General features: G+C 65.6%; 45 protein-coding genes, 1 tRNA gene and 3 pseudogenes. 39 read left to right on the top strand and 10 right to left on the bottom strand.

The features are described 5' to 3' along the window. The 6 genes and pseudogenes from ACYDAT_RS08100 to ACYDAT_RS08075 form a co-directional block, all read right to left on the bottom strand. Nucleotides 1-1,156 (bottom strand): hypothetical protein (locus tag ACYDAT_RS08100; RefSeq protein ID WP_461449471.1); only part of this gene is annotated, 1,156 nt, incomplete at its 3' end. An 81-nt stretch (nucleotides 1,157-1,237) separates the two neighbouring features. Next, nucleotides 1,238-1,519, bottom strand: a complete 282-nt coding sequence (locus ACYDAT_RS08095) for a type II toxin-antitoxin system RelE/ParE family toxin (protein WP_461449477.1) — start codon at nucleotides 1,517-1,519, stop codon at nucleotides 1,238-1,240. Between the two features lie 8 nt (nucleotides 1,520-1,527). Beyond that, nucleotides 1,528-1,692 (bottom strand): annotated as a pseudogene (locus ACYDAT_RS08090) (addiction module protein); the annotation flags it as partial. 185 nt (nucleotides 1,693-1,877) lie between these two features. Further along, nucleotides 1,878-3,641: a hypothetical protein gene (locus ACYDAT_RS08085; protein ID WP_461449469.1), complete on the bottom strand. Its 1,764-nt coding sequence runs from the start codon at nucleotides 3,639-3,641 to the stop codon at nucleotides 1,878-1,880. 280 nt (nucleotides 3,642-3,921) lie between these two features. Then, nucleotides 3,922-5,811 carry a DNA topoisomerase IV subunit B gene (parE, locus tag ACYDAT_RS08080; protein ID WP_461449467.1) on the bottom strand — a complete coding sequence of 630 codons (1,890 nt, stop codon included), beginning with the start codon at nucleotides 5,809-5,811 and terminating at the stop codon, nucleotides 3,922-3,924. Nucleotides 5,812-5,865: 54 nt separating this feature from the next. Beyond that, a complete protein-coding gene (locus ACYDAT_RS08075; RefSeq protein ID WP_461449465.1) occupies nucleotides 5,866-7,662 on the bottom strand; it encodes a M24 family metallopeptidase in 1,797 nt (598 codons plus the stop codon). Nucleotides 7,663-7,729: 67 nt separating this feature from the next. On the opposite strand from ACYDAT_RS08075, the gene ACYDAT_RS08070 reads away from it, so the two are divergent. The 7 genes from ACYDAT_RS08070 (at nucleotide 7,730) to truD (ending at nucleotide 14,222) form a co-directional block, all read left to right on the top strand. After that, nucleotides 7,730-9,400 carry a CTP synthase gene (locus ACYDAT_RS08070; protein WP_461449463.1) on the top strand — a complete coding sequence of 557 codons (1,671 nt, stop codon included), beginning with the start codon at nucleotides 7,730-7,732 and terminating at the stop codon, nucleotides 9,398-9,400. Further along, the gene (gene kdsA, locus ACYDAT_RS08065; protein ID WP_461438582.1) at nucleotides 9,397-10,230 is read left to right on the top strand and encodes a 3-deoxy-8-phosphooctulonate synthase; all 834 of its coding nucleotides are present in this window, start codon (nucleotides 9,397-9,399) and stop codon (nucleotides 10,228-10,230) included. The genes ACYDAT_RS08070 and kdsA overlap by 4 nt, the downstream gene beginning before the upstream one ends. Before the next feature lie 30 nt (nucleotides 10,231-10,260). Then, nucleotides 10,261-11,547, top strand: coding sequence for a phosphopyruvate hydratase (eno, locus tag ACYDAT_RS08060; protein WP_461438581.1), 1,287 nt, complete (start codon nucleotides 10,261-10,263; stop codon nucleotides 11,545-11,547). Between the two features lie 8 nt (nucleotides 11,548-11,555). Then, nucleotides 11,556-11,864: a cell division protein FtsB gene (gene ftsB / locus ACYDAT_RS08055; protein WP_461438580.1), complete on the top strand. Its 309-nt coding sequence runs from the start codon at nucleotides 11,556-11,558 to the stop codon at nucleotides 11,862-11,864. After that, nucleotides 11,851-12,558 (top strand): 2-C-methyl-D-erythritol 4-phosphate cytidylyltransferase, encoded by a 708-nt coding sequence (ispD, locus tag ACYDAT_RS08050; protein WP_461438579.1) that lies wholly within the window; start codon nucleotides 11,851-11,853, stop codon nucleotides 12,556-12,558. Before ftsB ends, ispD begins: the two co-directional genes overlap by 14 nt. A 126-nt stretch (nucleotides 12,559-12,684) precedes the next feature. Then, nucleotides 12,685-13,161, top strand: a complete 477-nt coding sequence (ispF, locus tag ACYDAT_RS08045; RefSeq protein WP_461438603.1) for a 2-C-methyl-D-erythritol 2,4-cyclodiphosphate synthase — start codon at nucleotides 12,685-12,687, stop codon at nucleotides 13,159-13,161. Continuing rightward, nucleotides 13,158-14,222, top strand: coding sequence for a tRNA pseudouridine(13) synthase TruD (gene truD, locus ACYDAT_RS08040; RefSeq protein ID WP_461449461.1), 1,065 nt, complete (start codon nucleotides 13,158-13,160; stop codon nucleotides 14,220-14,222). The genes ispF and truD overlap by 4 nt, the downstream gene beginning before the upstream one ends. Before the next feature lie 4 nt (nucleotides 14,223-14,226). Here truD and ACYDAT_RS08035 read toward each other — a convergent pair whose 3' ends face one another. Continuing rightward, nucleotides 14,227-14,778 carry a Smr/MutS family protein gene (locus tag ACYDAT_RS08035; RefSeq protein WP_461449459.1) on the bottom strand — a complete coding sequence of 184 codons (552 nt, stop codon included), beginning with the start codon at nucleotides 14,776-14,778 and terminating at the stop codon, nucleotides 14,227-14,229. A 107-nt stretch (nucleotides 14,779-14,885) separates the two neighbouring features. Between ACYDAT_RS08035 and surE the strand changes: the two genes are divergently transcribed. Genes surE through ACYDAT_RS08015 form a run of 4 tightly spaced genes read left to right on the top strand, consistent with a single transcriptional unit; the run spans nucleotide 14,886 to nucleotide 17,854 of the window. Next, on the top strand, nucleotides 14,886-15,668 hold the full coding sequence (gene surE / locus ACYDAT_RS08030) for a 5'/3'-nucleotidase SurE (RefSeq protein ID WP_461438576.1): 783 nt from the start codon (nucleotides 14,886-14,888) through the stop codon (nucleotides 15,666-15,668). A 41-nt stretch (nucleotides 15,669-15,709) separates the two neighbouring features. Beyond that, nucleotides 15,710-16,345, top strand: coding sequence for a protein-L-isoaspartate(D-aspartate) O-methyltransferase (locus ACYDAT_RS08025; RefSeq protein ID WP_461449475.1), 636 nt, complete (start codon nucleotides 15,710-15,712; stop codon nucleotides 16,343-16,345). Continuing rightward, nucleotides 16,345-16,950, top strand: a complete 606-nt coding sequence (locus ACYDAT_RS08020) for a YqaA family protein (protein WP_461438575.1) — start codon at nucleotides 16,345-16,347, stop codon at nucleotides 16,948-16,950. The genes ACYDAT_RS08025 and ACYDAT_RS08020 overlap by 1 nt, the downstream gene beginning before the upstream one ends. Before the next feature lie 7 nt (nucleotides 16,951-16,957). Next, the gene (locus ACYDAT_RS08015) at nucleotides 16,958-17,854 is read left to right on the top strand and encodes a peptidoglycan DD-metalloendopeptidase family protein (RefSeq protein ID WP_461449457.1); all 897 of its coding nucleotides are present in this window, start codon (nucleotides 16,958-16,960) and stop codon (nucleotides 17,852-17,854) included. Nucleotides 17,855-17,870: 16 nt separating this feature from the next. Here the strand turns inward: ACYDAT_RS08015 and ACYDAT_RS08010 are convergent, their stop codons facing one another. Both ACYDAT_RS08010 and ACYDAT_RS08005 read right to left on the bottom strand, forming a co-directional pair. Next, the gene (locus ACYDAT_RS08010) at nucleotides 17,871-18,245 is read right to left on the bottom strand and encodes an Mth938-like domain-containing protein (RefSeq protein ID WP_461438573.1); all 375 of its coding nucleotides are present in this window, start codon (nucleotides 18,243-18,245) and stop codon (nucleotides 17,871-17,873) included. Continuing rightward, nucleotides 18,245-18,541 (bottom strand): YhbY family RNA-binding protein, encoded by a 297-nt coding sequence (locus tag ACYDAT_RS08005; protein WP_461438572.1) that lies wholly within the window; start codon nucleotides 18,539-18,541, stop codon nucleotides 18,245-18,247. Before ACYDAT_RS08005 ends, ACYDAT_RS08010 begins: the two co-directional genes overlap by 1 nt. Before the next feature lie 23 nt (nucleotides 18,542-18,564). Between ACYDAT_RS08005 and ACYDAT_RS08000 the strand changes: the two genes are divergently transcribed. The 6 genes and pseudogenes from ACYDAT_RS08000 to ACYDAT_RS07975 all read left to right on the top strand — a co-directional run bounded on the left by ACYDAT_RS08000 (nucleotide 18,565) and on the right by ACYDAT_RS07975 (nucleotide 24,841). Then, entirely contained in the window at nucleotides 18,565-19,272 is a 708-nt protein-coding gene (locus tag ACYDAT_RS08000) for an RlmE family RNA methyltransferase (protein ID WP_461449455.1), read from the top strand. Beyond that, the gene (gene ftsH / locus ACYDAT_RS07995; protein ID WP_461438571.1) at nucleotides 19,269-21,215 is read left to right on the top strand and encodes an ATP-dependent zinc metalloprotease FtsH; all 1,947 of its coding nucleotides are present in this window, start codon (nucleotides 19,269-19,271) and stop codon (nucleotides 21,213-21,215) included. Before ACYDAT_RS08000 ends, ftsH begins: the two co-directional genes overlap by 4 nt. 178 nt (nucleotides 21,216-21,393) lie before the next feature. Beyond that, nucleotides 21,394-22,299: a dihydropteroate synthase gene (folP, locus tag ACYDAT_RS07990; protein WP_461449473.1), complete on the top strand. Its 906-nt coding sequence runs from the start codon at nucleotides 21,394-21,396 to the stop codon at nucleotides 22,297-22,299. A 40-nt stretch (nucleotides 22,300-22,339) separates the two neighbouring features. Then, nucleotides 22,340-23,752: a phosphoglucosamine mutase gene (glmM, locus tag ACYDAT_RS07985; protein WP_461438570.1), complete on the top strand. Its 1,413-nt coding sequence runs from the start codon at nucleotides 22,340-22,342 to the stop codon at nucleotides 23,750-23,752. Nucleotides 23,753-23,874: 122 nt separating this feature from the next. Next, a pseudogene (locus ACYDAT_RS07980) lies at nucleotides 23,875-24,114 on the top strand (isopenicillin N synthase family oxygenase); the annotation flags it as partial. A gap of 28 nt (nucleotides 24,115-24,142) precedes the next feature. Beyond that, the gene (locus tag ACYDAT_RS07975) at nucleotides 24,143-24,841 is read left to right on the top strand and encodes a VIT1/CCC1 transporter family protein (RefSeq protein WP_461449453.1); all 699 of its coding nucleotides are present in this window, start codon (nucleotides 24,143-24,145) and stop codon (nucleotides 24,839-24,841) included. 17 nt (nucleotides 24,842-24,858) lie between these two features. Here ACYDAT_RS07975 and ACYDAT_RS07970 read toward each other — a convergent pair whose 3' ends face one another. Next, nucleotides 24,859-25,701 carry an SDR family NAD(P)-dependent oxidoreductase gene (locus ACYDAT_RS07970; RefSeq protein WP_461449451.1) on the bottom strand — a complete coding sequence of 281 codons (843 nt, stop codon included), beginning with the start codon at nucleotides 25,699-25,701 and terminating at the stop codon, nucleotides 24,859-24,861. A gap of 104 nt (nucleotides 25,702-25,805) precedes the next feature. On the opposite strand from ACYDAT_RS07970, the gene tpiA reads away from it, so the two are divergent. From tpiA to ACYDAT_RS07860, 22 genes and pseudogenes are all read left to right on the top strand, one after another. After that, nucleotides 25,806-26,543 carry a triose-phosphate isomerase gene (gene tpiA / locus ACYDAT_RS07965; RefSeq protein ID WP_461449449.1) on the top strand — a complete coding sequence of 246 codons (738 nt, stop codon included), beginning with the start codon at nucleotides 25,806-25,808 and terminating at the stop codon, nucleotides 26,541-26,543. Nucleotides 26,544-26,567: 24 nt separating this feature from the next. Next, the gene (gene secG / locus ACYDAT_RS07960) at nucleotides 26,568-26,978 is read left to right on the top strand and encodes a preprotein translocase subunit SecG (RefSeq protein ID WP_461438566.1); all 411 of its coding nucleotides are present in this window, start codon (nucleotides 26,568-26,570) and stop codon (nucleotides 26,976-26,978) included. A 26-nt stretch (nucleotides 26,979-27,004) separates the two neighbouring features. Further along, nucleotides 27,005-27,089, top strand: a tRNA-Leu gene (locus ACYDAT_RS07955). A gap of 102 nt (nucleotides 27,090-27,191) precedes the next feature. Then, nucleotides 27,192-27,515 carry an NADH-quinone oxidoreductase subunit A gene (gene ndhC / locus ACYDAT_RS07950; protein WP_461438565.1) on the top strand — a complete coding sequence of 108 codons (324 nt, stop codon included), beginning with the start codon at nucleotides 27,192-27,194 and terminating at the stop codon, nucleotides 27,513-27,515. Further along, nucleotides 27,506-28,060 carry a NuoB/complex I 20 kDa subunit family protein gene (locus ACYDAT_RS07945; RefSeq protein ID WP_461438564.1) on the top strand — a complete coding sequence of 185 codons (555 nt, stop codon included), beginning with the start codon at nucleotides 27,506-27,508 and terminating at the stop codon, nucleotides 28,058-28,060. The genes ndhC and ACYDAT_RS07945 overlap by 10 nt, the downstream gene beginning before the upstream one ends. Before the next feature lie 10 nt (nucleotides 28,061-28,070). Beyond that, the gene (locus ACYDAT_RS07940) at nucleotides 28,071-28,802 is read left to right on the top strand and encodes an NADH-quinone oxidoreductase subunit C (RefSeq protein ID WP_461449447.1); all 732 of its coding nucleotides are present in this window, start codon (nucleotides 28,071-28,073) and stop codon (nucleotides 28,800-28,802) included. A 7-nt stretch (nucleotides 28,803-28,809) separates the two neighbouring features. Then, the gene (locus ACYDAT_RS07935) at nucleotides 28,810-30,063 is read left to right on the top strand and encodes an NADH-quinone oxidoreductase subunit D (RefSeq protein WP_461449445.1); all 1,254 of its coding nucleotides are present in this window, start codon (nucleotides 28,810-28,812) and stop codon (nucleotides 30,061-30,063) included. A 14-nt stretch (nucleotides 30,064-30,077) separates the two neighbouring features. Continuing rightward, nucleotides 30,078-30,605, top strand: a complete 528-nt coding sequence (gene nuoE / locus ACYDAT_RS07930; RefSeq protein WP_461449443.1) for an NADH-quinone oxidoreductase subunit NuoE — start codon at nucleotides 30,078-30,080, stop codon at nucleotides 30,603-30,605. Between the two features lie 154 nt (nucleotides 30,606-30,759). Further along, nucleotides 30,760-32,070, top strand: a complete 1,311-nt coding sequence (gene nuoF, locus ACYDAT_RS07925) for an NADH-quinone oxidoreductase subunit NuoF (RefSeq protein WP_461439853.1) — start codon at nucleotides 30,760-30,762, stop codon at nucleotides 32,068-32,070. Nucleotides 32,071-32,188: 118 nt separating this feature from the next. Next, nucleotides 32,189-34,543 (top strand): NADH-quinone oxidoreductase subunit NuoG, encoded by a 2,355-nt coding sequence (gene nuoG / locus ACYDAT_RS07920; RefSeq protein WP_461449441.1) that lies wholly within the window; start codon nucleotides 32,189-32,191, stop codon nucleotides 34,541-34,543. A 2-nt stretch (nucleotides 34,544-34,545) separates the two neighbouring features. Next, nucleotides 34,546-35,559 carry an NADH-quinone oxidoreductase subunit NuoH gene (nuoH, locus tag ACYDAT_RS07915; protein ID WP_461439851.1) on the top strand — a complete coding sequence of 338 codons (1,014 nt, stop codon included), beginning with the start codon at nucleotides 34,546-34,548 and terminating at the stop codon, nucleotides 35,557-35,559. A 3-nt stretch (nucleotides 35,560-35,562) separates the two neighbouring features. Next, a complete protein-coding gene (gene nuoI, locus ACYDAT_RS07910; protein WP_461439850.1) occupies nucleotides 35,563-36,051 on the top strand; it encodes an NADH-quinone oxidoreductase subunit NuoI in 489 nt (162 codons plus the stop codon). Between the two features lie 17 nt (nucleotides 36,052-36,068). Beyond that, nucleotides 36,069-36,686, top strand: a complete 618-nt coding sequence (locus ACYDAT_RS07905; RefSeq protein WP_461439849.1) for an NADH-quinone oxidoreductase subunit J — start codon at nucleotides 36,069-36,071, stop codon at nucleotides 36,684-36,686. After that, on the top strand, nucleotides 36,683-36,988 hold the full coding sequence (nuoK, locus tag ACYDAT_RS07900; RefSeq protein ID WP_081128257.1) for an NADH-quinone oxidoreductase subunit NuoK: 306 nt from the start codon (nucleotides 36,683-36,685) through the stop codon (nucleotides 36,986-36,988). The genes ACYDAT_RS07905 and nuoK overlap by 4 nt, the downstream gene beginning before the upstream one ends. Nucleotides 36,989-36,997: 9 nt before the next feature. Next, nucleotides 36,998-39,010, top strand: a complete 2,013-nt coding sequence (gene nuoL / locus ACYDAT_RS07895) for an NADH-quinone oxidoreductase subunit L (RefSeq protein WP_461439848.1) — start codon at nucleotides 36,998-37,000, stop codon at nucleotides 39,008-39,010. A 26-nt stretch (nucleotides 39,011-39,036) separates the two neighbouring features. Then, a complete protein-coding gene (locus tag ACYDAT_RS07890; RefSeq protein WP_461439847.1) occupies nucleotides 39,037-40,545 on the top strand; it encodes an NADH-quinone oxidoreductase subunit M in 1,509 nt (502 codons plus the stop codon). 12 nt (nucleotides 40,546-40,557) lie between these two features. Continuing rightward, on the top strand, nucleotides 40,558-41,994 hold the full coding sequence (nuoN, locus tag ACYDAT_RS07885; RefSeq protein ID WP_461439846.1) for an NADH-quinone oxidoreductase subunit NuoN: 1,437 nt from the start codon (nucleotides 40,558-40,560) through the stop codon (nucleotides 41,992-41,994). A 261-nt stretch (nucleotides 41,995-42,255) separates the two neighbouring features. Then, a complete protein-coding gene (locus ACYDAT_RS07880) occupies nucleotides 42,256-42,810 on the top strand; it encodes a hypothetical protein (protein WP_461449439.1) in 555 nt (184 codons plus the stop codon). Between the two features lie 1,004 nt (nucleotides 42,811-43,814). Then, the gene (locus tag ACYDAT_RS07875; protein ID WP_461449437.1) at nucleotides 43,815-45,353 is read left to right on the top strand and encodes a S10 family peptidase; all 1,539 of its coding nucleotides are present in this window, start codon (nucleotides 43,815-43,817) and stop codon (nucleotides 45,351-45,353) included. A gap of 201 nt (nucleotides 45,354-45,554) precedes the next feature. Beyond that, a complete protein-coding gene (locus ACYDAT_RS07870; RefSeq protein WP_461449435.1) occupies nucleotides 45,555-48,959 on the top strand; it encodes a WD40/YVTN/BNR-like repeat-containing protein in 3,405 nt (1,134 codons plus the stop codon). 387 nt (nucleotides 48,960-49,346) lie between these two features. Next, nucleotides 49,347-49,415 (top strand): annotated as a pseudogene (locus ACYDAT_RS07865) (helix-turn-helix domain-containing protein); the annotation flags it as partial. Between the two features lie 570 nt (nucleotides 49,416-49,985). Further along, nucleotides 49,986-50,609 (top strand): hypothetical protein, encoded by a 624-nt coding sequence (locus ACYDAT_RS07860; RefSeq protein WP_461449433.1) that lies wholly within the window; start codon nucleotides 49,986-49,988, stop codon nucleotides 50,607-50,609. Nucleotides 50,610-50,876: the final 267 nt, after the last annotated feature.

Here is a 50,876-nt window from a genome sequence, read left to right as displayed (position 1 = left end):
TCAGTGCGGCACCCAGGGCGAGCGGCACGGTCAATTCCAGCAGCAGGCCGGCATCGTGGCCGAGCGTGGTGCGCTCGATCAGGCTCTCGAGCAAGGCGAACAGGCCCAGCACCAGGCTGGTGGTCGCCGCGTACACCAGGGCGCGGTTGAGGGCCACCGACAGGTCCACCACGCGGTGGCGCAGCACGGCGTACAGGAGCCCAGTTAAAGAAAGCACCAACGCGGAGTTGGTCACAACGGAAGAAACCTGGGGTCCCAGTACGGCCGTATTGTTCAAAAAAATGTTGACCACAAATATCACGCCGCTCCACAGCATCCAGCGCAGGCGCAGCCGCCTTGCGCCATCCGCGTAGCCATAGCTCATGATCAGCAGGGCCAGCGGGACGAGGTAACTCGCACTGAAGACCAGGCCATATTGAGGCCGCAACAGTTCCGCCCAGCCGGTGGCGACGAAGAGGCCGGGGCCGCCCAGGCGCGTGACCGCCCCCGCAGCGAGCAGCAGCAGAAAGCCGCCGCGCCACAGCCAGCGTGCCCGCGGTGTGAGCGCCGGACCCAACATGGATTCGATCAAGATGTAAAAACCGCAACGCGCGAGCAGATAAAGGACATTGGACCCCAGCCAAGCGCTGAGCCCCAATAGCCCACTCAGTTGGGCATGCTGGAACGCGAGACCAACCAGAAAGGCAATGGTCCACAGGGCCATGCCCGCGGCGGCCCGGTCACGGCCGCGCCACAGCGCGAGCAGGGCGATCACGCCAAGCAATACGGAAAAACTGAGCGTTGTCCACTCAAACCACCACGCGTCGCGTACGGCACCAAGATCCACTGTCGTAACGGAGACCGTGCCGAGGACAGCGTTCCGGTGGATCACGAATTCATAGGCCTGTCCCAGGGGGAAACTGTAATTGCTGAGGTGCATGATGCTGACCGCGATACGCGCCGAGCGCGACAACGCTGCCAGATCAAGCCGGTCACCAGCCCGCAGTACCGGCGGCAGCGGAATGTTTGCAACCGGTTCGACCATGGCGGTACGCGCATTCTTGACACTGACGTCAAACGGCAAACCCGCAGGCCTGAATGCCATGAAGCTGGTATACCCAACGGCCATCACGACGACGACCGTCAGCAACACCAGAAGCCCGTAGCGACGATGCATGGCCATCCCCTGTCAGTGCGATATCGAAGCGTGCGAAAAAATACACTCATGCGGCACCGGTCGCAGCCACAGAGGCGGCTGTCAGCGTCGAGTGCCGCCGTGCCCCGGCTTCCTGCGCTGATGGCGGACAACAATGATTCGAACGCCTGTTTCGAGGCTTCGGTACACAACCGAGTACGGAAAGACTCGCAGCGGAAAGACTCGTCGGCCCTTCGTGGCGGGTGTGCCGAAGCCCGGATGACTGACCAGGAGATTGGCGACTCGCTCGAACTTGTCGAGGAAGCGCTCGGCAACGAGCATGCCGACCTGCTCTGCATAGAAGTCCATGACATCGGCGATATCCTGCTCGGCGCCAGGGTGCAGCGATTACTTCACGGAGCAAGCCTTGACCGCAGCCGCTGCATGGCCTCTTGCGCGGAGACTTCGGTTGCGCAACCCGATTCCAGAGCAGCTTCCCTGCGATCCGCTTCCAACTCCCAGGCTGCTTCGACTTTGGGGTCGGCATCGAGGCTCGCGATGAGGTGCCCAAGCAGGTGCGAGCGATCTGCCTAGGGAAGTCTCAGTGCTTCAGCTTCCAGGACTTCGAGCTTTGTGCACATGGGGTTCTCCGACGCCACTGCGTTGAACTTTCCGCAGCTTGCCACAACCCGCGGCGGATCCTGGCGCGAGCCGAAAAATCCTGGGCTGCGTTCCGTTTGAGTGGGCTCGAGTTGTTGGCTTGCTAAGTCCTGGCGGTTGACCCTACAGCGCGCAGGGCCTCCATCAGCAGCGTTTCACTGGTCCTTGCGCGCGCCTCGCTGGCCTGGGCCAGAGCCTCGCTAACCTGGGCACGTTCCTCGCTTTCCTGCGCGCGCAGTGCGAACAGTGCCATCCCCATCTCGTGGGCGACGTGGAACAGCAGCGCGCGTTCATCCGCCGCGTAGTGCTCGCCGGCGCGCTCGGCCACCACCAGGGCGCCGAGCAGATTGCCGCGCAGCATCAGCGGAAAGGCATGGCCGCTCGCGCCGAGCGCGCTCTGGCTGTCGTGCAGATCGAGCGCGGCGTTGCGCGCGCGCAGAGCGACGAAGGCGAGATCATCGGCGGCGACCGTCTCCGGCAACGCCCGCTCGCCGCGCTGACGCATGCACACATAGCCCTCAGCCCCGCGCTCGTAGAGCGCCACGAGCGGCGCGCCGGTGTGGCGGGCGATCTGCTCGACGCCGAGCTCGAACAGCTTCTGCGGCTGGGTGATGAAGGCGCAGTCCTCGGCAAAGCGGCGCAGCGCGGCCTCCATGCGGTACTGGTGGCGGAAGATGAACCGCTCGACCATGGCTTCGATACGCCGGTGCACGGTGCTTAAAGCCACACCCAGGCCGAGCGGCACGGCGAGCTCGAGCACGAGGTCGGCGCGATGACCGAGCGCACTGCGCTCGATCAGGCTCTCGAGCAGCGCGAACAGCCCCAGTACCAGGCTGGTGGTGGCCGCGTACACCAGCGCGCGGTTCAGCACCACCGTGACGTCCACCACCCGGTGGCGCAGCACCGCATAGAGCATCGCGGCAGCGCCGAGGGTGACAAGCCCGTTGTTCAGCGCCGTAGTAGCTAGAAGACTCAGCGGCAGCGGCAAGTCGCCGAAAGCCAGTCCCGCCACGAACACCACGCTGCCCCACAGCAGCCAGCGCAGGCGCTGGCGTCCCCGGGCATCGGCGTGGCGGTAACTCACGATGAGCAGCGCGATCGGCACCAGATAGGCGGCCAGCATCAACGGGCCCAGCCACGGCTGCATCAGTCCGGCCCAGCCGGCGGTCACGACGGCGATCCGACCACCTAGTAGCGTGATCGCCGCAGCGCCCAGGACCAGCGCGAACAGGCCGCGCCACAGGGCACGCCGGCGGGGACTCAACGCGCTGCCGGCGATCGACTCCGCCATCACATAGAAGCCGATCCGCGCCAGCAGGCCGAAGCCGTATAAGCCCATCAGCCCGAGCAGCGCCAGGCGGTTGCCGCCGGGCGCGAAAATCCCAGCACTTGCTAACGTGAGCGGGATTGCGGCCAGCGCCCACAGGGCCATGCCTGCGGCGGCGCGATCATGGCCGCGCCACAGCGCGAGCAGGGCGATGCCCGCGAACAGGATCAAACTGTAGACCGTTATCCAATCGGCCCATTCCCTGTTGCCATTGACCGCGTGCACGCTGACATTGACCTGTGCCGCGCCCCGCTGAATCACCAGGGGATAGCTCGCCGAGGAGGGCAGGTTGGCATGTTCGCTCGTGACCAGCGCGATGCGGGTCGCGCGCGGCTGCGCGCCGAGCGCAAGCCCATCGCCCGCGCGCAAGCTCGCGGGCGTGAGGCCCGGGATCGGCTCGATGCGCGCGCGGTTCGCATCCGCCCAGTGCACCGTGAACGGCAGTTGCGGCGCGGGTTGAAAAAGCATCCAGCCCGCATAGACGCTCGCCGCGGCCACGACGACCGAGAGCAACACCAACCACCCGTAGCGACGATGCATGGCCATCCCCTGTCAGCGCGATATCGAAGCGTGCGCAAAATACACCCGGCGCAGCGCAGGTCAACGCCACTGGATCCCCGGCTCGCGCTGCGCGCGTCCGGGGATGACGAGGAATACGTGACGCGCGCCCGGGGATGACGAGGGGTACGTGAGGTCCGCGCGGGGATGACGAGGGGTACGTGAGGTCCGCGCGGGGATGACCAGGACGGCGCGACGCGCATCCGGAAAAGTCGGGGACTGCGCGGCGTGCGCAATGCCTTGTCAACAGTCCCGGCTTCGCTCACACCTCCAGCGAGGCGAGGTCGCCCTTGCGCTCCAGCCAGGTCTTGCGTTCGCCGGCGCGCTTCTTGGCCAGCAGCATGTCCATCAGGCTGGCGGTGGCGGCGGCGTCGTCGAGGGTGAGTTGCACCAGGCGGCGCGTATCCGGGTGAATGGTCGACTCGCGCAACTGCCCGGGATTCATCTCGCCCAGGCCCTTGAAGCGCGTCACGCTGACCGCGCCGCGCATTTTCTCGCGCTCGATGCGCTCCAGCAGCGCGCGCTTTTCGTCCTCGTCGAGGCAATAGAACATCTGTTTGCCCACATCGACGCGGAACAGCGGCGGCATGGCCACGAACACGTGGCCGCCATGCACCAGCATCGGGAAGTGGCGCACGAACAGCGCGCTCAGCAAGGTGGCGATGTGCAGGCCGTCGGAGTCGGCGTCGGCGAGCACGATGATCTTGCCGTAGCGCAAGCCATCGAGCGCATCGACGCCGGGATCGCAGCCGATGGCCACGGCCAGATCGTGTACTTCCTGGCTGGCCAGCACCGCGCTGGATTCGACTTCCCAGGTGTTGAGGATCTTGCCGCGCAGCGGCAGGATGGCCTGGAACTCGCGGTCGCGCGCCTGCTTGGCCGAACCGCCGGCGGAATCGCCCTCGACCAGAAACAGTTCGGTGCGCGCCAGATCCTGACTCTGGCAGTCAGCCAGCTTGCCGGGCAGTGCCGGGCCTTGCGTGATGCGTTTGCGCACGACTTGTTTGGCCGCCTTCAGGCGCGCGTTGGCGCGCTCGATGGCAAGCTGCGCGATGGCCTCGCCCATCTCGACGTGCTGGTTCAACCACAGGCTGAAGGCATCGTGCACGCCGCCTTCCACCAGGCCGGCGGCATCGCGCGAAGACAGGCGTTCCTTGGTCTGGCCGGCGAACTGCGGATCTTTCATGCGCAGCGACAGCACATAGGTCACGCGCTCCCAGATGTCCTCCGGCGCCAGTTTCAAACCGCGCGGCAGCAGGTTGCGCAGCTCGCAGAATTCGCGCAGCGCGCTGGTCAATCCGCTGCGCAGGCCGTTGACGTGGGTGCCGCCCTGCGTGGTGGGGATCAGATTGACGTAGCTTTCCTGCACCAGCTCGCCCTCGGGCAACCAGGCCAGCGCCAGGTCGAGCTGGCTTTCGCTGCGCTTGAGTTGTTGCAGGAACAAACCTTGCGGCAGCGCTTCCAGGCCAGCCAGCGTGCCGCGCAGATAATCGGCCAGACCATCCGCGTAGCGCCACTGCTCGCGCTCGCCGCTGGCGATATCGAGCAGGCTCACGCTGAGTCCGGCGCACAGCACGGCCTTGGCGCGCAGCAGATGGCGCAGTCTGGGCAGGGCGAATTTGGGCGTATCGAAGTACTTGGGCTCGGGCCAGAAACGCAGCGTGGTGCCGCTGCGCTTTTTCGGCGTGGTGCCGATGATTTCCAGCTTGCCGACCGGCGCGCCATGCGCGAAACGCGTGCGGTATTCGCTGCCGTCGCGGCGGATGTTGACCTCGACGCGGCTGGACAGCGCGTTGACCACCGACACACCCACGCCGTGCAGGCCGCCGGCAAAAGCGTAGTTGCGATCGGAGAATTTTGCGCCGGCGTGCAGGCGCGTCATGATCAGCTCGACACCGGAGATGCCTTCATCCGGATGGATGTCCACCGGCATGCCGCGGCCGTCGTCGCTGACCTCGACCGAGCCATCGTCATGCACGATCACGTCCACCTGGCTGGCGTACCCGGCGAGAGCTTCGTCCACCGCGTTGTCGATCACCTCCTGCGCCAGATGGTTGGGGCGCGTGGTGTCGGTGTACATGCCGGGGCGACGCTGCACCGGCTCCAGGCCGGTGAGCACTTCGATGTCGGCGGCGTTGTAGCGGCTGCTCATGGTGATGATCGCGATTCGTCAAACGATGCAGGATGGGTGGCGCGCGCGGCAGGGTCAAGCCGCGGCCAGCGGCGCGCAGCGCGCCTCCAGCCAGTCGCGGTCGCCGCCGGACAGGCGCGGCGCGAGGAGGGTGCGCACCCGCACGTGGTAGGCATCGAGCCACGCGCGCGCCGCGGCATCGAGCAGCGCGGGCAGCAGCGGGCGCGTGTCGAAAGGGCACAGCGTGAGCGTCTCGAATTCCAGAAACGTGCCGAATTCGGATTGCGCGCAGGTGCGCGTCGCGGCCAGGTTTTCGTGGCGCACGCCGTGGTGGCCCGGGCGGTACAAGCCCGGCTCGATCGAGGTCACCATGCCCGGCTCCAGCGCCACCAGCGCACTGCCGGGCACGGGCGGGCGGATGCCCTGCGGGCCTTCGTGCACGTTGAGGAAATAGCCCACGCCGTGGCCGGTGCCGTGGCCATAGTCCGCATTGGCAGCCCACAGCGGCGCGCGCGCCAGCGCATCCAGTTGCGGCCCGCTGGCGCCGGCGGGGAAACGCGCGCGGCTGAGCGCGATCATGCCGGCCAGCACGCGGGTGAAATCCTCGCGCTCCTCGGTGGTCGTGTCGCCCAGCGCCCAGACCCGCGTGATGTCGGTGGTGCCGCCGAGGTACTGCGCGCCGGAATCCACCAGCAGCAGGCCACGCGCTTGCAATCGGGCGTGGTGCTGCGGCGTGGCGCGGTAGTGCGGCAGCGCGCCGTTGGCGGCGTAACCGGCGATGGTGGCGAAGCTGGGCGCGATGAAATCGGTTTCGCGCGCACGCTCGGCGCAGACGATGTCGTCGACGTCCAACTCGCTGATCTGCTCGCCGCCGCGCACGCGCGTGTCGATCTGACGGAAAGCGCGCACCAAGGCGGCGCCGTCACGCGCCATCACTTCGCGCCAGTGCTCCAGCTCGCCGGTGCTCTTGCGCGCCTTGGCCGCGGTGCTGGGATTGCTGGCCTCGATGCGCTGCACGCTCGCCGGCAATGCGGCCAGCGTGGCCACGGCGACGCGCGCCGGGTCGACCAGTAGGCGTGAGTCGTGTGGCAGCGCGGCGCAGGTCGTGTCGATGTCGGCGTAGTCGGCCAGCGTGATGCCATCGGCGTGCAGTGCAATGGCCAGCGCCGCGTCGATCTTGCCGGGCGTCACGAACAGCGTGGCGCGCTCGGCGTCGAGCAGCAGGTGTGCGAGAAACACCGGGTTGTATTCGACATCGCTGCCGCGCAGCAGCGTGATCCAGGCGATGTCGTCGAGGCTGCTGATCAGGTGGTGCGTGGCGCCGGCATCGTGCAGGGCCGCGCGCGTGCTGGCCAGGCGCGCGCCGCGCGTGGCGCAGGCGAAGGCCGGGTCGTACGCGCGGATCGGCGCCGTCGGCAGCGCCGGGCGTGCGCTCCAGATCGCGCCGGGTAAATCCTCCAGCAGCAGCTCGATGCCGGCCGGATCGAACGTCGCGCGCACCTGGCGCTCGCCAGCAAGGCTGAGCATGTCCGCCGCGATCGACACCTTGGCGCCTGCATTCAGGCGTGTGGCCAGCCAGGCCAGATGCTCGGGCGCATGGGCCACGTGCTGCTTCATCAAGGCGATGCCGCTGCCGGCTAACTCGCGCTCGGCCTGCTCGAAGTAGCGGCTGTCGGTCCACAACCCGGCAAAGTCGCCGCCGACAACCAGGGTGCCGGCGGAGCCGCTGAAGCCGGACAGCCATGCGCGCGTTTTCCAGCGCGTCGGCAGGTATTCGGATAGATGAGGATCAGCGGTGGGCACGATGCAGGCGGCAACGCCACGCGCGTTCATGTGGCTGCGCAGGGGGTGCAGGCTGGTGTGATGGGTCATGACGATTTCCGCTCGCGGGAAAAGGGGCAAGCCGGTAAAGTATGGCTTTCCCGGCGCAGTCGCATCCATGACTCCCCTGATTTTCGTCACCGGCGGCGTGGTTTCCTCGCTCGGCAAGGGCATCGCCGCGGCGTCCCTGGCGGCCATCCTCGAGGCGCGCGGGCTCAGCGTCACGCTGATGAAGCTCGATCCCTACATCAACGTCGATCCGGGCACCATGAGCCCGTTCCAGCACGGCGAGGTCTACGTGACCGACGACGGCGCCGAAACTGATCTGGACCTCGGCCACTACGAGCGTTTCGTGCGCACGCGGCTGTCCGGCAAGAATTCCGTGACCACCGGCAAGATCTACGAAGCGGTGATCCGCAAGGAGCGCCGCGGCGATTATCTGGGCGCCACGGTGCAGGTGATCCCGCACATCACCGACGAGATCAAGCGCGCCATCGACGAGGCCACGCGCGGCTTCGACGTGGCGCTGGTCGAGATCGGCGGCACCGTGGGCGATATCGAATCGCTGCCATTTCTGGAGGCGATCCGTCAGTTGCGCATCGAGCACGGCCCGTCGCGCTGTCTGTTCATGCACCTGACCCTGGTGCCGTACATCAAGGCCGCCGGCGAGATCAAGACCAAGCCCACCCAGCATTCGGTGAAGGAATTGCGCTCGATCGGCATCCAGGCCGACGTGCTGCTGTGTCGCTCCGAGCAGCCGCTGCCCGAGGGCGAGCGGCGCAAGATCGCGCTGTTCACCAACGTGCCCGAGCGCGCGGTGATCAGCGCGGTGGACGTGGACGTGATCTACGAGTTGCCGCTGTGGCTGCATCAGCAGGGCCTCGACGAAATCGTGGTCGAGCAACTGCGCTTGCAGGCGCGTCCGGCCAATCTGTCCGAGTGGGAAGCGACCGTCGCCGCGGTGCGCCATCCGCGCGACAGCGTGGACATCGCCATCGTCGGCAAGTATGTCGAACACAAGGATGCCTACAAGTCGCTGGGCGAGGCGCTGCGCCATGGCGGCATCCGCCAGGCCACGCGCGTGAACCTGCACTGGATCGATTCCGAGCGCGTCGAGGCCGAGGGCGCTGCGGCGCTGCTCGGCGAGGTCGATGCGATTCTGGTGCCGGGTGGCTTCGGCAAGCGTGGCTTCGAGGGCAAGGTGCAGGCGGCGCGCCATGCGCGCGAACGCGGCGTGCCGTACTTCGGCATTTGCTACGGCATGCACGCGGCGGTGGTCGAGTTCGCGCGCAACGTGGCCAGGCTGGCCGGCGCCGATTCCAGCGAAAACGACACGCGCACGCCGCATCCGGTGATCGCGCTGATCACCGAATGGACCACGGCCAGCGGTAGTGTCGAGCGTCGCAGTCAGGACTCGAATCTCGGCGGCACCATGCGCCTGGGCGCGCAGGAATGCCGGCTCGCGCCGGGCACGCTGGCGCGCGAGATGTACGCCAGCGAGGTCATTCGCGAGCGCCATCGTCATCGCTATGAGTTCAACAACACCTATCAGCAGCAGTTCGCCGATCTGGGGCTGGTGATGGCCGGCAAGAGCATGGACGATCTGCTGGTGGAAATCGTCGAGTTGTCGCCACAGCAGCATCCGTGGTTTCTCGGCTGCCAGTTCCATCCGGAGTTCACCTCGACGCCGCGCGACGGGCACCCGCTGTTCGTCGGTTTCGTACGTGCCGCGCGCGAACACAAGCTGGTGCGCGAAGCACCGCGCCTGGCCGCGGAGCACGTCGCATGAAGCTGTGCGGTTTCGAGGCCGGGCTGCAGCATCCGCTGTTCCTGATCGCCGGGCCGTGCGTGATCGAGAGCCAGCAACTGGCACTGGATACCGCGGGTCAGCTCAAGGAGATCACCGCACGCATGGGTGTGCCCTTCATCTACAAATCCAGCTTCGACAAGGCCAACCGCACCTCGCTGGCGGGGCATCGCGGTCCGGGCCTGGAAAGTGGCTTGCGCGTGCTCGCCGAGGTCAAGCGCCAGATTGGCGTGCCGGTGCTCACCGACGTGCACGAGTACACACCGCTGGCCGAGGTCGCCAGCGTGGTCGATGTGCTGCAGACCCCGGCGTTTCTGTGCCGGCAGACCGATTTCATCCACAACGTGGCCCGCGCCGGCAAGCCGGTGAACATCAAGAAAGGCCAGTTTCTCGCGCCTTGGGACATGCAGCATGTGGTCGAGAAAGCGCGCGCCACCGGCAATGAACACCTCATGGTGTGTGAGCGGGGCGTCAGCTTCGGCTACAACAATCTGGTCTCCGACATGCGCGGGCTGATGGTGATGCGCGCCACCGGCTGCCCGGTGGTGTTCGACGCCACGCACTCGGTGCAGTTGCCGGGCGGGCAGGGCGCCAGGTCCGGTGGGCAGCGCGAGTTCGTGCCGGTGCTGGCGCGCGCGGCCGTGGCCGCGGGCATCGCCGGCCTGTTCGTCGAGACGCATCCCGATCCCGAGCACGCGCTCAGCGATGGTCCCAATGCCTGGCCGCTGCAAAAAATGGCCGCGCTGCTGGAAGTGCTGGTGGAGCTTGATCGCAGCGTCAAGCGCGCCGGCTTTATCGAGCACACGCTGTAAATCTCAAACCAACACGCAACCGAGAACGCCATGACCCGCATCAGCAGCATTCACGCACGCGAAATCCTCGACTCACGCGGCAATCCCACCCTCGAGGCCGAGGTCACGCTCAACGGCGGCCAGCGTGGTCGCGCCGCGGTGCCCAGCGGCGCCTCAACCGGCTCGCGCGAGGCGGTGGAATTGCGTGACGGCGACAAGGCGCGCTTCGCTGGCAAGGGCGTGCTGCACGCGGTGGCGCACGTCAACGGCGAGATCGCGCGCGCGCTGCAGGATTTCGACGCCGCTGATCAGGCGGGCCTCGATCGCCGCTTGTGCGAGCTGGACGGGACGCCCAACAAGGGTCGGCTGGGCGCCAACGCCATTCTTGGTGTGTCGCTGGCGGCGGCGCGCGCCAGCGCCGCGGCGCGCGGTATCGATCTTTGGCAGGCATTGGCGCAGGAGCGCGCGGTGCACTTGCCGGTGCCGCAGATGAACGTGATCAACGGTGGCGTGCATGCCGACAACAACCTCGACATGCAGGAATTCATGATTGTCCCGGCAGGTCTGCCCAGTTTCGGCGAGGCCTTGCGCGCCGCATCCGAGACTTTCCACGCGCTCAAGGCGGTGCTGAAGTCGCGCGGCCTGTCGACCGCGGTGGGCGACGAGGGTGGTTTCGCGCCGGATCTGCGCTCGCACGAGGAGGCCATCGAGACCATCCTCGAAGCCATCACCCGCGCCGGTTATCGCCCGGGCAAGGACATCTGGCTGGCGCTGGACCCGGCCGCCTCGGAGTTTTTCGAGGACGGCAAGTACCACCTCGCCGGTGAAGGTCGCAGCCTCGCCGCCGAGCACCTGATCGAGTTGTACGAGGTGTGGGTGGACCGCTACCCGATCTGCTCGCTGGAGGATCCCATGGCGGAAGGCGATGACGCCGGCTGGAAGCTGATCACGCAGCGTCTGGGCGCGCGCCTGCAGATCGTCGGCGACGACAACTTCGTCACCAACCCGGCGATCTTCCGCGCCGGCATCGCCGCCGGCATCGCCAACGCCATCCTGATCAAGCTCAACCAGATCGGCACGCTCAGCGAGACGCTGGAAACCATGCGCATCGCCGAGCAGGCCGGCTATGCGCAGGTCATTTCGCATCGCTCCGGCGAGACCGAGGACACCTTCATCGCCGATCTGGCCGTGGCCGGCAGCGCCACGCAGATCAAGACCGGCTCGCTGTGCCGCAGCGATCGCGTGGCCAAGTACAACCAATTGCTGCGCATCGAGCAGGCGCTGGGTGGCGCCGCGCAGTTTCGCGGCGTCACGGCGTTTCCGCGCGTGCGCGCCTGATCGCACCGATGTGGCGCTGGCTCTCGCTGCTGCTGCTGGTGCTGGTGATCTTTCTGCAATCGCGACTGTGGTGGGGCCCGGGCAGCATGCAGGAGGTGCGCACACTGCGTGCGCAGGTGCAGGCGCAGGCGGCTGACAACGCGCGCCTGCGAAAGCGCAACGAGCTGCTCGAAGCCGAGGTGGCCGACCTCAAGACCGGCACCCACGCCATCGAGGCGCACGCGCGCTCGGAGCTGGGCCTGATCAAGCCGGGCGAGGTGTTTTATCAGGTCGTGCCGGTGCAGAATCCGGCCGGAGCGAGCAGTGCCGGTCCATGAATCGACGCGCTGCTGGTGCGTGGTCCCGGCCGCCGGCCGTGGCGCGCGCATGGGTGCGGTCATATCCAAGCAATACCTCGAGCTGGCGGGTCAACCGCTGCTGCTGCACACCCTGCAGCGCCTTGCCGCGCACGCGCGCATCGCCGGGCTGGTGGTGGTGCTGGCGGCGGATGACGCGCACTGGCCCGGCATCACGCAGCTCGCGGGCAAGCCGGTGTTGCGCGCGCGCGGCGGTGACGAGCGCGCCGATTCGGTGCTGGCCGGATTGCGCGCGTTGCCGGACACGGTCGCGGCGCAGGACGGCGTGCTGGTGCATGACGCCGCGCGTCCCTTGCTGCGTGCGCAGGATCTGGGGCATCTCGTTCAAGCCGGCTTGGCGCATGCACACGGCGCGATTCTGGCCGCGCCGGTGCGTGACACGCTCAAGCGCGCCGATGCCGCCGGCTGCATCGTGGCCACCGAGCCGCGCGCCGGACTATGGCGTGCGCTGACCCCGCAGATGGCGCGCCGTGGCGACCTCGAACGCGCGCTGTCCATGGCTGCGCAAGCCGGGGTGGCGATCACCGACGAAGCCATGGCGCTGGAGCGCATCGGTCTGCAGCCGCGCCTGGTCGAGGGCAGCGAGGACAACATCAAGATCACCACGCCCGCCGATCTGGCTTACGCCGAGTTCTGGCTGGCGCGCCACGGCTGAGCCCGAATCAGGCGCGATTGCCGGAGCACCAATTTGGCGGTACCCGCGCTGGCACTAAGCTATAGCATCCCCGGCGCGCCTTGCCGGACCCTTGCTCTGCGACAAGGAATCTTACGCATGGCGGCTATCCGCATCGGTCAAGGTCTCGACGTACACGCTTTCGGCGCGGGCGACCACGTGATGCTCGGCGGCGTGCGCATCGCGCATACGCAGGGCGTGGTGGCGCACTCGGATGGCGATGTGGTGGTCCACGCGCTGTGCGATGCGCTGCTGGGTGCGGTCGCGCTGGGCGATATCGGCCGGCACTTCCCGCCTTCCGATGCGCGCTGGCGCGGCGCCGACAGCCGCGAATTCCTGCGCAGGGTCGCGGCCATGGTGCGGCAGGCGGGCTACGCGCTGGGCAACGCGGATGTCACCGTGATCTGCGAGCAGCCGAAAATCGCCCCGCACGCCGCGGCAATGTGCGCCGTGCTGGCCGCCGACATGGGTTGTACGTCGGCGCAGATCAGCGTCAAGGCCACCACCAGCGAGCGGCTCGGGTTCACCGGGCGCGGCGAAGGCATCGCCGCGCAGGCCGTGGTGCTGCTGGTGGCTGCGGCATGAGTGCCGAACACGACGCCGTGCATGAGAGTTTGCCGCGCGCCTGGGGCGCGCCGCCGCTGCGTGGGGTGTTGCGCGCGCAACCCGAGGACTTCGTCGTCGAGGAAGTGCTGGGCTATGCCGCCGATGGCGCCGGCGAGCACGTGCTGCTGAGTGTGCAGAAGCGCGAGGCCAATACCGCCTGGGTGGCGCGCAAGTTGGCCGAGTTCGCGGACGTGGATGAGCGCGCGGTAGCCTGGGCCGGACGCAAGGACCGCCACGCGTTGACCACGCAGGCGCTCAGCGTGCACTTGCCGGGGCGGCCCGATCCGGATTGGTCCGCGCTGAATATGCCAGGCGTGCGCGTGCTCGGTGCGCAGCGCCACGGCCGCAAGCTCAAGCGCGGCGCGCTGGCAGGCAATCGCTTCGTGCTGCGCATCAGCAAGGTGCAGGGCGATCGCGCCATGGCCGAGCAGCGCCTGCTGCAGATGCAGGCGCGGGGCGCGCCCAATTATTTCGGTGTGCAGCGCTTCGGTCGCGGTGGCGACAATATCGACGCCGCGCGACGCATGTTCGCTGGCCGGCGCGTGCCGCGCGCCGAGCGCGAGATGCTGCTGTCCGCGGCGCGCGCGCAGTTGTTCAACGCGGTGCTGGCGCGGCGCGTCGCGCAGGCCAACTGGAACTGTGCGCTGGACGGCGAGCTGTGGGCGCTGTCCGGCTCGCGCGCATGGTTTGGTCCCGAGCCGTTTGATGCGCTGCTGGAGCAACGTCTGGCGGCGTTCGACATCGCGCCATCCGGTCCGCTGTGGGGACGCGGTCCCAATCCGGCAGGCGCGGCCTGCGCGCAGCTTGAGCACGCGGCGCTGGCCGCATACCTCGATCTCGCCGAAGGTCTGGCTGCGGCCGGCCTGGAACATGCACGACGCGCGCTGCGTCTGGATTTGCGCGGCATGTCCTGGCACTGGCACGGCGACGATGCGTTGGAATTGAGCTTCACCCTGCCAGCCGGCGCTTATGCCACTGCCGTGGTGCAGGAACTGCTGGATGACGCCGCTGCGCAAGCCGCCTTGGGTGACGCGGCCTGAAGCTTCAGCGCGCGCTCAACAACACCAGCGTCGCACCGCTGCCGCCCTGATTGGCGCGCGCCGAGGCGAACGCGATCACATCCGTGCGCCGACGCAGCGTGTGCGCCGTGAGCGCCTTCAGCACCGGGCCGCGTTGCCCCGAGCGCAAGCCCTTGCCGTGGATGATCTTGATGCAGCGATAGCCGGCGCGGTGGCTGTCGGCAAGAAACGTGGCCAGCAGCTCTGCGGCCTCGATGGCGCGCAGGTGATGCAGATCGATCTCGTCCTGCACGCTGAACTCGCCGCGGCGCAGACGCTTGAGCAGGCGCGGGGAGTGGCCGTCCTTGAGATGCAGCAGTTCCTCGCCCACTTCGATCGTGGCCGCATCGAACGTGCCGTCGAGCAATTCGCGCATCACCGCGGCCTCGTCGGCGGCGGCCATGTGCGCGCGCGGTGGCGGTGGCGCGCGGCGCGGTGGCGGTTCCTGCGGCGGCAGTTCGCGCAGCGGTCGCACCGCGGCGCGGAACAGTTCCGCCGCGTCCTCAGGGTCGATATCGACGCCGTCGCGCTTGCTCATGTTTGCAGATTAGCAGCGCCGCCGTGGACGTCTCGTGGCGATACATCCGACTGATAGAATCGACGCCTGAAGCCGCCGCGGGTCGCGCGCGGCGATCCGGGATTCTCATGCACGTGCTGATCAGCAACGACGACGGTGTGGATGCTCCCGGCATTCATGTACTCGCCAAGCATCTGGTCGCACTGGGGCGCATCAGCGTGGTCGCGCCGGATCGTGATCGCTCTGGCGCCAGCAATTCGCTGACGCTGGATCAGCCGATCCGCGCGCTGCGCATGGAGGACGGCCGTTTCCGCGTGGCCGGCACGCCCACCGATTGCGTGCACCTGGCGTTGTCCGGCCTGCTCGATGACGATCCGGATATCGTGGTCTCGGGCATCAACAACGCCGGCAATCTGGGCGATGACGTGATTTATTCAGGTACGGTTTCAGCGGCGATGGAAGGACGCTTTCTGGGCCTGCCGGCGATCGCCGTGTCGCTGGTCACGGCCGATCATGTCGGCGAGCACTACGCCACCGCCGCCGAGGCGGTGTTGCGTCTGGTGCGGCGTCTGGTGGCGCAGCCGCTGCCGGCCGACACCATTCTCAACGTCAACGTGCCTGATCGCCCGTGGCGCGAGCTGGCCGGCTTCGAGGTGACGCGTCTCGGCCGCCGCCATCGCGCGGCGCCCTGTCTGCGGAGCGAAGACCCGCGTGGCAAGCCGGTGTGGTGGATCGGTCCGGTTGGTGCCGCCGAGGACGATGGCCCCGGCACCGATTTCGATGCGGTACGCCGCGGCTGCGTGTCGGTCACCCCGATCCAGGTCGACCTGACGCGCTTTCAGGCGCTGGAAACCGTGGCCGCGTGGATTGACGGGCTGGAAGCCGATCTGCCGCGCGCGGGGTCACTGTGAGTCAATACCACACGCCCGTGCTCGATCAGGGCGGCCAGGGCATGACCTCGCAGCGCGCGCGCGATCGCTTGGTGGCGCTGCTGCGCGCGGAGGGCATCCAGAGCCCGCGCGTGCTGGAGGTGATGCGCACGCTGCCGCGACACGTGTTCATCGATGAGGCGCTGGCGGCGCGCGCCTACGAGAACACCGCGCTGCCGATCGGTTTCAGCCAGACCATCTCGCAACCGTGGGTGGTGGCGCGCATGACCGAGGCGCTGCTCGAGTTCGGCACGCCGGCCAGGGTGCTGGAAATCGGCACCGGCTCGGGCTACCAGGCGGCGGTGCTGGCGCGGCTGGTGCCCGGTGTCTACACGGTCGAGCGTATCGACGAACTGTTGCGCCAGGCGCGGCGCCGTTTTCGCGCGCTCAAGTTCGACAACATCCGCAGTCGTCACGACGACGGCATGCTGGGCTGGCCGGCCGAAGCGCCGTTCGACGCGATCATCCTTACCGCCGCTGGCGAGGTCGTGCCGCAGGAACTGCTCGCGCAATTGGCGCCCGGCGGCATGGTGCTGGGTCCGTTCGGGCCAGCCGACCGGCAGCACCTGCTGCGTTTTCGGCGCGATGCCGCCGGCGCGCTGCGGCAGGAGGATCTTGGCGAGGTCAGCTTCGTGCCGCTGCTGGCGGGCACGCGTTGATGCGCCTGTTCGGTGCGATCTACCAGCGCGTGCTGGGTTGGTCGCGCCATCGGCACGCCGAACGCTATCTAGGTGGTTTGAGTCTGGTCGAGGCGTTCGCGATTCCGGTGGCGCCCGAGCTGATGCTGGCGCCGATGTGTCTGGCGCAGCCGCGGCGCGCGTATCGCTATGCCAGCATCAGCCTGCTGTGTTCCCTGATCGGCTCGCTGATCGGCTACGCACTGGGTCATTACGCCTTCGATGCCTTGCAACCGTGGCTGCTGAAGCTGGGCTGGATGGGGCCGATCGAGCGTCTCGTCGCGGAGCTGCGCGTGGACGTGGCCGAGCATCCATGGACCGCGTTCTGGCTGCTGGTGCTGGCCGGATTCACGCCAGTGCCACTGAAGCTGTTCACCTGGGCTTCGGGTATTGTCGGGGTGCCGCTGCTGGCGTTTTTCGCCAGCATGGCGGTGGGGCGCGGCAAGCGCGTGTATCTTCTGGCCTGCATGTTGCGCTGGCTGGGACCGCGCGCCGAACTGTTTCTGGCGCGCTGGGTCGAATGGTTGGGCTGGGGTGCCGTCGGCGCGCTGGTGCTGCTGGGTTTGTGGTGGTTTGGATTCACTTGAGGTTCGCATGCGTTCGTGCCCGCGCTCCTGCCTGTTGCTGATCGTCGCGCTCGCGGTGCTGCTGCTGACGGCTTGCTCCACCGAGCCGCGTGTGGTGGCGGTGCGGCGTTTTTCACCTTACGGCACGCCGGCGTCGCGCGTGACCGAGCGCCCCGGCTACTACCGCGTGGTCGCCGGCGATACGCTGTACAGCATCGCTTTCCGCCACCAGATGGATTACCGCGAGCTGGCGCGCATCAACGGCATCGGCCCGCCCTACACGATTTATCCGGGGCAGGAGTTGCGCCTGCATGGCGCGCCTGTGACGCTGGCGCAGACGGCTCCCGGTCGCGCTCCGGGGCCGGCGCCGATCACGCCATCGCCGGCTGCGGCGACACCCGCGGTGGTTGCGGCGCCCGGCGCGGTTGCTGCAGTGGCGGCACCTGTCAGCAGCAGCGTGACGCCCGCGAATACCGTCGCCACCAGTAGTGTTTCGGCGCCGGCCCGCGCGAATACCGCGGTGATCAGCGGTGGGCCGACGCGCAGCGTCGATGGCATCGTCTGGCGCTGGCCGGTGCATGGTCCGGTGCTGGCCGGCTTCGAAGCCGATGAGCCGGGCCGGCAGGGTCTGGATATCGGCGGGCGCATGGGACAGCCGGTGTACGCGGCGGCGTCCGGCGTGGTGGTGTACAGCGGCAGCGGCCTGGTCGGCTATGGCGAGTTGATCATCATCAAGCACAGCGACAGTTATCTGTCAGCCTACGGCCACAACAGCGTGCGCTTGGTGAAGGAAGGCGAGAACGTCGTCGCCGGACAGGAGATTGCCGAAATGGGCAATAGCGGTGCACCGCGCGTCGAGCTGCACTTCGAGATCCGCAAGGACGGCAAGCCGCTGAACCCACTGGACTTTCTGCCCAAACGTTGAATCAGCGCGTTGCGCTTCAGCCGGGCAGGATGAATGCCGCGACCACGCGCCGTCCCTCGTCGGACAGCACCGTGTAGGTGCGCGCGCAGGCGGCGTTGTGCATCACCTCGCAGCCGATGCCCCGTCGCAGCAGCGCGGCCAGCGTGGCCGGCGGCGGAAACTGCTGCTGCACACCGGTGCCCAGCAGCACGATCTCGGGCTGCAGCGCCAGCACGGCATCCCAGTGCTCGGGCTGCAACGCGGCGGCGGCGCGTACCGGCCAGTGCTCCATGGCCTGCTCGCGGCACAACAGAAAACTCTGCCGCAGTTCACGATCGACCACGGTGATGCTGTCGGCGCCGACGTGACGAACGTACAGCCAATGCCCGGGGCGCTGCAGCGAGAGTTCCATCAGCGTGGCAGAGCGAGTTTCGGGGCTTCCGCGTTGCGCCGGAACACGCTGGCGATGTGGCCAATGCGCTGCACCAGATCGGCGCCACTGCCGGCGAGCAGGGCGTCAAGCTGTTCCGCGCGCGCGCTGCGATCCACGCCAGCTAGGCGCACCTTGACCAGTTCGTGGTGATCCAGTGCCGTGTCGAGTTCGCGCAGCAGCGCCGGGGTCACACCGCGCCCGCCGAGTTGCAGCACCGGCTTCAGCGGGTGTGCCATGCCGCGCAGGTAGCGAACTTGAGAAGGAGTCAGGGCCATGTGCGTCGATCTGCTGCGGTCGAATGTGGCCGCGGAAGGTATCATGTACAGCCGCGTCGATGGTTCGTGTTCGTGTGAACCGCAACAAAAGCAGTACGCGCTGGTTGCGCGAACATTTTGCAGATCCCTACGTCAAAAAAGCGCAGGCGGCGGGCCTGCGTTCGCGTGCGGCATACAAACTGACCGAATTGATCGAGCGCGATCGACTGCTGCGGCCGTGCATGAACATTGTCGATCTGGGCGCGGCCCCAGGTGGCTGGACGCAGGTGTTGCGCGAGCACCAGGCCGGACAACGCGGCGCAGGTGGGCGCCTGGTCGCGCTGGATATCCTGCCCATGCAGGGCATCGCCGGCGTGGATTTTCTGCAGGGCGATTTCCGCGCGCCGGAGGTTCAGGCCCGCCTGGAAACACTGTTGCAGGGCGAGAAGCTTGATCTTGTGCTTTCCGACATGGCCCCCAACATGAGTGGCGTGGTTGTTACCGATCAGGCGCGCGCCATGGAGTTGGCTGAACTGGCCTCCGGGTTTGCGCGGCAATGGCTGAAACCTGAAGGCGCGCTGCTGGTGAAGTTGTTCCAAGGTATCGGATTTGATGATTTCGTACGTGACTTGCGCGGCGGCTTTCAGCGCGTGAGTATGCGGAAACCCAAGGCTTCGCGCGCACGTTCGCGCGAGGTGTATGCGCTGGCAACGGGCCTGAAGCCCGGAGCGCGGACGGAGCGGAAAAAATGAACGACATGGCCAAGAATCTGGTGTTGTGGCTGGTGATCGCGGTGGTTTTGCTGGCCGTGTTCCAGAGTTTCGCGCCATCCGATCACGGCAGCCAGGCGATGAGCTATACCAACTTCGTGCAGCAGGTCGACAACAACAACGTCGGCGCGGTGACGATCAGCGCCAGCAACCCGCCCAACATCACCGGCAAGTTGCGCGACGGCAGCGCGCTGCGCACCGTGGCGCCGTTCTTTGATGACAGTCTGGTGCCGCGCCTGCTCAAGCACGACGTGCAGGTCACCCAGGCGCCCGCCGATGGCGGCAACATTCTGGTCAAGATACTGATTGACTGGGTGCCGATCCTGCTTATTTTCGGTGTGTTGTTCTGGTTCATGCGTCAGATGCAGTCCGGCGGTGGTGGTCGCGGCGCCATGTCGTTCGGGCGTTCGCGCGCCAAGCTGCAGGGTGAGGATCAGGTCAAGGTGACCTTCGCCGATGTCGCCGGCTGCGAAGAGGCCAAGGACGATGTGCGCGAGCTGGTTGATTTCCTCAAGGACCCGGCCAAGTTCCAGAAGCTGGGCGGGCGCATTCCGCGTGGCGTGCTGCTGGCGGGCTCGCCGGGTACCGGCAAGACGTTGCTGGCCAAGGCCATTGCCGGCGAGGCCAAGGTGCCCTTCTTCTCGATCTCGGGCTCGGATTTCGTCGAGATGTTCGTCGGCGTCGGCGCCGCGCGCGTGCGCGACATGTTCGAGCAGGCCAAGAAGCACGCGCCGTGCATCATCTTCATCGACGAGATCGACGCGGTCGGCCGCCATCGTGGCGCCGGTTTGGGCGGCGGTCACGACGAACGCGAGCAGACGCTCAATCAGTTGCTGGTCGAGATGGACGGCTTCGAGGGCAGCGAAGGCGTCATTGTCATCGCCGCCACCAACCGCCCCGACGTGCTTGATCCTGCGCTGCTGCGCCCGGGTCGCTTCGATCGGCAGGTGTTCGTGAACCTGCCCGATTTGCGTGGCCGCGAGCAGATCCTCAAGGTGCACATGCGCAAGGTGCCGGTGGGCAGCGACGTCGATGCCATGATCATCGCGCGCGGCACGCCTGGGTTCACCGGCGCCGACCTGGCCAATCTGGTCAACGAGGCCGCGCTGTTCGCCGCGCGCGAGAACTCGCGCGAAGTGCGCATGGACCACTTCGAGCGCGCCAAGGACAAGATCATGATGGGCGCCGAGCGGCGCTCGATGATCATGACCGAGGATGAAAAGCGCCTCACTGCGTATCACGAGTCCGGGCACGCCATCGTCGGCCTCAACGTGCCTGACCACGACCCCGTGCACAAGGTCACCATCATCCCGCGCGGGCGTGCGCTGGGCGTGACCATGTTCCTGCCCGAGGCCGATCGCTACAGCCACAGCCGCACGCATTTGCAGAGTCGGCTGGCCAGCCTGTTTGGCGGGCGCGTGGCCGAGGAACTGATCTTCGGTGCCGACAAGGTCACCACCGGCGCCAGCAATGACATCCAGCGCGCCACGCAACTGGCGCGCGACATGGCTACCAAGTACGGCCTCAGCGAGGAACTGGGTCCGATGACTTATGGCGAGGACGAGGACGAGGTGTTCCTTGGGCGCTCGGTCACCCAGCACAAGACCGTATCCGAGGCTACCGCGCGGCGCATCGACGAGGTGGTGCGCACCACCATCGACGCCGGCTACAGCCGTGCGCGCCAGATCCTCACCGACAACATTGGCATCCTGCACGCCATGGCTGCGGCGCTGATGCAGTACGAAACCATCGACCGCGAGCAGATCGCGGCGATCATGGCCGGGCGCGAGCCGGGTCCGCCCAGCGATTGGCGTGCACATGATGATGTTGCCGGCAGTAGCGGTGTCAGTGCTGGTGGCAGTGCGGCCGGCAGCAGCAACGCCCAGCCCAGTGATGGCGTCGCTCGGCCCGCGCCGCAAGCCTGAGCGCACTTGTCGCAACGTCACGAAAAGGCCAGAGTTCGCTCTGGTCTTTTTCATGGGAGCGGGTGATGTTTCATGCGAACGTTCCGACCGCGAGCGCGCGCGCGCCGCTGAAACCCTGGTGGGCCATCGCTATTGCGCCAGGCGTGGCGAAGTCTCCGCGCAAGCGAAAAGTCTGATGATGTTCGACACGACGCCGCAGCTGGACTGCGCCGGACGCCCGCTGCTGCTGGATCGCGCGCGTATCGCCGGCATCGTCAATGTCACCCCGGATTCGTTTTCGGATGGCGGCCGGCATGCCGATGCGGAAAGCGCCATCGCGCATGGTTTGCGCCTGATCGAGGAAGGCGCCGATCTGTTGGACATCGGTGGCGAATCCACGCGCCCCGGCGCCGCGTTGGTGCCGCTCGCGGATGAACTGCAGCGCGTCGTGCCGGTGATCGCGGGTCTGGCCGCGCGCAGCCGCGTGCCGCTGATGGTGGATACGCGCAAACCCGAGGTGATGCGCGCGGCGGTGGCTGCAGGCGCCGGCTTGATCAACGACGTGTGCGCGCTGCGCGAGCCCGGTGCGCTGGATGTCGTCGCCGAACTCGGTGTACCGGTGTGCCTGATGCACATGCAGGGCGAGCCACGCAGCATGCAGCAGGCGCCGCACTATGCGGACGTGATCGAGGACGTGCATCGCTTTCTGACCGAGCGCCTGTTGTCCTGCGAGCTGGCCGGCATCGCGCGTGGTCGCGTGCTGGTCGATCCTGGCTTCGGCTTTGGCAAGACGCTTGAGCACAATCTGGTCTTGTTGCACGCCTTGCAGCGTTTCCATGGCTTGGGCGCGGGTTTGCTGGTCGGGCTGTCGCGCAAGTCGATGATCGGCGCACTCACCGGACAGCGCGAACCCGCGCAGCGCGTGATCGGCTCGGTCGCCGCCGCGCTGCTGGCGGCGCAACGTGGCGCGCGCATCCTGCGCGTGCATGATGTCGCCGCTACGCGCGAGGCGCTGGCGGTGTGGCAGGCCGTGGAGAATGCTGTTGCGCCCGCGGGTACGCCGCCGCCACGCAGCGCCCGAGCGCGCCGGGACGACGAGGATTGAGCCGTTCGCTGCAGCAGCGCGCGGCGCTATGCTTGCGCGCATGTCCGATTCCCCTCCTGCAACCTCGGCGCTCGCTGCAAGCACGGCCACGCGCCAGTATTTCGGTACCGACGGCATTCGCGGTCGCGTTGGCACGTGGCCGATCAGCGCCGATTTCATGCTGCGTCTCGGCCACGCCGCCGGCACCGTGCTGGGCCGTGGCGCGCGTGGCACGGTGTTGATCGGCAAGGACACGCGCGTGTCCGGCTACATGTTCGAGGCAGCACTCGAGGCCGGGCTGGTGGCGGCCGGTTGCGACGTGCGCCTGCTCGGGCCGCTGCCCACGCCGGCGGTGGCGTGGCTCACGCAAACACTCGGCGCCAGCGCCGGCATCGTGATCAGCGCCTCGCACAATCCTTACGACGACAATGGCGTGAAATTCTTTGGTGCCGACGGCGAGAAGCTCGACGATGCGCTGGAGCTGGCCATCGAGGCTGCCGTCGCGCAGACCTTCGCCACCGTCGATTCACACGCGCTGGGCAAGGCGCGGCGCGTCACCGATGCGGCGCAACGCTACGAGGCATTCTGTCGCGGTACGGTGGCGGCGGATTTCAGCCTGCAGGGATTGCGCATCGTGCTGGACTGCGCGCATGGCGCGACCTACCACGTTGCTCCGCGCGTGTTTCAGGCCTTGGGCGCCGCGCTCACGGTGATCGGCGCCGCGCCGGATGGTTTCAACATCAATGCCGGATTTGGCTCCACGCAGCCGCAGGCCTTGCAGCGCGCGGTACTGGATGCGGGGGCTGACCTCGGCATCGCTTTCGATGGTGACGGCGATCGCGTGCTGATGGTCGATGCCCGGGGCGCGCTGGTCGATGGCGATGACTTGCTGTTCGTTCTCGCGCGCGATCTGGCGGCGCGTGGTCTGCTGCGTGGTGTGGTGGTCGGTACGCTGATGAGCAACGAGGCGCTGGCGCGCGCGATCATCGCGCTGGGCGCGCCGTTCGTGCGCGCCAATGTCGGCGACCGTCACGTGCGCCGCGCGCTGCGCGAGCACGGTGGCGTGCTCGGCGGCGAAGCATCCGGCCACATGCTGTGCCTGGACCGCGCTGGCGCGGGCGATGGCATCGTCACCGCGCTGGCGGTGCTGGAGGCGCTGGCGCGCAGCGGCCAGCCGTTGCACCAGGCTTGCGCCGAGTTGGGCAAGTGGCCACAACGCACCATCAATCTGCGCATCTCCGTCCCCGCTGATGCGCTGCTGGCGGCGCCTGCGGTGCGTGCGGCGCTCGCGGCCACCGAACGCGCGCTGGCCGGGCATGGACGCGTGGTGCTGCGTGCCTCCGGCACCGAGCCGCTGGTGCGCGTGACGGTGGAGGCGCGCGACGCGCAACGGGTCGATCAGCTCGCCACGCAACTTGCCGAAATCGTAAGACTGGCGGCTGGCGGCGCGCCTGGCGCCGAAGCCCTCCCGTGAAGCAGGTTCCCACCCTCGATATCCGTCGTTACGGCAGCGCGCGCGGGCTTTGTCGCCGAGCTCGGCGTGGCTTATCGCGAGTTCGGTTTCTGCTGCATCAGCGGTCACGGCATCGATGCGGCATTCTGCAGCGCCTGAGCAGTCACGTGTATCCATCGACCACGCATCGCGTGGTCAATCCCGCGGGCGAGGGCGCGCGCCAGCCGCGTTGCTCGGTGCCGTTTTTTCCGCATCCCAACCCGGATTTCCTGATCGATGTATTGCCCGACTGCATCAGCGCCGCGCATCCCAGCCGCTATCTGCAGCCGATCACCGCGCACGGTGATCGGCAACAGCGTCTGCACGAAATTCATCTGGTCTGAGCACACCTGATTCCCTGGAGCTTCATGCATGGCCGTCGCGCAGCATCGCGAAAAGCACTTCAACGCATCCGATCGCGTGCGCGATCTGGTCATCGGCATGGCCGATGGCCTCACCGTGCCATTTGCCTTGGCTGCGGGCCTCACTGGCGCGGTCGCGGCCAATCGCCTGATCGTCACCGCCGGCGTGGCCGAGATCGCCGCCGGCGCCATCGCCATGGGGTTGGGCGGCTATCTCGCCGCGCGCGGAGACGCCGAACACTACGCCAACGAACGCCAGCGCGAGCAGCGCGAGGTGCGCGATCTGGCCGAACACGAGGAAGGCGAGGTGGTCGAGATTTTCGAGCGCTACGGCCTTACCCGCGCGGACTGCCAGCCGATCCTCAGCGCTTTTCATCGCGACCACGATGCCTGGGTCGATTTCATGATGCGCTACGAGTTGGGCCTGGAGCAGCCGCATCCCGGGCGCGCGCTACAGAGCGCGCTGACCATCGGCGGTGCCTATGTCGTTGGCGGTCTGGTGCCGTTGCTGCCCTACATGCTCATGACCGGCGTGGGGCGCGCGCTGGCCGTTTCCGTGGTCGCCACGCTGGGCGCGCTGGCGGTTTTCGGTGCGCTCAAAGGACGCTACACCGGTACCGGCGCGCTTCGCGGCGCGCTGCAAACCGTGGTGATCGGCGGACTGGCCTCCGCCGCGGCGTTTCTGGTCGCGCGCTGGATCGGCGCGTAAGCGCAGCGTTTGCGCGATCAACGGTCGCGCTGTGACGGTTGATCCGTTGCGGCGTCATCGCTGACGCGAAACTGATGCGCGCGGCGCGCGATCAGCGCCAGTGCGAGGCGGTCGGGCAGCAGCTTGAACAACGTCTTGATGCCACGGTTGATGCGTCCGGGTATGTACACCAGCGTGCCGCGCTCGACGGCAGCCAAGCCCTCGCGCGCCACGCGCGCGGCGTCCATCCACATCCAGCGCGGCATGCGCGAGACCTGCGCGCGTGCGCCGCTGACGTCGTGGAACTCGGACCAGGTGAAGCCCGGACAGAGCGCGCAGACGTGCACGCCGCAGGCGCAATTTTCCTGGCCCAGAGACTGCGAAAAGTGGATGAGATAGGCCTTGCTGGCGCCGTACAACGTATGCGCGGCGGTTCCGGGAACCAGCCCGGCCAGCGAGGCGACGTTGACGATGCGGCCATGGCCGCGGGCGCGCATGCCGGGCAGCAAGCGGTGCGCCAGCTCGGTGGGTGCGGTCATCATCACCTGGATGAATTCGGCGTGTCGTGGCCAGACGCTGGCATCGAAAGTTCCAGGCACACCGTAGCCGGCGTTGTTGATCAGGATATCGATGCCGATGCCGCGCGCGGCCAATTGCGCGCACAGATTTGCGGGCGCGGCGGGGTCGGCCAGATCGGCAGGCAGGATCACGCAGCGCGTGCCGTGCGCCTGTTCGAGTTCAATCGCAAGAGTTTGCAGGCGCTCGATGCGACGCGCAGTGAGCACCAGCGCGCAGCCTTGCGCCGCGAGGGCACGCGCGAATGCGGCGCCGATGCCCGCTGAGGCGCCGGTGACCAGGACCCAGCGTGGAGAATCGATCATGGATCACCTCGACACGGCGTGATGGAAGGCGCGCATTGTGCGCGTTGCGCGCGCCTCCGCACGCTGGCTATTCTGCCTGCGTGGAACACAGGCCGGGGAAGCTCATGCACCGCAAGCTCGTTGCCGCGAACTGGAAGATGCACGGATCGAACGCGCTGACCGCGACGCTGCTCGGTGCGCTGGACGCGCAACCGCCAGCGTGCGAAGTGGCGGTGTTTCCGCCGTTCCCGTATCTGGCGCGGGCGGTGCATCTGGCGCGTGGCGCAGTCGGTATTGGCGCGCAGGATCTCAGCGCGCACGCGCAGGGCGCCTACACCGGCGAGGTGTCTGGCGCCATGCTGTACGAGATCGGCGCGCGCTGGGTGCTGGTTGGGCATTCGGAGCGCCGCCAGTATCACCACGAGAACGATGCACTGATCGCGGCCAAGCTGCAACGCGCCATGGAGTGCGGACTGACCCCGGTGCTGTGCGTGGGCGAGACGCTGGACGAGCGCGAGCGTGGCATCACCGAAAGCGTGATCGCCACGCAGATGCAGGCGCCGCTGCATCTGCTGGGCGAGCGTTTTGCCGGCGTCGTGATGGCCTATGAACCGGTGTGGGCGATCGGCACCGGGCGCACCGCCAGCGCGGCCCAGGCACAGGCCGTGCACGCTTTCATGCGTAGCCAACTCGCCGCGCGCGATGCTAAACTCTCACGGCTGATCCGGCTGCTTTACGGCGGTAGCGTCAAGGCCGCCAATGCGCCGGAACTGTTCGCCCAACCCGATATCGATGGCGGGTTGGTGGGTGGCGCCTCGCTGCTGGCCGAGGAATTCCTCGCGATCTGCGCGGCGGCACACTGATCCGCTCCGGTTCAAGACATACGCATGTTCACCATCTTCTCCATTCTTTACGTGCTGATCGCCGCAAGCATGATCGTGCTGATCCTGCTGCAGCGCGGTGATGGCGCCAACGCCGGCGCCGGTTTTGGTGGTGGCGCGTCGGGCACCGTGTTCGGCGCGCGCGGCTCGTCCAGTTTTCTGTCGCGCGCCACAGCCGTGCTGGCGGCGCTGTTTTTCGCGGTCAGTCTCGGCATGGCCATTTATCTCAGTCGTGCCGGTACGCCACAAGCCGGCACGCAGCAAGGCTTGGGCGTGATGGCCGGTGCCGCACCTGCCACAGCCACCAAGAAGGCGACGACGCAGCCAGTGCAGAGGGCGGTTCCCGCCGTGCCGACGGCGCCGGTTTCCGCTCCTGCCGCACCTGCGTCGAAGCCGGAAGCCGCAGGCGGCAAGTAACGGCAGAGTTCGATCCACAATCACAGGCCCAGGTGGCGGAATTGGTAGACGCACTACCTTGAGGTGGTAGCGACGCAAGTCGTAGGGGTTCGAGTCCCCTCTTGGGCACCACACTGTCACTCACTGCGCTGCGCCCGACAGGGCCGCATAGCGCCAGATGCGGAGGGCGTTCGAGCCGTGCTACTCGATCAATATTGGCCGATTTTATTGTTCATGGTCGTTGCTGCGGGACTGGGCCTGGCCCTGCTGACCATTGGCCTGCTGGTTGCGCCCAGGAGTCCAGCAGCCGAGAAGCTCGCGCCCTACGAGTGCGGCTTCGAGGCGTTCGAGGACGCGCGCATGAAGTTCGATGTGCGCTACTACCTGCTTGCCATCCTGTTCATCATCTTCGATCTGGAAATCGCCTTCCTGTTTCCATGGGCGGTGGTGTTCGACCGCATCGGTCTGATCGCACTGATCGAAATGGCCTTGTTCATTGGCTTGCTGGTGGTCGGCTTCATCTACATCTGGAAGAAGGGGGCGCTGGAATGGGAATGATCCAGAGCTTCGAGCGGGTGATGCACAACCCGGAGCCGCTGAACCTGGTCGACGACATTCTGCGACCGACGCCGGATAACCCGGTGCTGCAGCGTGGGTTCGCCACCACCAGCATCGACGCGCTGATGAACTGGGCGCGCACCGGTTCGATGTGGCCGATGACATTTGGCTTGGCCTGCTGCGCGGTGGAGATGATGCACGCCGGCGCGGCGCGTCTGGATCTGGATCGCTACGGCGTGGTGTTTCGCCCCAGCCCGCGCCAGTCCGATGTGATGATCGTGGCCGGCACCCTGGTCAACAAAATGGCGCCGGCGCTGCGCAAGGTCTACGACCAGATGCCCGATCCCAAATGGGTGATCTCGATGGGCTCCTGCGCCAACGGCGGCGGCTACTACCACTACTCCTACTCGGTGGTACGCGGTTGTGATCGCATCGTGCCGGTGGACATCTACGTGCCAGGTTGCCCGCCCACGGCCGAAGCGCTGATCCACGGCATTCTGCAATTGCAGCAGAAAATCCGCCGCACCAGCACCATCGCGCGCTGAGGCCCATGGCATGAACGCAACCGTCTCCCTTGCCCAACTTCTGCAAGAACGCTTCGGCGCGCAAGTCCAGTCCTGCATCGAGCGCTTTGGCGAGACCACCATCGAGGTGGCGCCGAGCGATCTGCTGGCGCTGGCGCGCGCGCTGCGCGACGAGGATGTTTTCGGCTTCGAGGAACTGATCGATGTCTGTGGCGTCGATTACCTCGGCTACGGCCAGTCGGAGTGGGAAAACTCCGGGCAGGTTACCGGCACGGGCTATTCGCGTGGCGTCGAGGGTTCCTCCGGTCCGGGGCGCTTCGATTGGGATGGCCGCCCGCGCGAGGTGGACATGCCACGCCGCTTCGCCGCCGTGTTGCATGTGCTCTCGCTGCGCCACAACCGGCGCCTGCGCGTGCGCGTGTTCTGTCCGGAGCAGGGTCTGCCGGCGGTGCCCTCGGTCACCGCGATCTGGCCCGCGGCCAACTGGTTCGAGCGCGAGGCCTTCGATTTGTTCGGCATCGTGTTCGAAGGCCATCCGGACCTGCGCCGCATCCTCACCGATTACGGTTTCGTCGGTCACGCCTTCCGCAAGGATTTTCCGCTGATCGGCAATGTCGAAGTGCGCTACGACCCCGAACAACGACGCGTGATCTACCAGCCGGTCAGCATCGAACCGCGCGTGCTGGTGCCGCGCGTGGTGCGCGAGGACGCGCGCTATGCGCAGGGCGCGGCCGAAACCGCCGATCACTGGCGCCAGAACTGAGCAGCCCATGGAAGAGATCCGCAACTACACGATGAACTTCGGGCCGCAGCATCCCGCCGCGCACGGTGTGCTGCGTCTGATCCTGGAGATGGACGGCGAGGTGGTGATGCGCGCCGACCCGCATATCGGCCTGCTGCACCGGGGCACCGAGAAGCTGGCCGAATCCAAGCCGTTCAACCAGTCGATCGGCTACATGGATCGCCTGGATTACGTGTCGATGATGTGCAACGAGCACGCCTACGTGCGCGCCGTGGAAAAGCTCGTCGGCATCGAGGCGCCGCAGCGCGCGCAGTACATCCGCACGCTGTTCGATGAAATCACCCGCATCCTCAATCATCTGATGTGGATCGGCTCGAACGCGCTGGATCTGGGCGCCATGGCGGTATTTCTGTACGCCTTCCGCGAGCGCGAAGAACTGATGGATTGCTACGAGGGCGTCAGCGGCGCGCGCATGCACGCGACGTATTACCGCCCCGGCGGCGTGTATCGCGATCTGCCCGAGTGCATGCCGAACTACCACGAATCACCGTGGCACAAGGGCGCTGATCTCAAGCGCCTGAACCAGTGGCGGCAGGGCTCGATGCTGGATTTCCTCGATGCCTTCAGCGAGGACTTTCCGCGCAAGGTCGACGAGTACGAGGAGCTGCTCACCAACAACCGCATCTGGAAGCAGCGCACCGTTGGCATCGGCGTGGTCGGCCCCGAGCAGGCGCGCGCTTGGGGCATGAGCGGCCCGATGCTGCGTGGCTCGGGCATCGCCTGGGATCTGCGCAAGAAGCAGCCCTACGCGGCCTATGCCGATGTCGATTTCGACATCCCGGTGGGCGCCAACGGCGACTGCTACGACCGTTATCTGGTGCGCGTGGCCGAAATGCGCCAGTCCAATCGCATCATCCGGCAGTGCGTGGAATGGCTGCGCCGCAATCCCGGCCCGGTGATGCTGGAAAGCCACAAGATCATCCCGCCGCACCGCGCGGACATGAAAGAGGACATGGAAGCGCTGATCCACCACTTCAAGCTGTTCACCGAGGGCTACAGCGTGCCCGAGGGCGAGGTGTACAGCGCGGTGGAAGCGCCCAAGGGCGAATTCGGCGTGTACATGATCTCGGACGGCGCCAACAAGCCATTTCGCGTCAAGCTGCGCGCCCCGGGTTTCGTGCACCTGTCGTCGATGGACGAGATCGTGCGCGGACACATGCTGGCCGACGTGGTGGCGATGATCGGCACCTACGACGTGGTATTCGGCGAAATCGACCGCTGATCTGGAAACGAACGATGCGAGCGACAGGCAATTTCGAGCAGGTCAAGGACGTCGATCCCGAGGTCGTCCTCAGCGCGGATACGCGCCAACACATCGAGCATTGGCTGGCCAGGTTTCCACCGGATCGGCGGCGCTCGGCCACGCTGCAGGGGCTGATGGCGGCGCAGGAGCAGAACGGCGGTCATCTGACCGACCTGCTGATCGCGGCGGTGGCTAAATATCTCGGTATCCCGCCGGTGTGGGCCTACGAGGTCGCCAGCTTTTATTCGATGTTCGCGCTGGAGCCGGTGGGCCGCAACAACGTGGCCGTCTGCACCAATATTTCCTGCTGGCTCAATGGCGCCGAGGACTTGCTGCGCCATTGCGAGCAGAAACTGGGCATCAGGGCCGGCGAGAGCACCCGCGACGGCCGCATCTTCCTCAAGCGCGAGGAAGAGTGCCTGGCCGCCTGCGCCGGCGCGCCGATGATGGTAGTCAACGGTCATTACCACGAGCATCTGGACATCGTGAAGATGGATCAGATTCTCGATGCACTGAAATGAGGGGCGGTTTGCAATACCGCTCCGGCGCAGGGAGATGCCGCCGCGACGAGCATGCAAGTGCCTGTCGCGACAAAGGTGGTGCGGCTTTGCTGCGCCCGTTTGGATGCAAACCGCGGCAGGATGCCCGGTTTTGCAAACTGATCTGAGGTTGCACATGGCAGTCGGTCCCGCCCCGCAGGAACATCAGGTCGTATTCACGACCCTGCATCTCGATACGCCGTGGTCGCTGGAGAGCTACCAGAAAACCGGTGGCTATCAGGCCTGGAAAAAAATCCTGGCCGAGAAAACCGACCCCGCGGCGATCATCGACGAGGTGAAAAAATCGGGTTTGCGTGGTCGTGGCGGCGCGGGTTTCCCGACCGGGCTGAAATGGTCGTTCATGCCCAAGAGCGCCATGCAGAAGTACATCCTGTGCAACTCGGACGAGTCCGAGCCAGGCACGTGCAAGGACCGCGACATCCTGCGCTACAACCCGCACGCGGTGATCGAGGGCATGGCTATCGCCTGCTACGCCACCGGTTCGACGGTGGGCTACAACTACCTGCGCGGCGAGTTTCACCACGAGCCATTCGAACACTTCGAGCAGGCGCTGCGCGATGCCTATGCGGCGGGATTGCTGGGCAAGAACATCCTCGGTTCGGGCGTGGATGTGGACATCCATACCGCGCTCGGCGCCGGCGCCTACATCTGCGGCGAGGAAACCGCGCTGATGGAATCGCTGGAGGGCAAGAAAGGCCAGCCACGCTTCAAGCCGCCGTTCCCGGCCAACTATGGTCTGTTCGGCAAGCCGACCACGATCAACAACACTGAGACTTACGCCTCGGTGCCGGCGATCATGCGCCAGGGCGGCGAGTGGTTTCTCAATCTTGGCAAGCCCAACAACGGCGGACCGAAAGTGTTCTCGGTGTCGGGTCACGTCAACCAGCCGGGCAACTTCGAAGTCCGGCTGGGCACGCCGTTCAAGGATCTGCTGGCCATGGCCGGCGGTGTGCGCGGCGGGCGCAAGCTCAAGGCGGTGATCCCCGGGGGATCGTCCATGCCGGTGCTGCCCGGTGACACGATGCTGGACCTGACCATGGATTACGACGCCATCCAGAAAGCCGGCTCGGGTCTGGGCTCGGGCGCGGTCATCGTCATGGACGAGACCACCTGCATGGTGCGCGCCTGTCAACGCATCAGCCGCTTCTACTACGCCGAATCCTGCGGTCAGTGCACTCCGTGCCGCGAGGGCACCGGCTGGATGTACCGCATGCTCACGCGCATCGTCGAGGGCAAGGGCACGGTGGATGACCTGCATCGCCTCAAGGCGGTCGCCGGCCAGATCGAGGGTCACACCATCTGCGCTTTCGGCGAGGCCGCGGCGTGGCCCGTGCAGGGTTTTCTGCGCCACTACTGGCACGAGTTCGAGTACTACGTCGAGCACGGCCGCTCGCTGGTCGACACCAATCTGGGGGTGGCGGCATGAGTCTCGCCAACGGCGGAGCAGTCCGCAAAGAGCGCCAAGAACGCGAACTGAATTCTTATCCGGTTGGGCTTTGCGGCCTTCGCGTGCTTCGCGGACCCGGGTTTTTTGGAGCATTCCAGTGAGCGCTCAACCCATTGCCGGCAGCGCGCCCGATCACGTCAATATCGAGATCGATGGCCGCGCCCTGCAGGTACCCAAGGGCAGCATGATCATCCATGCCGCGGACAAGGTCGGCATTTCCATTCCGCGTTTTTGCTATCACCGCAAGTTGCCGATCGCTGCCAATTGCCGCCAGTGTCTGGTCGAGGTGGAGATGGGCGGCAAGCCCATCCCCAAGCCGCAGCCGGCTTGCGCCACGCCGGTGGCCGAGGGCATGAAGGTGCACACGCGCTCGGAAAAGGCGCTGCACTGGCAGCGCGATGTGATGGAGTTCCTGCTGATCAACCATCCACTGGACTGCCCGATCTGCGATCAGGGCGGCGAGTGCGAACTGCAGGACGTATCGCTGGGTTACGGGCGCTCGGTATCGCGCTACAACGAGCGCAAGCGCGTGGTCGCCGATGAAAACCTCGGTCCGCTGGTGGCCACCGAGATGACGCGCTGCATCCAGTGCACGCGCTGCGTGCGTTTCATGAGCGAGATCGCCGGCACCTACGAGCTGGGCGGCATGTCGCGCGGCGAGCATCTGGAAATCGGCACTTACATCGGCAAGAGCATCGACAGCGAGTTGTCGGGCAATATCATCGACGTGTGCCCGGTCGGCGCGCTGACCGACAAGGTGTACCGCTTCCAGGCGCGCGCCTGGGAGCTGATCGCGCGCGCCTCCGTCGGCTATCACGACGCGTTGGGCTCCAACCTGTGGCTGCATGCGCGCCGCGGTGAGGTGCTGCGCGCGGTGCCGCGCGACAATGAAGCCATCAACGAATGCTGGCTGTCCGATCGCGACCGTTATAGCCATCAGGGCCTGTACGCCGGGGATCGTGCGCAGCGGCCACTGGTCAAGCGCGACGGCGCGTGGATCGAAACCGATTGGGACGATGCGCTGGACATGGTTACCGAGCGTCTGCGCGCCGTCTCTGGCAGCGACATCGGTGTGCTGGTGCAGCCGGCGACCTCCTGCGAGGAAGGCGCGCTGCTGGCGCGTCTGGCCCAAGGCCTCGGTTGTGCCAACCTCGATCACCGTCTGCGCACGCTGGATTTCGCCGATGCACCGGTGGCGCAGCCCTGGGCGCGCTGCGTGGAAGCGATGCAAAGCGTGGATGCTGCGCTGCTGATCGACTGCGACCTGCGCAGCGAGCTGCCGCTGGTCAACCATCGTCTGCGCGAAGCGGTCAAGCGTGGTGCGAAAGTATTCGCCGTCGCCACACAACGCCACGACACGCATTTTGCGCTAGGCGAGCAATTCATCGCCGCGCCGCGTGCGCTACCGCCTGCATTGGCACAGCTCGCGCGCGCAGTGTCCGAATTGGAAGGCGCACCCGCCGTGCCCGAAGCGTTGCGCGCGTTGCTGGCCGAAGCCAGCGTCAGCGAGCCGATGCGCGCAGCCGCACAGGCGTTGCGCAAAGCCAGCGCGGGCACCGTGTTGCTCGGCTTGCTGGCGCGGCGGCATGCGCAGGCATCGTGGCTGCGCGCGCTGGCGCAGTACATCGCGTTGGCCACCGGTGCGGCGTTCAACGCGGTGCCGGATGGCGCCAACGCGCTGGGTCTGGCGTGCGTCGGCGTGCTGCCGGGGCCGGGCGGCATGGCGCTGGATGCGATGCTGGCGCAACCGCGCAAGCTCTACGTGCTGTATGGCGCCGAGGCGCCCGAGGATTTCGCCGATGGCAGCAAGGCGCTGGCCGCGCTGCGCACCGCCGATCGCGTGATCGCATTCTCGGCTTATGCCAGCGAGCGCCTGCGCGAGCTGGCCGATGTGATCCTGCCGATCGGGCTCACGCCGGAAATCGACGCGACGCTGATCAACCTCGAAGGCACGCCGCAGCCGTTCGCGGCGGGCGCCAAGCTGCCGGGCGAGGCGCGTGCCGGCTGGAAGGCGCTGCGCGCGTTGGGTGGTCTGTTGGGGCTGCCCGGCTTCGAGTTCACCGAACTGGCCGAACTGCGCGCCGAACTGGCGCCGCTGCTGGCGCGGAACGCTGCGCCGGGCGCGGATTTGGCGTCGGCATCTGCAAGCGTTTCCACCGGGACACTGCAGCGCATCGCTGGCGTGCCGATTTATCGCGGCGATGCGGTATTGCGCCGTGCCGTCGCGTTGCAGGAGCACCCGCTGACCCACCCGGCGCAGGCTGCGCTCAATCCCGAGGACGCGCTGGCGCTGGGTGTGCACGGTGGCGCGCAGATCAGTGTCGAGGGCATCAGCTTGCCGGTGGTCATTGATGCCGCCATCGCGCGCGGTGCGGTACGCATCGATGCGACCTATCCAGAAACCGACGCGTTGCCGCCTCACGGCGCCGCGCTGCACATCACGAAGGCTTGAGCATGGTTGCCGATCTGCTGCTGGTGCTGTGGACGCTGATCAAGATCCTGGCCATTGTGCTCCCGCTGGTCATCGCCGTGGCGATGTTCGTGTACTGGGAGCGCAAGGTGCTGGGCTGGATGCACGTGCGCATGGGGCCGAACCAGGTTGGTCCGCTGGGCCTGCTGCAGGCTTTCGCCGACGTGGTCAAGCTGCTGCTCAAGGAAATCGTCGTTCCGACCAACGCCAGTCGCTTCCTGTTTTTCCTGGCGCCGATGTTGGCACTGGTGCCGGCCCTGGCGGCCTGGGCGGTGATTCCGTTTGGCGACGGCGTAGTGCTGTCCAACGCCAACGCGGGCATTTTGTATTTGCTGGCGATGACCTCGCTGGGCGTTTACGGAATCATCATCGCTGGCTGGGCTTCCAACTCGCGTTACGCGCTGCTGGGTGCGATGCGTTCGGCTGCGCAGGTGGTGTCGTACGAGTTGGCCATGGGCCTGGCGCTGGTGTGCGTGCTGGTGCTGGCCGGCAGCCTGAACTTGAGCGACATCGTGCGTGCGCAGCAGGGCGGGCTGCTGCACTGGTTCTGGTTGCCGCTGCTGCCGATGGTGGTGGTGTACTTCGTGTCTGGCGTGGCCGAGACCAATCGCGCGCCGTTCGACGTGGCCGAGGGCGAGAGCGAGATCGTCGCCGGCTTCCACGTGGAATACTCCGGCGCGGCGTTCGCGCTGTTCTTCCTCGCCGAATACGCCAACATGATCCTGGTGTCGTTCCTGACGCCGATCTTTTTCTTCGGCGGCTGGATGAGCCCGTTCCCGGCCAGTTGGGGCGTGATCGGTGACGGCAGTTTCTTCTGGCTGCTGGCCAAGGCGTTCCTGGTTAGTTTCATGTTCCTGTGGTTCCGCGCCAGTTTTCCGCGCTACCGCTACGACCAGATCATGCGCCTGGGCTGGAAGGTGTTCATCCCGATCGCGCTGTTGTGGGTGCTGGTGGCGGGTTGCCTGAAGTATTTTCATATCGTCACGCCCGGGGCCTGAGCCATGAGCCGCGTCACGCGTTATCTGAAGAGCCTGCTGCTGCTGGAATTGTTCCAGGGGCTGGGGGTGACCATGGGCTACCTGTTCAAGCCCAAGTACACCATGCGCTACCCGATGGAGCACATTCCCAAGTCGAACCGGTTTCGCGGGCTGCACGCGTTGCGTCGGTATCCGAATGGCGAGGAGCGTTGCATTGCCTGCAAGCTGTGCGAGGCGGTGTGCCCGGCCTTGGCGATCACCATCGACTCGGCGCCGCGCGCTGACGGCCAGCGCCGCACCACGCGCTATGACATCGATTTGTTCAAATGCATCTTCTGCGGCTTCTGCGAAGAGAGCTGCCCGGTGGACTCGATCGTCGAGACGCATATCCACGAGTATCACTTCGAGCATCGCGGCGAGAGCATCGTCAACAAGACGCAGTTGCTGGCCATCGGCGACCGTTTCGAAACCGACATCGCTGCGGCGCGCGCGCAAGACGCCGCTTTCCGCTGAGCGCCGAGGACACTGCCATGACCATTCAACTTCTGGCGTTCTATTTCTTTGCCTTTTTCGCCGTGCTCGGCGCGCTGCTGGTGATCAGCTTGCGCAACCCGGTGCATGCGGTGCTCAGCCTGGTGATGACGTTTTTCAGCGTCGCCTGCATCTGGATGCTGCTCGATGCCGAATTCCTGGCGCTGGCGCTGATCGTGGTGTACGTGGGCGCGGTGATGGTCCTGTTCCTGTTCGTGGTGATGATGCTGGACATCAAGGTCGCCGCGGCGCGCGAGGGCTTTATCCGCTATCTGCCGGTAGGTATCGGCGTGGCGCTGATCATGCTGGCCGAGATGATCGCGCTGATCGGCGTGCGCGCCATGCAGGTCGCGCCGCCACCGAATCCGGCGACCATGCGCGGCGAATCCAATGTCGCATGGATCGGACAGGCGCTATATACCCAGTACCTGCTGCCGTTCGAGGTGGCTGCGCTGATCCTCACCGTCGGCATCGTCGCGGCCGTGGCGCTGACCTTGCGCCAGCGCACCGGCGTGCGCCACCAAAGCGCATCGCAACAGGTGGCGGCGGTGGCGCGCGACCGCGTGCGTCTGGTCAGCATGCCTGCGGAACGCGGCGATGATGGAGCGAAATCATGATCACGCTGGCGCACTACATCGTGCTGGGCGCGGTGCTGTTCTGCATCGCCGTGGCCGGCATTTTCATCAACCGCAAGAACGTGATCGTGTTGCTGATGGCGATCGAACTCATGCTGCTTGCGGTCAACATCAATTTCATCGCCTTCTCGCGTTTCCTGGGTGATGTCTCGGGGCAGGTGTTCGTGTTCTTCATACTCACGGTGGCGGCGGCCGAGGCGGCGATTGGTCTGGCCATCCTGACCCTGCTGTTCCGCAACCGGCGCACGATCAACGTGGCCGAATTCGATGATTTGCGTGGCTGAGGACGCTTCATGATTTCCACTTCCATCCTGCTCGCCATCGTTCTCGCGCCGTTGATCGGCGCGCTGTTGGCGGGCTTGCTGCGCAAGCAGATCGGGCGCGTCGGCGCGCACAGCGTCACCATCCTGGGTGTGGGCATCGCCTGCGGTTTGTCGATCTGGGTGTTCTGGCAACTGGTGTGGGGCGGGGCCGCGACCTACAACCAGAATGTCTACACCTGGTTCCAGGTTGGCGGCATCGCTGCACACGTCGGATTCCTCATCGACCGGCTCAGTGCGCTGATGATGGTGGTGGTCAGTTTCGTGTCGCTGATGGTGCACATCTACACCGTCGGCTACATGGCCGAAGATGATGGGTATCAGCGCTTCTTCAGCTACATCGCGCTGTTCACTTTCTTCATGCTGATGCTGGTGATGAGCAACAACTTCCTGCAGTTGTTTTTCGGCTGGGAAGGCGTGGGTCTGGTGTCGTATCTGCTGATCGGGTTCTGGTACAAGAAACCCAGCGCCTCGTTCGCGGGCATGAAAGCCTTCATCGTCAATCGCGTCGGCGACCTGGGTTTCGTGCTGGGCATCGCCGCGGTGTTGTATTTCCTTGGTTCGCTGGGCTACAGCCAGGTGTTCGCGCACGCACCGAGCCTGGTTGGGCGCAGTATCGAGATCATCCCCGGACACTCGTGGTCGGCGGCGACGCTGATCTGCATCCTGTTGTTCATCGGTGCCATGGGCAAGTCGGCGCAGGTGCCACTGCACGTGTGGCTGCCGGATTCGATGGAAGGCCCGACGCCGATCTCGGCGCTGATCCATGCCGCGACCATGGTCACTGCCGGCGTGTTCATGGTGGCGCGCATGTCGCCGCTGTTCGAGCTCTCGACCACGGCGCTGAGCATGGTGCTGGTGATCGGCGCGACCGGCGCCTTTTTCCTCGGGCTGATCGGCATCACGCAGTGGGACATCAAACGCGTGATCGCCTATTCGACGCTCTCGCAACTGGGCTACATGATGGCTGCGCTGGGCGCATCGGCTTATGCGGCGGGTATTTTTCATCTGATGACGCATGCGTTTTTCAAGGCACTGCTGTTCCTCGGTGCCGGCTCGGTGATCATGGCTATGCACCACGAGCAGGACATGCGCTACATGGGCGGACTGCGCCGCTACATGCCGATCACTTATTTCACCATGTGGGTGGGCGCGCTGGCGCTGTGTGGCATCCCGCCGTTCTCGGGGTTTTATTCGAAAGACGCGATCATCGATGCGGTCGGCGCGTCGCACATCTGGGGGTCGAGCTACGCCTACTGGTGCGTGCTGCTGGGCGTTTTCGTCACCGCGACCTACACCTTCCGCATGATGTACCTGACCTTCCATGGCAAGGAGCGCTTCCACGTCGATCAGCATGCCGGACACGGTCACGATGCGCGCCATGAGCGCGGCGTGTTGGCGCACACGCCGCATGAGTCGCCGTGGGTGGTGACTCTGCCACTGGTCTTGCTGGCGATTCCATCGCTGCTGGTGGGCATGTTCGCGGTGCAGCCGTTGCTGTACGGCAATTTCTTCGGCAGCGCCATCTTTGTCCTGCCGGCGCATAACGTGCTGGGCGAGATGGCCACGCATTTCCACGGCGTGCTGCCGCTAACCCTGCATGCGGTGTTCACCGCGCCGTTCTGGATTGCGATCGCCGGCATCGTGGGGAGCAGCTACGTCTATCTCTTCAACCCGGGGCTTGCGGACACCATCAAGCGCGCGTTGGGTCCGATCTACCGGGTCATCGACAACAAGTTCTACTTCGACGAGTTCTACGACGCGGTATTCACGCGCGGCAGCGTCGTTTTGGGTCGCACCTTGTGGAAGCGCGCCGATGACGGTGTCATCGACGGCGTGATCGTTAATGGCTCTGCTTCGCTGGTTGATCGCGTCGCCACGCGCGCGCGCGCGCTGCAGTCCGGTCTCCTCTACCACTACGCGTTCGCCATGATCCTCGGACTGATCCTGCTGCTGGCGGGGTTTGTGTTCGTGGGTCGCGCCTGAGCGCCGCTGCCGGGAATGTCTTGCTCATGACCCATTGGCCTTTCCTCAGCCTGCTGATCTGGATGTCGATCATCGGCGCCGTGCCCGTGTTGCTGGCTGGCGACCGGCGGCCGCGCCTGGCGCGCTGGCTGGCGCTGCTGGTCGCGCTGCTGACCCTGGCGATCAATCTGGCCATGCTACCGGGCTTCAACGACTCCACCGCGGCGATGCAGTTCACCGAGTCGCACATGTGGATCCGCGCGCTCGATGTGCATTACGCGCTGGGTGTGGATGGCATCGCCATGTCGTTGATCCTGCTGACCACGATTACCACGGTGCTGGTGATCATCGGCGCGTGGGAGGTGATCAAGACCCGTGTGCATCAGTACATGGCGGCCATGCTGGTACTGCAGGGTTTCATGATCGGCGTGTTCGCGGCCACTGATGCGCTGCTGTTCTATGTGTTCTTCGAAGCGCAGTTGATCCCGATGTTCATCATCATTGGCGTGTGGGGTGGTCCACGCCGCGTGTATGCCGCGCTGAAGTTCTTTTTGTACACGTTTCTCGGTTCGATCTTCATGCTGATCGGGCTGATTTATCTGTATTCCAAAGCCGGCACTTTCGACATCGCCGCGCTGCAAGCACTGCCGCTGGGCATGGATGCGCAGACGTGGTTGTTCTTTGCCTTCCTGCTGGCCTTCGCGGTGAAGATTCCGATGGTGCCGGTGCATACGTGGCTGCCGGATGCGCACGTCGAGGCACCGACCGGTGGCTCGGTGGTGCTGGCGGCGGTGATGCTGAAGATCGGCGCCTACGGGTTGATCCGCTTTGCGCTTCCGGTGACCCCGGATGCCGCCCAGCACTATGCCTGGCTGGTGGTTGGTTTGAGTTTGATCGCGGTGATCTACATCGGTTTCGTGGCGCTGGTGCAGGAGGACATGAAAAAGTTGGTGGCGTATTCGTCCATCGCGCATATGGGCTTCGTCACCCTTGGCCTGTTCATCGTGTTCATGCTGATTCGCAGCCAGCAGGGCGATGCCGCCGAGCTGGGCATGCAGGGCGCCATGGTGCAGATGATTTCGCACGGGTTCGTCTCGGGCGCCCTGTTCAGTTGCATCGGCGTGATGTACGACCGCCTGCACACCCGCCAGATCAAGGACTATGGCGGCTTGGCCAGGGTGATGCCGTGGTTCGCCGCGTTCATGGTGTTCTTCGCCATGGCCAACGTCGGCTTGCCGGGCACATCGGGTTTCGTCGGCGAATTCATGGTGATACTGGCCAGTTTCGCGGCCAATCCATGGTTGGCGCTGCTGGCTGCGTTCACCTTGGTGATTGGCGCCGGTTACACGTTGTGGCTGGTCAAGCGCGTGGTGTGGGGCGAGCCACCCAATGCCCATGTTGCCGCAATGCCCGATGTCAACGCGCGCGAGGCGCTGGTGATGGCGGTGTTCGCCGCGTTCGTTCTGGCGATCGGCATCTGGCCCGAGCCCTTGGTGCGCATGCTCGACGCGCCCGTTGGTCAACTCGTGCAGATGCTGGGCCACAGCAAGCTTTGAGGATGCCGTGCAATGAGCTGGAATGATGTCGTGACCCTGCTGCCGGAGCTGTATCTGACCGGCGCGATCTGCGTCCTGCTGCTGCTGGATGCCTTCTCCGGCGCGCGTCATCGCGGCGCCGTGCACTGGTTGTCGATGCTGGTGCTGGTCATCACCGCATTGCTGGTAGTGGCGGGGCACCAAGCGACTCCGGTCACGGCCTTCAATGGCATGTACATCAGCGACACGCTGGCCGAGATCCTCAAGCTGTTCGCGCTGCTGTCGGTGGCGCTGGTGTTCGTATACGGCGAGTCTTACCTGAGCGAGCGCAAGGTGGCCATCGGCGAGTTCCACACGCTGATGCTGTTCGGCCTGCTCGGCACCATGCTGCTGGTCTCGGCCGGCAATCTGGTGATGATCTATCTGGGCGTGGAGCTGGTCACGCTGTCCTCCTATGCACTGGTCGCGCTGGATCGCGATTCACCCAGGTCCACCGAAGCGGCGATGAAGTATTTCGTGCTCGGTGCGTTGGCGTCCGGTCTGCTGCTCTACGGCATGTCGATGCTGTACGGCGCCACTGGCACGCTCGATCTGGCTGGTATTGCCAGCACCCTGCCGCTCACGCCGCATCACGCCCTGGCGGTATTTGGCTTGGTATTCGTGATTACGGGGATCGCGTTCAAGTTCGGTGCGGCACCGTTCCACATGTGGCTGCCTGACGTCTACGAGGGCTCACCCACGCCTGTTACCGCGTTCGTCGCCTCGGCGCCCAAGCTGGCGGCAGTCGGTATGGCGTTGCGCCTGCTCGACCTGGGCATGATGCCGCTACTACCCTACTGGCAGGAGATGCTGGCGGTGCTGGCCGTGGCCTCGCTCATGATTGGCAGTCTGGTCGCCATCGTGCAAACCAACCTCAAGCGCATGCTGGCCTATTCGACCATCGGCCACATGGGTTTTCTGTTCCTCGGCCTGTCCGCGGGCACGGCCTTTGGCAATGCCGCCGCCGTGTTCTACGCGATCGCCTATGTGCTGATGTCCACCGCGGCCTTCGGCGTGATACTGGCGTTGTCTCGCGCTGGCTTCGAAGCGGACAAGATCGACGACCTGCGTGGTCTCAATCAGCGCTCTCCGTGGTTCGCCGGAATGATGGCGCTGGTCATGTTTTCATTCGGTGGCGTGCCGCCGCTATTTGGATTCTTCGCCAAGCTGCTCGTTCTGCAGGCGGCAATCGAGGCGCACATGCTGTGGTTGGCCATTGTCGGCGCGGTGGCCGCGATCATCAGCTTGTTTTACTACCTGCGCGTGGTCAAGGTGATGTATTTCGACAAACCCACCGATGACAGCACGTTGTCGGTCAGCAGCGATGCCGCGCTGCGCTGGGTACTGTCGCTGAATGCGTTGGCCCTGCTGGTGCTGGGCGTGCTCTGGGGTCCGCTGCTTGATTGGTGCCAGCGCGCTTTCGTGGGGTGAGGAGCCTAGCCCGGACCCTCGCGCAAAAACATCGAGCTGAGTACGCTTCGCGACTCGGTTGCGGGGTGGAGCAGTCTGGCAGCTCGCCGGGCGCTCCGGGACCGGATCGAGCAGCGGCTGGGCGATGCCGGCATCGACCGGGACGAGACGCCCCTGCCGCCCCTGCCGCCCCTGCCGCCCCTGCCGCCCCTGCCGGAGATCGAGCTGTGGAGCGGGGAAGGCGAAGCGAATGATGGCATCCACTTCGAAGGCCTAGAGCTCGTGGATCGCTCCCTGCGCGACGGCCATCGCCTGGTATCCGTCGAGGAGGAGGCCGTCTATCGTGCGGGCCTCGAACGACTCTCCTGCATCCGTTCCGGCAAGAAGGGATCGGCCATGCCGCGGCATGTGCTGGCGCTGTGCCATGGCATGAACTGGGTGCCGCCGGCGCTGGCGGCCGGATCGGCGACGGCCGCGGCCGTGATGCTTTGCCGGTGGTTGGAGGCGCTGCGCACCGGCAAGGCGGAGGAGTTCCGGTGGCTGGTCGGGAAATGGATCGACCAGAGCGAACGCGAGCGCGGCCGCATGACGCTGGTCGACGACCGCGAGATCGAGCGGGCCCGTCGCCTGGGGGATTCGGCAAGCGTGCGGATCGAGGTCGGTCGCAGCACGGTGGCGCAGCGGGATCTCGGCGGCGACACCAAGCCGGTGCCGCGCATGCGCATCAAGTGTGTGGATGATCAAGGCAAGCCCATCCCGCGCGACACCGTGGCGGTACGGTGGGTGATGACGTATGTGGCGGCGCGGTGGGGTTTGCAGGCGGAGTGGCTGCCTTGATCGCTGAGCCACGTTGGCGCGCGTGGAAGATTGACCAACACTGCGCGCTGCAAGCCGATCAGGAGGTGCTGTTGCAATCGCCGCAAGATTCAAGTCGTTGCGACCAGGTCAGCTGGTCAGCGCTCGACGCGCACAATCGCAGAAAAAATTGATCCATTCCAAACGCGTGGCAACACACGGAAGAGGATCGTGTTAAGCGAAAGCCGGCTGGTGACTAGGCTACTGGTTCTTGACGGTCTTCTTGGCCAGCATGGCGGCTCGGCTCTGGCAAGGAAACAAGGAAACAAGGAAAGCTTACCAGTCCTCGATCAGCCCCGCAGCAGGTTGCCTTGCGTCGATTGCGCAGCCTGCGTGGTCTGGGCAAGCCGCCTGATCTCGGGCCAGCTTCGCACCGGACCGTCGTAGGCCATGGCCTCGTTGGCGCGCTTCTTGCGCTCTCGCCGCCGGTTCCGAGGACGCCGATCAGCTGGTGCAGCGTCTCTCAGACGGTCAGGCGCGCGTCCATCGCGGGGTTCTAGTCCGCCAGTAATTCGGCGGGCTTGAGCAGGCGTACCCTGCCGCGCGGCGATCGCAGGGTGCCGGCCTCGGCCAAGCCGGCCGCGCTGGTGTTCTTGGTCTTGGACACGGTTTCGGCCCTGCCGTACTCACCTTCATCCGAGACTTTTGGGCGAACCGTGCCAGTGCCTAGCGCGTATCGGCGTCGAAATCGCCCTCCTGCTCGACCGGGGTTTCGTCCAGGGTCTCGTTGATGAGCGCCAAGGCGGCGCGCGCGGATAGCGGTTGGCCCTCGACAGTGATCAGGGCAAGTCAATCGCGCTGATGGCCGCGTAGCGCACCGGGTGATGACCAAACCGGCGACACGACGAAATTGGGTGGACGGGCAGACTGGCGCGTAAGTCCACGGAGGTGTGGTCAGAATCCGACTGAGATCGACTGAACTTATCGACACCCTCCGCACTCCAACGCGACGTCCTCGCTGCGTGCCGTCGAAGGAGACATCACCCATGTCGCGCCTGTTCGCCTTACTGGCTTTGTGTCTCTTGATGGCATCCGTGGCTACGTATGCGGCGCCGTCGAAACTGGTTGCGAGTAACCCGGCCCCGGCACCGAAGGAGCGGTCGGTGAGTACGCAGCACAGCGTGACCATCGGTGGACGGACGATCCATTACACGTCGACCGCCGGAACCATCCTGCTCCGTGGAAAGGACAACCAGCCCATCGGCAGCATGTTCTATGTCGCCTATACCGAAGACGGCGTGCACAACCTCGCGAAACGGCCCGTGACCTTTCTGTACAACGGCGGCCCGGGGGCATCATCCAACTGGCTGACCATGAGTGGTCTTGGCCCGTATCGCGTCAAGCTGGTCAACGGTGCGGCGACTCCGCCGGCACCGTATTCAGTCGTCCCCAGCCATCAAAGCATCCTCAACGACACTGATCTGGTGTTCGTGGATGCCATGGGCACCGGGTTCAGCCATCTGGTCGGCAAAGGCACGGGCAAGATGTTCTGGGGTGTAGACCAGGATGTGCGTTCCTTTGGCCAGTTCATCGAGCGCTATCTCACGCAAAATGATCGCTGGAACTCGCCGCTGTTTCTTTACGGCGAGAGTTACGGCACCACCCGCTCCGCGGGCCTCGCCTTGTACCTCCAGAATCAGGGAATCGCGGTCAATGGCGTCATCCTGCAATCGTCGATCCTGAACTATTTCGACTGGGCACCCGGGTCGGATAACAAATACATCTTCACTCTGCCGACTTTCGCAGCGCTTGCCTGGTATCACAACAAGCTTCCCAACAAGCCCGCCAGCCTGCCGGCCTTCATACAGCAGGTGCGCGAGTTCGCAGACGGTCCCTACGCGCAGGCGCTGCGCCCGGGCAACCTGTTACCGAAAGTCCAGCTCGATGCCATGGCGCAGAAGTTGCACCAGTTGATTGGCTTGCCTGTGGGCTACCTCGAGCGTGCCAATCTGCGCGTGACCAGCTCCGAGTTCCGCAAGGAACTGATGCTGCCCGAGCGCGAACAACTCGGACGGTATGACGGGCGCTATGTGGGTGTGGACGGCAATGCCATCAGCGCCACGCCGGATTCCGATCCATCCAATCAGATCTCTCCGGCACTCAATCAGGGCTATCTGTGGTACGTCTTCCATGTGCTGAAGTGGAAAACGAACCGCGCCTACGTGGGGCTGAGTTACGACGCTAACAAGAAGTGGGACTGGCATCACCGGATGCCGGACAGCCACCGCAAGCAACCGTTACCGGATGTGGCCGCTGATCTGGCCGCCGCCATGCGCAAGAATCCTTACCTGCAAGTGCTGTCCGAGAACGGCTACTTCGATCTGGCGACGCCGTTCCACGCCACCGAGTTTGATCTCAGCCACGTGACATTGAGTCCGGCACTCCAGAGGCACATCCATTTCGCCTACTTTTACTCGGGTCACCCGATCTACATCAATCCGAATGCGCTCAAGGCCATGCACCAGGTCCTGGACAGGTTTTACAGCAACACTCTGAAAGCCGACGCGAAGGGCGCTGCGAACTGACGGTAAGCGGGACTCTGGTGACTGAAAAGTCGGCACGGCTTTGGCCAAGCGAATCACTTGACCTGGCTCGCGCCTGTCGACATCGACACGCAGCATTTCATGGGGGATCTCGTCTTGATCCGCCCGGATCGGTTGGTTATTTACACCGCCTGACGGTCCCCTCATTCTGATCCGCGAATCCGTGTGGAGGCTTGCCGGAGCATGACGAAATTTCCCAAGATTGAGGTTTGGGTACTGGCGATTGCCGCCAGCCTGGCGTTGACCTTGCCCTTGAGCGCCGTCGCGCGCGTGAACCCCGACCTCTATGCTGGTCTGAAGTGGCGTAACGTCGGGCCTTTTCATGGCGGCCGCGCGGCCGCGGTGACCGGCGTCATCGGCGAGCCTGGCGTGTACTACGTGGGCACGCCCGAGGGCGGCATCTGGAAAACCACGAGCGCCGGGGCCACCTGGTTTCCGATCTTCGACCCCATCAAGCAGGTCGACAGTATCGGCGCGATCGCCGTGGCCCCCTCCGATCCGGATGTCGTGTACGCGGGTACGGGCGATCCGACCGTGATCAACCCCTTTGTCGGCAGCCTGGGCGATGGTATGTGGAAATCCACCAACGCCGGCCGCACCTGGCGCCACATCGGCCTCGACGCAACCGTGATGATCGACAGCATCGTGGTCGATCCTCACAACGCCAACGTGGTTGTCGTATCGGCTCTTGGCAACGCCACACACCACGGGGGCGGTGTTTACCGGAGCACGAACGGCGGCAAGACCTGGACCTGGGTGCTCAAGCCCGCGCACGATCTCGGCACGCGCGAAGTCGTGTCCGACTGGGGCGATCCGCGCATCCTGCTGGCCGTCACCGCGGGCACGGGCGGTCCCTTCTTCAAGTTCCGGCATGGCCCGAAGGCCAAGCCCAAACCGCCGCTGCTGTTCAAATCCACCAATGACGGCCGCACCTGGACTGCGCTCAAGATTCCGCCCTTCCCCGGCCGCGTGAGCGTGGCGATCGCCGATCATGGCCGGCGCATCTACATTGTCGGCAACACACTCGATCACGGATCCGGCCTGTTCCGCTCCGACGACGGCGGCGCCACCTGGAAGCACATGGCCGCCGGCGACAAGCGCATCAGCAACGGCCAGGGCAACTACAGCTGCGGCGTGTTCGTCGATCCGCAGGATGCAAATATCCTGTACACCGTCAGCACGGCCATGTACCGCTCCACCAACGGCGGCGTCACTTTTCATGCCTTCAAGGGCGCCCCCGGCGGGGAGGATTACCACTCTCTGTGGATCGACCCGCAGAACGCTGCGCGCATGGAAGTCGCCTCCGACCAGGGTGCGAGCGTCACACTCGACGGCGGTCGCACCTGGAGCCTGTGGTACACCGAGCCCATCGCGCAGATCTACCATGTCGCCACCACGAGCCAATATCCCTATTGGATCGCCGGCGCGCAGCAGGATACGGGCGCGGTCATGATCCGCAGCCGCGGCAACTGGGGCCAGGTCAACTTCACCGACTGGAGCCCGGTGCCATCGTCCGAATTCGGCTACATCGCGCCTGATCCTCTGCACCCACACATCCTCTATGCGATTGGCTATGGTCCGGGCGGCGGCGGCGGCGGCCTGGTCAAACTCAACATGTTCACCGGCCAGTGGGAGAACATCGCGCCGAACTTCGGTGCGCGCGCCAAAGACTATCGGGCCAGCCGCAGCCTGCCGATGAAATTCGACACGGCCTTCGATCCCGGTGCCCTCTACGTCGCCTATCAGTGTCTGCTGGTTTCCCGCAATGGCGGCAATTCTTGGCAAGCCTTCAGCCCCGCCCTCACCACCGCCAAGGGCGCGCCGTCGGTGCCGTGTGGCACGCCGTTGCCCGCCGCGAAGAAAAAAGCGCACCGCCCCCGCAACCCCTTCAAACCCGCCGGACCTGTCATCGTCGACTTTTCACTCTCCAAGGTCAGGCCGGGCGTGGTCTGGACGGTGAGCAGCAACAACCAGATCTACAACACCATGGATGGCGGCAAGCGCTGGAGCAACGTAAGCAACATCACCGGTCTGCCGCCCCATGCCCACCTGCATACCATCGAAGCCGGCGATTCGGTCGATACCGCCTATGTCACCGCCCGCATCTCCGTCACCCACCGCCACAAGGCCGCGACTCAGGTTCACGGCAAAGCGCACAAGGCCACTCCGCCCGTCCATGAGGACACTGACCTGCCGCTGATCTGGCGCACCACCGACGGCGGCAAGACGTGGGTGAGCATCACCCGCGATCTGCCCCGCAACCAGCGTAGTGGCAGCTGGGTGAATGTGCTGCGCGCCGATCCGAAGCAACCCGGTCTCCTGTTCGTCGGCACGGAGACGACCGTCTACGTCAGCTTTGACAATGGCAATCACTGGCAGTCGTTGCGGCAGAACCTGCCCAGTACCGCCGTCACCGATCTCCTCGTTCACACCCAGTACCACATGAACGACCTGGTCATCAGCACCTTCGGCCGTGGCTTCTGGGTGCTTGACGACTTCACACCGCTGCGCTCGATTGCCGCCCATGCCCGGGCCATCGCCGCCTCGCCGGCGTACCTGTTCCCGCCCGAAACGGCCATTCGCGCCCGCGAGAACAGCAATTGGGATCAGCCGTTCTCCATCGAAGTGCCACATGCCCCCAACCCGCCCTACGGGGTGATCGTGGATTATGACCTGCGGCAGAAGCCCAACGGACCGGTCAAGCTCCAAATCTTCGATGCCCGCGGCAACCTGGTGCGTACCTTGACGAGCACGCTGCCGCCGCCCATCAAGGGCCAGGCCTATCCCCGCTACTGGCTGGCCTCGCCCCAGGCACGCGCCCTACCTACCCGTGTTGGTCTGAATCGCTATGCCTGGAATCTGCGTTATGGCCCGCCGCCAGCCTTTCGGCACGACCTTGAAAACCAGATGAACGTCGTGGCCGGCGTCACCACCCCGGGCCCGCATGGTCCGCAGGTGATGCCCGGTGTCTACACGCTCAAGCTCACCGTGGACGGGCACGTCTACACCCGCCATGTCACCGTCATGAACGATCCGCGCGTCGGGCAGAGCCGCGTCCTGCTGGCCGCGCTGCGCGCCCAGAACCGCATGAACAGGCGCGCCTACCGGGGTATGCAGTGCAGCTACCAAGGCTACCAGGCGGTAAACGCCGTGGAGGCTCAGGTGACGGCGCTCATGCGCGCGCACCTGAGCAAGCCACTCGCCACGCAGGCCAAGGCGCTGGAGGCCCATCTGAGCACGATTGGCGGGAAGAAGTCATCGGGCGGCTTTCTCGCCAGGCTCCTGCACCCGCAGCCGCGACCGAAGCCTGGCGCGCTGCGCTCCTTCGTCGCCGAGAACAATGCCTACAACCGTCTGGTCAGCCTCATGCAGGTGGGCATGGACATGCGGCCGACACCGGTCCAGCTCGCCACGCTCAACGCCGACTGTCGTCACTACGACCACACGGTCGCCAGCTGGAAGAGCCTGCAGACGGGCGAACTCGCCGCGTTCAACACCGCACTGGCTGCAAACCACCTGCGCAAGCTGCGGCTCGCGCCGGTCAGGCTCGCCGCGCCATCCTGCGGCTTCGTGATTGACTCGCGCTGAGAGTGGCCCCGCGCGAGCGTCACGCCGGTGCCGTCCGCGCGGAAACGCCGGCGGATTCCTGCGCACGTGGGCGCGTGGCCGGTATCCGCACGGCGCCCGGGCGGGCCCACTCCCTCCGGGCGCATGGTCAGTTCAGACCGCCATCCATGTTGGCGCTCGTTGAAAACGGACTCGCTGATCAACTTTTGGCGAGCGCCAAGAATCCTGGTCTGCAGGCGCTCAATCTCACGCCGCATGACTTTCATGGCGAATGGAACTATGCGATTGCACCAAAACGGCGCGTGGCATAACTGCAGGCCATGGATCTCGCTGGTGCGCAGGCCGGTGAGGAAGCGCACGATCATGTAGGGCCGGTAGTCCGCACCTGGCTACAACACGACCACCGACAACATCGAAGCGCTGTGCCGATTCCTAGACTGCACACCTTGCGACTTGATCGAACTCGTGAAGGAGTGATGGGCTCAGCAGAACATCAGCAGATCAATCGGTGCGGACCAGGCTGACCGACGGTCACGCGCTGATCACATGAGTCCCCAGTTGGGCCCCCCGTGGGCCCCCCGTGGGCCCCAAGTTCACGCTGCGCTGTCGTCAGGGCAGGCCATCAAGCGATGGAACTGCGTGGTCTGTCTGTGCGGAGGACAATGTGCGAGCGCGTAAGTCTCTGGTGCTGCGACAGTTCTGCGATCACCTGTTGCAGTAGCAACGCGAGCTCGATAAACTCGCGGGCTCCGGTGCGGGGTGGAGCAGTCTGGCAGCTCGTCGCTCATAATCAGAACTGGGTAGTTGGATCCAGCTGGTGCTACTCGCAATAAATCGGCTTAAATCGTTGTATATAATAGAAATATCGAAGTCGTCGAAACGACTCTCTGGCGCGACCCGCAACGAACTACCCCGATTGACCTCGTTGGAATGAGATAGTACAAGTCTCATGATCCATGACCGTCGGGCGCTTCTTTGGCTGCTGGGCCCACCAGTATCAGGCTGCTCCTTGAGATCGCCCCTCCGCTGACGTCGGGAGGGCGGCCGTTGGTCGTGGGGCAGGTCCATCGTCTCCTGTCCCGGGAAGGCGAAGCGCGCTGGTCGAACGGACGCAGCAACGCGCTGCTGCTGGTGGCGCTCAGCTATCAGCTGGCGCGTCGGCTCCTCGAGGATCTGGCGCTGGCGCCGCAGCCGCTGGCACCCCGGCGGTTGCGCTGGAAGCTGCACCCCCGCTCCGAGCGGATCCCAGCCTCAGCGATCATCTGGACGGGTCTCGGGTCGGTGAAGGCCCAGCCGCTCCCCGCGACGCACGCGTTCATGGCCGAGCTCCCGGAGGCGCTGGTGCTGCAGGCACTCGCCTGGGCGCCGCCGGTGGTGGAGCCGGTCCGGCATGGAGCCTCCGCCGTCGTCGCCAATCACCAGACCGCGCTGCTCGCGCGGCAACGGCTGCCGGATCGGCGGATCCAGGTCTGGCGGATGCACTATGGGACGCCTCAGCAGCGCACGCTCCCCGAGATCTGCCAGGGCATGGTTCATGTGCTTGCGCCGATCTACGCGCAGCACCAGAGGCGCATCGCCGAGCTCGCGCCTGATGTTACTCAGGCATGCCTGCTGACCGGCTACAGCCGGGCCCAGTACTTCCGTCTCAAGGGTGGGAAGGATGGGAGCTAGCCCGCTGGAGGTGCTTGCGGCCCAGCTGGGACCGGACGTCAGTCGGGAGCGCCTGGTCGATGCGCTCTACGCGGTCCGCGCGCCGCGCAACCTCGTCGGCATCATCCCGGCCATGCGCCAGTTCAGGGACTGGCGTCTCACTGAAGCTGCCCCGTCATACCGGAGCCCAAGAAGCGATACTTTTCCCGCTACTTGGAGCTCACCATGCAATCGATTCCGCGTCGTATCTATACCGATGATTTCAAGGCCCAGGCGGTGTCCTTGTCC

It is taken from the genome of Metallibacterium sp. (assembly GCF_054637675.1).
Note: the sequence above shows the minus strand (reverse complement) of the source record. Positions and strands in the feature narration are given on the sequence as shown.

Coding starts and splice junctions, on each gene's coding strand:
- ACYDAT_RS08085 (WP_461449469.1), bottom strand. CDS start 3,641: ATGCATCGTCGCTACGGGTGGTTGGTGTTGCTCTCGGTCGTCGTGGCC.
- parE (WP_461449467.1), bottom strand. CDS start 5,811: ATGAGCAGCCGCTACAACGCCGCCGACATCGAAGTGCTCACCGGCCTG.
- ACYDAT_RS08075 (WP_461449465.1), bottom strand. CDS start 7,662: ATGACCCATCACACCAGCCTGCACCCCCTGCGCAGCCACATGAACGCG.
- ACYDAT_RS08070 (WP_461449463.1), top strand. CDS start 7,730: ATGACTCCCCTGATTTTCGTCACCGGCGGCGTGGTTTCCTCGCTCGGC.
- kdsA (WP_461438582.1), top strand. CDS start 9,397: ATGAAGCTGTGCGGTTTCGAGGCCGGGCTGCAGCATCCGCTGTTCCTG.
- eno (WP_461438581.1), top strand. CDS start 10,261: ATGACCCGCATCAGCAGCATTCACGCACGCGAAATCCTCGACTCACGC.
- ftsB (WP_461438580.1), top strand. CDS start 11,556: ATGTGGCGCTGGCTCTCGCTGCTGCTGCTGGTGCTGGTGATCTTTCTG.
- truD (WP_461449461.1), top strand. CDS start 13,158: ATGAGTGCCGAACACGACGCCGTGCATGAGAGTTTGCCGCGCGCCTGG.
- ACYDAT_RS08035 (WP_461449459.1), bottom strand. CDS start 14,778: ATGAGCAAGCGCGACGGCGTCGATATCGACCCTGAGGACGCGGCGGAA.
- surE (WP_461438576.1), top strand. CDS start 14,886: ATGCACGTGCTGATCAGCAACGACGACGGTGTGGATGCTCCCGGCATT.
- ACYDAT_RS08025 (WP_461449475.1), top strand. CDS start 15,710: ATGACCTCGCAGCGCGCGCGCGATCGCTTGGTGGCGCTGCTGCGCGCG.
- ACYDAT_RS08020 (WP_461438575.1), top strand. CDS start 16,345: ATGCGCCTGTTCGGTGCGATCTACCAGCGCGTGCTGGGTTGGTCGCGC.
- ACYDAT_RS08015 (WP_461449457.1), top strand. CDS start 16,958: ATGCGTTCGTGCCCGCGCTCCTGCCTGTTGCTGATCGTCGCGCTCGCG.
- ACYDAT_RS08010 (WP_461438573.1), bottom strand. CDS start 18,245: ATGGAACTCTCGCTGCAGCGCCCCGGGCATTGGCTGTACGTTCGTCAC.
- ACYDAT_RS08005 (WP_461438572.1), bottom strand. CDS start 18,541: ATGGCCCTGACTCCTTCTCAAGTTCGCTACCTGCGCGGCATGGCACAC.
- ACYDAT_RS08000 (WP_461449455.1), top strand. CDS start 18,565: ATGTGGCCGCGGAAGGTATCATGTACAGCCGCGTCGATGGTTCGTGTT.
- ftsH (WP_461438571.1), top strand. CDS start 19,269: ATGAACGACATGGCCAAGAATCTGGTGTTGTGGCTGGTGATCGCGGTG.
- folP (WP_461449473.1), top strand. CDS start 21,394: ATGTTCGACACGACGCCGCAGCTGGACTGCGCCGGACGCCCGCTGCTG.
- glmM (WP_461438570.1), top strand. CDS start 22,340: ATGTCCGATTCCCCTCCTGCAACCTCGGCGCTCGCTGCAAGCACGGCC.
- ACYDAT_RS07975 (WP_461449453.1), top strand. CDS start 24,143: ATGGCCGTCGCGCAGCATCGCGAAAAGCACTTCAACGCATCCGATCGC.
- ACYDAT_RS07970 (WP_461449451.1), bottom strand. CDS start 25,701: ATGATCGATTCTCCACGCTGGGTCCTGGTCACCGGCGCCTCAGCGGGC.
- tpiA (WP_461449449.1), top strand. CDS start 25,806: ATGCACCGCAAGCTCGTTGCCGCGAACTGGAAGATGCACGGATCGAAC.
- secG (WP_461438566.1), top strand. CDS start 26,568: ATGTTCACCATCTTCTCCATTCTTTACGTGCTGATCGCCGCAAGCATG.
- ndhC (WP_461438565.1), top strand. CDS start 27,192: ATGGTCGTTGCTGCGGGACTGGGCCTGGCCCTGCTGACCATTGGCCTG.
- ACYDAT_RS07945 (WP_461438564.1), top strand. CDS start 27,506: ATGGGAATGATCCAGAGCTTCGAGCGGGTGATGCACAACCCGGAGCCG.
- ACYDAT_RS07940 (WP_461449447.1), top strand. CDS start 28,071: ATGAACGCAACCGTCTCCCTTGCCCAACTTCTGCAAGAACGCTTCGGC.
- ACYDAT_RS07935 (WP_461449445.1), top strand. CDS start 28,810: ATGGAAGAGATCCGCAACTACACGATGAACTTCGGGCCGCAGCATCCC.
- nuoE (WP_461449443.1), top strand. CDS start 30,078: ATGCGAGCGACAGGCAATTTCGAGCAGGTCAAGGACGTCGATCCCGAG.
- nuoF (WP_461439853.1), top strand. CDS start 30,760: ATGGCAGTCGGTCCCGCCCCGCAGGAACATCAGGTCGTATTCACGACC.
- nuoH (WP_461439851.1), top strand. CDS start 34,546: ATGGTTGCCGATCTGCTGCTGGTGCTGTGGACGCTGATCAAGATCCTG.
- nuoI (WP_461439850.1), top strand. CDS start 35,563: ATGAGCCGCGTCACGCGTTATCTGAAGAGCCTGCTGCTGCTGGAATTG.
- ACYDAT_RS07905 (WP_461439849.1), top strand. CDS start 36,069: ATGACCATTCAACTTCTGGCGTTCTATTTCTTTGCCTTTTTCGCCGTG.
- nuoK (WP_081128257.1), top strand. CDS start 36,683: ATGATCACGCTGGCGCACTACATCGTGCTGGGCGCGGTGCTGTTCTGC.
- nuoL (WP_461439848.1), top strand. CDS start 36,998: ATGATTTCCACTTCCATCCTGCTCGCCATCGTTCTCGCGCCGTTGATC.
- ACYDAT_RS07890 (WP_461439847.1), top strand. CDS start 39,037: ATGACCCATTGGCCTTTCCTCAGCCTGCTGATCTGGATGTCGATCATC.
- nuoN (WP_461439846.1), top strand. CDS start 40,558: ATGAGCTGGAATGATGTCGTGACCCTGCTGCCGGAGCTGTATCTGACC.
- ACYDAT_RS07875 (WP_461449437.1), top strand. CDS start 43,815: ATGTCGCGCCTGTTCGCCTTACTGGCTTTGTGTCTCTTGATGGCATCC.
- ACYDAT_RS07870 (WP_461449435.1), top strand. CDS start 45,555: ATGACGAAATTTCCCAAGATTGAGGTTTGGGTACTGGCGATTGCCGCC.